54 protein-coding genes (2 of these 54 running past the window's edge) are annotated in these 56,400 nt (G+C 62.1%); 36 read left to right on the top strand and 18 right to left on the bottom strand.

The features are described 5' to 3' along the window. The 9 genes from nusA to OU694_RS09140 all read left to right on the top strand — a co-directional run. On the top strand, positions 1-857 hold the 3' portion of the coding sequence (gene nusA, locus OU694_RS09180) for a transcription termination factor NusA (RefSeq protein ID WP_308910702.1). The gene continues 739 nt to the left of window position 1, outside the view; only the last 857 of its 1,596 coding nucleotides appear in the window; the start codon falls outside the window, past its left edge; the stop codon is at positions 855-857. Positions 858-881: 24 nt separating this feature from the next. Further along, positions 882-1,550, top strand: coding sequence for a DUF448 domain-containing protein (locus OU694_RS09175; RefSeq protein WP_308910701.1), 669 nt, complete (start codon positions 882-884; stop codon positions 1,548-1,550). Between the two features lies 1 nt (position 1,551). Then, positions 1,552-4,203: a translation initiation factor IF-2 gene (gene infB / locus OU694_RS09170; protein ID WP_308910700.1), complete on the top strand. Its 2,652-nt coding sequence runs from the start codon at positions 1,552-1,554 to the stop codon at positions 4,201-4,203. Between the two features lie 83 nt (positions 4,204-4,286). Then, complete coding sequence (gene rbfA / locus OU694_RS09165; protein WP_308910699.1) at positions 4,287-4,709, top strand: 30S ribosome-binding factor RbfA; 423 nt, start codon at positions 4,287-4,289, stop codon at positions 4,707-4,709. 3 nt (positions 4,710-4,712) lie between these two features. Continuing rightward, positions 4,713-5,612, top strand: a complete 900-nt coding sequence (gene truB / locus OU694_RS09160) for a tRNA pseudouridine(55) synthase TruB (protein ID WP_308910698.1) — start codon at positions 4,713-4,715, stop codon at positions 5,610-5,612. Between the two features lie 20 nt (positions 5,613-5,632). Continuing rightward, positions 5,633-5,902 carry a 30S ribosomal protein S15 gene (rpsO, locus tag OU694_RS09155; RefSeq protein ID WP_308910697.1) on the top strand — a complete coding sequence of 90 codons (270 nt, stop codon included), beginning with the start codon at positions 5,633-5,635 and terminating at the stop codon, positions 5,900-5,902. A 256-nt stretch (positions 5,903-6,158) separates the two neighbouring features. Next, complete coding sequence (pnp, locus tag OU694_RS09150) at positions 6,159-8,360, top strand: polyribonucleotide nucleotidyltransferase (protein ID WP_308910696.1); 2,202 nt, start codon at positions 6,159-6,161, stop codon at positions 8,358-8,360. Positions 8,361-8,491: 131 nt separating this feature from the next. Continuing rightward, positions 8,492-9,886: an NAD(P)H-dependent flavin oxidoreductase gene (locus OU694_RS09145; RefSeq protein ID WP_308910695.1), complete on the top strand. Its 1,395-nt coding sequence runs from the start codon at positions 8,492-8,494 to the stop codon at positions 9,884-9,886. Positions 9,887-10,016: 130 nt separating this feature from the next. Then, complete coding sequence (locus OU694_RS09140; RefSeq protein WP_308910694.1) at positions 10,017-10,658, top strand: hypothetical protein; 642 nt, start codon at positions 10,017-10,019, stop codon at positions 10,656-10,658. A gap of 9 nt (positions 10,659-10,667) precedes the next feature. Here the strand turns inward: OU694_RS09140 and OU694_RS09135 are convergent, their stop codons facing one another. The 4 genes from OU694_RS09135 to OU694_RS09120 form a co-directional block, all read right to left on the bottom strand. Continuing rightward, entirely contained in the window at positions 10,668-11,261 is a 594-nt protein-coding gene (locus OU694_RS09135) for a Tll0287-like domain-containing protein (protein WP_308910693.1), read from the bottom strand. A 122-nt stretch (positions 11,262-11,383) separates the two neighbouring features. Further along, the gene (locus OU694_RS09130) at positions 11,384-11,878 is read right to left on the bottom strand and encodes a GNAT family N-acetyltransferase (RefSeq protein WP_308910692.1); all 495 of its coding nucleotides are present in this window, start codon (positions 11,876-11,878) and stop codon (positions 11,384-11,386) included. A 1-nt stretch (position 11,879) separates the two neighbouring features. Beyond that, positions 11,880-12,872 (bottom strand): bifunctional helix-turn-helix transcriptional regulator/GNAT family N-acetyltransferase, encoded by a 993-nt coding sequence (locus tag OU694_RS09125; protein WP_308910691.1) that lies wholly within the window; start codon positions 12,870-12,872, stop codon positions 11,880-11,882. 107 nt (positions 12,873-12,979) lie between these two features. After that, the gene (locus OU694_RS09120) at positions 12,980-13,483 is read right to left on the bottom strand and encodes an SH3 domain-containing protein (protein WP_308910690.1); all 504 of its coding nucleotides are present in this window, start codon (positions 13,481-13,483) and stop codon (positions 12,980-12,982) included. A gap of 131 nt (positions 13,484-13,614) precedes the next feature. Here OU694_RS09120 and OU694_RS09115 point away from each other — a divergent pair, with 131 nt between their 5' ends. Both OU694_RS09115 and lepA read left to right on the top strand, forming a co-directional pair. Then, a complete protein-coding gene (locus OU694_RS09115) occupies positions 13,615-14,610 on the top strand; it encodes a 2-hydroxyacid dehydrogenase (RefSeq protein ID WP_308910689.1) in 996 nt (331 codons plus the stop codon). A gap of 103 nt (positions 14,611-14,713) precedes the next feature. Further along, positions 14,714-16,519, top strand: coding sequence for a translation elongation factor 4 (gene lepA, locus OU694_RS09110; RefSeq protein ID WP_308910688.1), 1,806 nt, complete (start codon positions 14,714-14,716; stop codon positions 16,517-16,519). 213 nt (positions 16,520-16,732) lie between these two features. Here lepA and OU694_RS09105 read toward each other — a convergent pair whose 3' ends face one another. Then, positions 16,733-16,945 (bottom strand): hypothetical protein, encoded by a 213-nt coding sequence (locus OU694_RS09105; RefSeq protein WP_308910687.1) that lies wholly within the window; start codon positions 16,943-16,945, stop codon positions 16,733-16,735. Positions 16,946-17,049: 104 nt separating this feature from the next. Between OU694_RS09105 and OU694_RS09100 the strand changes: the two genes are divergently transcribed. Genes OU694_RS09100 through OU694_RS09090 form a run of 3 tightly spaced genes read left to right on the top strand, consistent with a single transcriptional unit; the run spans position 17,050 to position 21,818 of the window. After that, on the top strand, positions 17,050-19,110 hold the full coding sequence (locus OU694_RS09100; RefSeq protein ID WP_308910686.1) for a S9 family peptidase: 2,061 nt from the start codon (positions 17,050-17,052) through the stop codon (positions 19,108-19,110). A 5-nt stretch (positions 19,111-19,115) separates the two neighbouring features. Then, a complete protein-coding gene (locus OU694_RS09095) occupies positions 19,116-20,996 on the top strand; it encodes a DUF885 domain-containing protein (protein WP_308910685.1) in 1,881 nt (626 codons plus the stop codon). A gap of 60 nt (positions 20,997-21,056) precedes the next feature. Then, on the top strand, positions 21,057-21,818 hold the full coding sequence (locus OU694_RS09090) for a MipA/OmpV family protein (RefSeq protein WP_308910684.1): 762 nt from the start codon (positions 21,057-21,059) through the stop codon (positions 21,816-21,818). Here the strand turns inward: OU694_RS09090 and OU694_RS09085 are convergent. Genes OU694_RS09085 through pspF form a run of 3 tightly spaced genes read right to left on the bottom strand, consistent with a single transcriptional unit; the run spans position 21,806 to position 25,017 of the window. Next, positions 21,806-23,473 (bottom strand): amidohydrolase, encoded by a 1,668-nt coding sequence (locus OU694_RS09085; protein WP_308910683.1) that lies wholly within the window; start codon positions 23,471-23,473, stop codon positions 21,806-21,808. The two genes, OU694_RS09090 and OU694_RS09085, sit on opposite strands and share 13 nt — an antisense overlap. 57 nt (positions 23,474-23,530) lie before the next feature. After that, complete coding sequence (locus tag OU694_RS09080; RefSeq protein ID WP_308910682.1) at positions 23,531-23,890, bottom strand: hypothetical protein; 360 nt, start codon at positions 23,888-23,890, stop codon at positions 23,531-23,533. Between the two features lie 32 nt (positions 23,891-23,922). Beyond that, positions 23,923-25,017 (bottom strand): phage shock protein operon transcriptional activator, encoded by a 1,095-nt coding sequence (gene pspF / locus OU694_RS09075; protein WP_308910681.1) that lies wholly within the window; start codon positions 25,015-25,017, stop codon positions 23,923-23,925. Positions 25,018-25,234: 217 nt separating this feature from the next. Here pspF and OU694_RS09070 point away from each other — a divergent pair, with 217 nt between their 5' ends. From OU694_RS09070 to OU694_RS09050, 5 genes are all read left to right on the top strand, one after another. Then, a complete protein-coding gene (locus OU694_RS09070) occupies positions 25,235-25,393 on the top strand; it encodes a hypothetical protein (RefSeq protein WP_308910680.1) in 159 nt (52 codons plus the stop codon). A gap of 64 nt (positions 25,394-25,457) precedes the next feature. After that, complete coding sequence (pspA, locus tag OU694_RS09065) at positions 25,458-26,192, top strand: phage shock protein PspA (RefSeq protein ID WP_308910679.1); 735 nt, start codon at positions 25,458-25,460, stop codon at positions 26,190-26,192. 34 nt (positions 26,193-26,226) lie between these two features. After that, the gene (gene pspB, locus OU694_RS09060; protein ID WP_308910678.1) at positions 26,227-26,451 is read left to right on the top strand and encodes an envelope stress response membrane protein PspB; all 225 of its coding nucleotides are present in this window, start codon (positions 26,227-26,229) and stop codon (positions 26,449-26,451) included. Beyond that, complete coding sequence (gene pspC / locus OU694_RS09055; protein ID WP_308910677.1) at positions 26,441-26,890, top strand: envelope stress response membrane protein PspC; 450 nt, start codon at positions 26,441-26,443, stop codon at positions 26,888-26,890. The genes pspB and pspC overlap by 11 nt, the downstream gene beginning before the upstream one ends. A gap of 146 nt (positions 26,891-27,036) precedes the next feature. Then, positions 27,037-27,462 (top strand): SufE family protein, encoded by a 426-nt coding sequence (locus tag OU694_RS09050; protein WP_308910676.1) that lies wholly within the window; start codon positions 27,037-27,039, stop codon positions 27,460-27,462. Here OU694_RS09050 and OU694_RS09045 read toward each other — a convergent pair. The 5 genes from OU694_RS09045 to pdxR all read right to left on the bottom strand — a co-directional run bounded on the left by OU694_RS09045 (position 27,454) and on the right by pdxR (position 32,602). Further along, positions 27,454-27,957 carry a hypothetical protein gene (locus OU694_RS09045; protein WP_308910675.1) on the bottom strand — a complete coding sequence of 168 codons (504 nt, stop codon included), beginning with the start codon at positions 27,955-27,957 and terminating at the stop codon, positions 27,454-27,456. The genes OU694_RS09050 and OU694_RS09045 overlap by 9 nt on opposite strands. Positions 27,958-28,071: 114 nt before the next feature. Further along, on the bottom strand, positions 28,072-29,424 hold the full coding sequence (locus OU694_RS09040) for a sodium-dependent transporter (RefSeq protein WP_308910674.1): 1,353 nt from the start codon (positions 29,422-29,424) through the stop codon (positions 28,072-28,074). Positions 29,425-29,549: 125 nt separating this feature from the next. Further along, positions 29,550-30,368 (bottom strand): SPOR domain-containing protein, encoded by an 819-nt coding sequence (locus OU694_RS09035; RefSeq protein ID WP_308910673.1) that lies wholly within the window; start codon positions 30,366-30,368, stop codon positions 29,550-29,552. Between the two features lie 2 nt (positions 30,369-30,370). Next, positions 30,371-31,126 (bottom strand): carbonic anhydrase, encoded by a 756-nt coding sequence (locus OU694_RS09030; RefSeq protein WP_308910672.1) that lies wholly within the window; start codon positions 31,124-31,126, stop codon positions 30,371-30,373. A gap of 27 nt (positions 31,127-31,153) precedes the next feature. Beyond that, entirely contained in the window at positions 31,154-32,602 is a 1,449-nt protein-coding gene (pdxR, locus tag OU694_RS09025; protein ID WP_308910671.1) for a MocR-like pyridoxine biosynthesis transcription factor PdxR, read from the bottom strand. A gap of 115 nt (positions 32,603-32,717) precedes the next feature. On the opposite strand from pdxR, the gene OU694_RS09020 reads away from it, so the two are divergent. Further along, positions 32,718-33,368, top strand: coding sequence for a pyridoxamine 5'-phosphate oxidase family protein (locus OU694_RS09020; RefSeq protein ID WP_308910670.1), 651 nt, complete (start codon positions 32,718-32,720; stop codon positions 33,366-33,368). Here OU694_RS09020 and OU694_RS09015 read toward each other — a convergent pair whose 3' ends face one another. Both OU694_RS09015 and OU694_RS09010 read right to left on the bottom strand, forming a co-directional pair. Next, positions 33,369-34,265, bottom strand: coding sequence for a DMT family transporter (locus OU694_RS09015; RefSeq protein WP_308910669.1), 897 nt, complete (start codon positions 34,263-34,265; stop codon positions 33,369-33,371). It abuts the gene before it with no gap. Positions 34,266-34,356: 91 nt separating this feature from the next. Continuing rightward, the gene (locus OU694_RS09010) at positions 34,357-35,268 is read right to left on the bottom strand and encodes a DMT family transporter (RefSeq protein WP_308910668.1); all 912 of its coding nucleotides are present in this window, start codon (positions 35,266-35,268) and stop codon (positions 34,357-34,359) included. A 143-nt stretch (positions 35,269-35,411) separates the two neighbouring features. Between OU694_RS09010 and OU694_RS09005 the strand changes: the two genes are divergently transcribed. Continuing rightward, the gene (locus tag OU694_RS09005) at positions 35,412-35,885 is read left to right on the top strand and encodes an Lrp/AsnC family transcriptional regulator (protein WP_308910667.1); all 474 of its coding nucleotides are present in this window, start codon (positions 35,412-35,414) and stop codon (positions 35,883-35,885) included. 22 nt (positions 35,886-35,907) lie between these two features. Here the strand turns inward: OU694_RS09005 and OU694_RS09000 are convergent, their stop codons facing one another. After that, complete coding sequence (locus tag OU694_RS09000) at positions 35,908-36,423, bottom strand: J domain-containing protein (protein ID WP_308910666.1); 516 nt, start codon at positions 36,421-36,423, stop codon at positions 35,908-35,910. 93 nt (positions 36,424-36,516) lie between these two features. Here OU694_RS09000 and OU694_RS08995 point away from each other — a divergent pair, with 93 nt between their 5' ends. After that, on the top strand, positions 36,517-37,188 hold the full coding sequence (locus tag OU694_RS08995) for a DNA-3-methyladenine glycosylase I (RefSeq protein ID WP_308910665.1): 672 nt from the start codon (positions 36,517-36,519) through the stop codon (positions 37,186-37,188). 28 nt (positions 37,189-37,216) lie between these two features. Further along, positions 37,217-37,654, top strand: a complete 438-nt coding sequence (locus OU694_RS08990; RefSeq protein WP_308910664.1) for a tellurite resistance TerB family protein — start codon at positions 37,217-37,219, stop codon at positions 37,652-37,654. A gap of 8 nt (positions 37,655-37,662) precedes the next feature. Here the strand turns inward: OU694_RS08990 and OU694_RS08985 are convergent, their stop codons facing one another. Both OU694_RS08985 and OU694_RS08980 read right to left on the bottom strand, forming a co-directional pair. Beyond that, positions 37,663-38,856 (bottom strand): hypothetical protein, encoded by a 1,194-nt coding sequence (locus OU694_RS08985; protein ID WP_308910663.1) that lies wholly within the window; start codon positions 38,854-38,856, stop codon positions 37,663-37,665. 142 nt (positions 38,857-38,998) lie between these two features. After that, on the bottom strand, positions 38,999-40,603 hold the full coding sequence (locus OU694_RS08980) for a phosphoenolpyruvate carboxykinase (RefSeq protein WP_308910662.1): 1,605 nt from the start codon (positions 40,601-40,603) through the stop codon (positions 38,999-39,001). 328 nt (positions 40,604-40,931) lie between these two features. On the opposite strand from OU694_RS08980, the gene OU694_RS08975 reads away from it, so the two are divergent. The 13 genes from OU694_RS08975 to addA form a co-directional block, all read left to right on the top strand. Beyond that, positions 40,932-41,645, top strand: a complete 714-nt coding sequence (locus OU694_RS08975) for a response regulator (RefSeq protein ID WP_308910661.1) — start codon at positions 40,932-40,934, stop codon at positions 41,643-41,645. A gap of 8 nt (positions 41,646-41,653) precedes the next feature. Then, positions 41,654-43,318, top strand: a complete 1,665-nt coding sequence (locus tag OU694_RS08970) for a sensor histidine kinase (protein WP_308910660.1) — start codon at positions 41,654-41,656, stop codon at positions 43,316-43,318. Further along, positions 43,315-43,779: an HPr kinase/phosphorylase gene (locus tag OU694_RS08965; RefSeq protein WP_308910659.1), complete on the top strand. Its 465-nt coding sequence runs from the start codon at positions 43,315-43,317 to the stop codon at positions 43,777-43,779. Before OU694_RS08970 ends, OU694_RS08965 begins: the two co-directional genes overlap by 4 nt. Continuing rightward, the gene (gene rapZ / locus OU694_RS08960; protein ID WP_308910658.1) at positions 43,776-44,651 is read left to right on the top strand and encodes an RNase adapter RapZ; all 876 of its coding nucleotides are present in this window, start codon (positions 43,776-43,778) and stop codon (positions 44,649-44,651) included. Before OU694_RS08965 ends, rapZ begins: the two co-directional genes overlap by 4 nt. A gap of 81 nt (positions 44,652-44,732) precedes the next feature. After that, the gene (locus OU694_RS08955; protein WP_308910657.1) at positions 44,733-45,131 is read left to right on the top strand and encodes a PTS sugar transporter subunit IIA; all 399 of its coding nucleotides are present in this window, start codon (positions 44,733-44,735) and stop codon (positions 45,129-45,131) included. Between the two features lie 24 nt (positions 45,132-45,155). Next, on the top strand, positions 45,156-45,428 hold the full coding sequence (locus tag OU694_RS08950) for an HPr family phosphocarrier protein (protein ID WP_308910656.1): 273 nt from the start codon (positions 45,156-45,158) through the stop codon (positions 45,426-45,428). 101 nt (positions 45,429-45,529) lie between these two features. Then, positions 45,530-46,816 (top strand): adenosylhomocysteinase, encoded by a 1,287-nt coding sequence (gene ahcY, locus OU694_RS08945; protein WP_308910655.1) that lies wholly within the window; start codon positions 45,530-45,532, stop codon positions 46,814-46,816. Positions 46,817-46,845: 29 nt separating this feature from the next. After that, entirely contained in the window at positions 46,846-48,021 is a 1,176-nt protein-coding gene (gene metK, locus OU694_RS08940) for a methionine adenosyltransferase (protein WP_308910654.1), read from the top strand. A 109-nt stretch (positions 48,022-48,130) separates the two neighbouring features. Beyond that, positions 48,131-50,488: a PAS domain-containing sensor histidine kinase gene (locus tag OU694_RS08935; RefSeq protein WP_308910653.1), complete on the top strand. Its 2,358-nt coding sequence runs from the start codon at positions 48,131-48,133 to the stop codon at positions 50,486-50,488. After that, the gene (gene tsaE, locus OU694_RS08930) at positions 50,485-50,967 is read left to right on the top strand and encodes a tRNA (adenosine(37)-N6)-threonylcarbamoyltransferase complex ATPase subunit type 1 TsaE (RefSeq protein WP_308910652.1); all 483 of its coding nucleotides are present in this window, start codon (positions 50,485-50,487) and stop codon (positions 50,965-50,967) included. The genes OU694_RS08935 and tsaE overlap by 4 nt, the downstream gene beginning before the upstream one ends. Beyond that, positions 50,964-51,698: a nucleotidyltransferase family protein gene (locus OU694_RS08925; protein ID WP_308910651.1), complete on the top strand. Its 735-nt coding sequence runs from the start codon at positions 50,964-50,966 to the stop codon at positions 51,696-51,698. Before tsaE ends, OU694_RS08925 begins: the two co-directional genes overlap by 4 nt. A gap of 4 nt (positions 51,699-51,702) precedes the next feature. Beyond that, entirely contained in the window at positions 51,703-54,711 is a 3,009-nt protein-coding gene (gene addB / locus OU694_RS08920; protein ID WP_308910650.1) for a double-strand break repair protein AddB, read from the top strand. Beyond that, positions 54,708-56,400 carry the beginning of a double-strand break repair helicase AddA gene (gene addA, locus OU694_RS08915; protein WP_308910649.1) on the top strand. The gene runs 1,778 nt beyond the window's last position, so only the first 1,693 of its 3,471 coding nucleotides appear in the window; its start codon is at positions 54,708-54,710; its stop codon lies off the right edge, out of view. Before addB ends, addA begins: the two co-directional genes overlap by 4 nt.

The following is a 56,400-nucleotide window of genomic DNA, read 5'->3' as shown; positions in this document are numbered from 1 at the left end:
ACGACGGTTCGATCGACCCCGTGGGCGCCTGCGTTGGTATGCGCGGCAGCCGCGTGCAGGCCGTTGTGAACGAACTGCAGGGCGAGAAGATCGACATCATTCCGTGGTCGCCCGATGTGGCTTCCTTCATCGTGAACGCGCTGCAGCCTGCTGAAGTGACGAAAGTGGTGATGGATGAAGACCGCGCCCGCGTTGAAGTTGTGGTGCCGGACGAGCAACTTTCGCTCGCCATCGGCCGTCGCGGCCAGAACGTGCGTCTCGCTTCGCAGCTGACCGGCTGGACCATCGACATCATGACGGAAGCCGAGGAATCGGAGCGCCGTCAGGAAGAATTCATGGCGCAAAGCCGCCGCTTCATGGAAGCGCTGGACGTGGACGACACGCTGGCTCACCTCCTTGTGGCGGAAGGCTTCACCGAGCTTGAAGAAATCGCCTATGTCGAGCCCGAAGAACTTCTCTCCGTGGAAGGCTTCGAGGAAGAGCTTGTCGGCGAACTGCAGCGTCGTGCGCAGGAATTCCTCGAGAAGGAAGCCGCCGAGGCAGACGAGAAGCGCCGTGCGCTTGGCGTTGCCGACGATCTGGCTGATATCGAGGGCCTGACCCCGCAAATGCTGGTGGCGCTTGGCGAAGCCGAAGTGAAGACGCTCGAAGATTTCGCCGGCTGTGCGGCTGACGAACTGACATCGAAGGAAGATGGTATCCTGAAGGCCTTCCCGCTGACGGAAGAAGATGCCTCGGCCATGATCATGACTGCCCGTGTGGCGCTTGGCTGGATTTCGGCCGAGGAAGCGTTCGGCGGTCATGAAGAAGCCGAAGAGGATGCAGAATCGGTCGAAGCGGAAGCCGAGACCGAGTAAGATCATCAGGAGCGCCAAGCGGCAATGGCGGCAGCAAAAGGCCATAGCCCGGAACGGCGGTGCATCCTGACCTTCAACCGGGCACCCGCTAGCGGGCTCGTCCGGTTGGCCGTTGCCCCGGATGGCAGCCTTGTGCCCGATGTGGCGGCAAAGCTGCCGGGCAGGGGGCTTTGGGTTTCGGCCGATGGGCCGCTCATCGCCGAGGCGATGAAAAAAGGTACGCTTGCCCGGGCCGCCAGCCGGTCGCTGAAGGCAGGGGTGCGAAACGATCAGGTGCCGGCCGATCTGTTGGGCCGGATCGACGCGCTTCTGGTGCGCCGCTGCCTTGACAGGCTGGGGCTCGTGCAGAAGGCAGGCGGTCTCGTTGCCGGGACCGACAAGATACGAGCCGCGCTTGGCGAGATCGGGCGTGGCGGCCGCGAACCGGCACTGATGCTGGCGGCAAGCGATGCCGCCGAGGATGGACGCCGCAAGCTGAAGGCGCTCGCCGACGGGGTAACCGGGCGGAGCGTGGCTGTGGTGGACCTTTTCGACCGCGAGGCCCTGAGCCGCGCGCTCGGACGTGACAATGTCGTTCATGTGCTTTTGTTTGAAAGCGGCGGAACGACCGAACTGATGGCCGACCTTGGTCGGCTGAATGGCATGCGCGGCGTAAAGCCGCAGTCTTGTGAAGCACAAGGGAACGAAGGTTAATATGAGCGACGACAAGAAACTGACCCTCACCGGACGCACGCTCGGGGTAGGCAAAGGGGTAGAGACCGGTCAGGTTCGCCAGAGCTTCAGCCATGGCCGCTCGAAAGCGGTTGTCGTGGAGCGCAAGAAGAAGCGCGTCCTGACACCGGGCACCACGCCCGCCCCGACCGGCCGTCCGGATGCACCCGCTCCGGCAGCGCCTCGGGCCTATGTGCCGAAGAAGGCTGGCGGTGATGCGGGTGGCAATGCCACGCTGACCGATCACGAGCATGAAATGCGCATCCGTGTGCTCGAGGAAGCCAATCGCCGCAAGGAAGAGGAAGAACGCCGGGCCGCTGAGGAAGCCGCCCGCCGCGAAGCCGAGGAAGTCGAGCGCAAGAAGCGTGAAGCGGCGGCCGAGGCTGCCCGTGCTGCTGCGCGTGAGGAAGCTGGTGCTGACGCCGCTGCCGAGGATGAAGAAGAGGCGCGTCACCGCGCCGAGGCCGAAGCCGACGCCAAGCGTCGTGCCGCCGATCTTGCCCGCAAGCGCGAAGCCGAAGAAGCTGCCCGCAAGGCGAACGAAGAAGCTGCTGCCAAGGAAAAGGCCGGCGAGGAAGCTCGCAAGAAGGCCGACCTTGAAGCGCGCGCCGTTCAGCTGAAGAAAGCCAGCGAAGCCCGCCAGCTCGCCGGCGACGAAGAGGAAGCCGAACGTGGCCGTCGCGGTGGCGCCGGCAAGCGCGCACCGGGTGGCACGCCGAAGAAAACCCGTAGCGATGACGATCGTCGTCGTGGCCGCCTCAGCGTCAACCGCAACTTTGATGACGAAGATACCCGTCAGCGGTCGCTCGCTGCCTTCAAGCGCGCCCAGATGAAAAACAAGCGTCGTGTCGATACCGGCCCGACCGAACGTCAGGCCCGCGAAGTGGTGATCCCCGAGACCATCACCGTGCAGGAACTGGCGAACCGTATGGCTGAAAAAGCCACCGCCGTGATCAAATGCCTGATGGGCATGGGCGTGATGGCGACGATCAACCAGGTGCTGGATCAGGATACTGCCCAGCTGGTGGTTGAAGAGTTTGGCAATACGCCGAAGCGCGTATCGGACGCCGACGTGGAAATCGGTCTCTTCGGTGAAGCCGATGTGGAAGCGGATCTCGAAAGCCGCGCCCCGATCGTCACCGTGATGGGTCACGTCGACCACGGTAAAACCTCGCTTCTCGATGCCCTTCGCTCGGCGAATGTGGTTTCGGGCGAAGCCGGCGGCATTACCCAGCATATCGGCGCCTATCAGGTCGCGATGGACAATGGCTCGAAGATCACCTTCCTCGATACGCCGGGCCACGCTGCCTTCACCCAGATGCGTGCCCGCGGCGCCAGCGTCACGGATATCGTCATCCTTGTGGTGGCAGCGGACGACGGCGTGATGCCGCAAACGATCGAGGCCATCCACCATGCGAAAGCAGCCGGTGTGCCGATGATCGTGGCCATCAACAAGATGGACAAGCCGGGCGTGAACCCCGACCGCGTGCGTCAGGAACTCCTGCAGCATGAAGTCGTTGTCGAAACCTTCTCGGGCGAGACCCAGGAAGTCGAAGTGTCGGCCAAGACCGGCGCCGGCCTCGACAAGCTGAAGGAAGCCATCATCCTGCAGGCCGAAATCCTGGAGCTGAAGGCAAACCCGAACCGTACCGCCGAAGGTGTGGTCGTCGAAGCCAAGCTCGACAAGGGCCGTGGCTCGGTCGCGACCGTTCTCGTCCAGCGTGGTACGCTGCGTCAGGGCGACATCTTCGTCGCCGGCCCGGAATGGGGCCGTGTGCGCGCGCTCGTCAATGATCGCGGCGAACAGGTTGAAACGGCAGGCCCGAGCCAGCCGGTTGAAGTGGTCGGCCTGCAAGGCACGCCGGGCGCCGGCGATGACTTCTCGGTTGTCGACAGCGAAGCCCGTGCCCGTGAGATCACGAGCTACCGCCAGGCCCATCTGCGCCAGAAACGCCAGGCTGCCGCGGCTGCGCCGAAGACGCTCGAATCCATGTTCAGCCAGCTGAAGGAATCGAACGAGACCATGACCTTCGATGTCGTCCTCAAGGGCGACGTGCAGGGCTCGGTCGAGGCGATCACCCAGGCGCTTGAAAAAGCCGGTAACGACCAGATCCGCTGCCGTGTGCTGCATGGTGCGGTCGGTGGCATCACCGAAACCGATATCACGCTCGCGCACGCTTCGAACGCGCTTGTCATCGGCTTCAACGTGCGCCCGAACAAGCAGGCCCGCGAACTGGCCGAGCATGACGGCGTGGCGATCAAATACTATTCGGTGATCTATCACCTGATCGACGACGTGAAGGCCGCGATGGCTGGCGAGCTTGGTCCGGAATTCGACGAAAAGATCATCGGCCGCGCCGAGATCCGCGACGTGTTCCAGGCTGGCAAGTCCGGCAAGGCTGCTGGCTGTCTTGTCGTCGAAGGGACGATCAAGCGCGACGCCAAGGCCCGTATCCTGCGTGACGACGTCATCGTTTACGAAGGCGAGATCGATAACCTCCGCCGCTTCAAGGACGACGTCAAGGAAGTGGGCTCGGGCCAGGAATGCGGCCTCACCTTCGAAAACTTCCAGGATATGCGCGCTGGCGACTTCCTCGAGGTTTACGAACTGATCGAGATCGAGCGGACGCTCTGATTTTCCGAGCGGCCTTCGGGCCAAATCATTGAGGGGATGCGGGGCGGCGCTCTGCATCCCTGTCATTGTTCCGGTATGAAATGATGAAAAAACAGAAAAGCAAAAGCGGTGAACCGAGCGTGCGCCTGTTGCGCGTGGGCGAAAACGTCCGCCATGCGCTGTCGGCAGTCCTCGCCCGCGGCGAAGTGATGGATGATGACCTCAAAGGCAAGTCGATCACCGTGACCGAAGTGCGCGTAAGCCCCGATCTGCGCCACGCCAATATCTTCGTGATGCCATTGGGCGGTGACGCCGACGGCAAGGTGGTGAAGGCGCTCAACCGCCACAGCCATTATCTGCGCGGCCAGATCAGCCATGCGCTCGTCATGAAATATATGCCGGAGCTGCGCTTCATGATCGATGAAAGCTTCGATGAGGCCGGCCATATCGATGCGATCCTGCGCGATCCCCGCGTTGCCCGTGATCTTCGTCATGATGATGAAGATGAAAAAGAAGGCGAAGAATAAGCCTTGGCACGACGCAAGAAAGGCGAAGTCGTCAACGGCTGGGTGATCCTCGACAAGCCCCTCGGGCTCGGGAGCACACAGGCGGTCTCTGCGGTGCGGCGTATAACGAACGCCCAGAAGATCGGCCACGGCGGCACGCTTGATCCGCTCGCTTCCGGCATCCTGCCCATCGGGCTTGGCGAGGCGACGAAGGCAATGCCCTATATTGTCGATGCCTCGAAGGATTATGACTTTACCATCCGCTGGGGCGCGGAGACCTCCACCGATGACCTCGAAGGCGAAGTGACGGCGTCGAATGACGTGCGCCCGACAGAAGCCGCGATTGCAGCGATCCTGGCCGATTTCACCGGCAGCATCACGCAGGTGCCGCCCGCTTATAGCGCGATCAAGATCGACGGCGAGCGGGCTTATGCGCGGGTACGGGCGGGTGAAGAGGTCGAGATGCCCTCGCGCACCGTGGAAATTCATGCGCTTAGCCTTGTTTCGCACGATGCAGCAAAAGGCGAGACGATGCTTTCTGTCACCTGTGGCAAGGGCACCTATGTGCGCGCGCTTGGCCGCGATATCGCCCGCGCGCTTGGCGGGCACGGGCACCTCAGTGCGCTGCGCCGCACGCGGGTCGGGCCGTTTTCGCTGGAAAGCGCAATTTCGCTGGAAAAATTGACCGAGCTCGGGCATAGTGCGCCCGCCTCGGACTATGTCCTTTCGGTCATGACGGCGCTGGACGACATCCCGGCGCTCGCCGTGAGCGAAGCGGAGGCTGATCGCATCAGATGCGGCCAGCAGATCCGCGTGTCCGGGCACCTTTCCGGGCTCCATGTCCTGACCTATGGCGGTACACCGCTGGCGCTTGCTACGGCGGCGCAGGGTCTCATGGTGCTGGAAAGGGTGTTCAATCTCTAGTCTTTATAAAGGAGACCCCGATGTCGATTACTACTGAACGCACGCAGGAACTCGTCAAGGAATTTGGCCGCAGCGAAAACGATACCGGCTCGCCGGAAATTCAGGTTGCCATCCTTTCCGAGCGTATTTCGAACCTGACCGAACACTTCAAGGATCACAAAAAAGACCACCACTCGCGTCGTGGTCTCCTGAAGATGGTCAACGAGCGCCGTTCGCTGCTCGCTTACCTCAAGAAGACCGACGAAGATCGCTACACCAAGCTGATCGCCCGCCTCGGCCTCCGCAAGTAAGCCCGAAATACCGAAGGGCCGGCACCGCAAAACGGGCCGGCCCTTCGCGCCTTCACCCGGAAGGCATCCCTCAGGCCCTTGTCTGTAACAGGGCCGTCAAAATCGTCCGGCATAAGCCGGACCTCGCGCCCGGAAAACATGCCGCCCCTTAGCGGCACCCGGGGTTTATATGAAGCGGGGCATGGTCAAGGGGCCATGCCAGGACCTGCCGGTCGAGGAATGTTTTAAGCCCGGTCGGTCCAACAGAGGTTAGACAATGTTCAACATTCATCGCAAAGAACTCACCTGGGGCGGCCGCAAGCTTGTCCTGGAAACCGGCCATGTTGCTCGCCAGGCCGATGGCGCCGTAATGGCGACCTATGGCGACACGACCGTGCTCTGCACCGTTGTGGGCGCCAAGTCGGCCAAGCCGGGGCAGGACTTTTTCCCGCTCACGGTGAACTATCAGGAAAAATACTTCGCTGCCGGCAAGATCCCCGGCGGCTTCTTCAAGCGCGAAGGCCGCCCGACCGAGAAAGAAACCCTCGTGTCGCGCCTTATCGACCGCCCGATCCGCCCGCTTTTCATCGATGGCTTCAAGAACGAAGTGCAGGTTGTCTGCACGGTTCTGAGCCACGACCTTGAAAACGACAGCGACATCGTCGCCATGGTTGGCGCGTCTGCTGCCCTCACCCTTTCCGGCCTGCCGTTCATGGGCCCGATTGCTGGCGCCAAGGTTGGCTACACGGATGGCAAATACATCCTCAACCCGACGACTGAAGAGATCAAGGAAAGCGCCCTTGAACTCGTGGTTGCCGGTACTTCGGACGCTGTTCTGATGGTCGAATCCGAAGCGAAAGAGCTTTCGGAAGAAGTCATGCTCGGCGCCGTCATGTTCGGCCATGCCGAAATGCAGCCGGTGATCAATGCGATCATCGAGCTTGCTGAAGCGGCCGCCAAAGACCCGTGGGAACTGCCGGAACCGGCTGACCTGTCGGCTGTTGTCGCGCGCATCAAATCGGTTGCCGAGGCGGACCTCCGTGCTGCTTACGGCATCACCACCAAGCAGGACCGCGTGAAGGCGATCAAGGCTGCGAAAGAGAAAGTCTTCGCTGACCTCGCCGACGAGATCGAATCGAACGACGCCCTCTCGGCGACCGTCGTAGGCGAGCTCCTGAAGGCGCTTGAAAGCGATATCGTCCGCAACTCGATCCTCGACACCAAGAAGCGTATCGACGGCCGTGATCTCGATCAGGTCCGCCCGATCGTTTCCGAAGTCGGCATCCTGCCGCGTACCCACGGTTCGGCGCTCTTCACCCGCGGTGAAACGCAGGGTCTCGTGGTTGCCACCCTCGGCACCGGCGAAGACGAGCAGATCATCGACGCCCTTGAAGGCAGCTACCGCTCGGCCTTCATGCTGCACTATAACTTCCCGCCCTATTCGGTGGGTGAGTGCGGCCGCATGGGCGGCGCCGGTCGCCGCGAAATCGGCCACGGCAAGCTCGCATGGCGCGCTGTTCAGGCCGTTCTGCCTGAGAAGGAAGCCTTCCCCTACACGATCCGTATCGTGTCGGAAATCACCGAATCGAACGGTTCGTCCTCGATGGCATCCGTTTGTGGTGCTTCGCTCTCGATGATGGATGCCGGCGTGCCGATCACCCGTCCGGTTTCGGGTATCGCCATGGGCCTCATCAAGGAAGGCGACCGTTTCGCGGTTCTCTCCGATATCCTGGGTGATGAAGATCACCTCGGCGACATGGACTTCAAGGTAGCCGGTACCGAAGCGGGCATCACTGCCCTGCAGATGGATATCAAGATCACCGGCATCACCAAGGAAATCATGGAAGTCGCGCTCAACCAGGCAGCTGGTGGCCGTGCCCATATCCTTGCCGAGATGAGCAAGGCCCTGACCGGTGCCCGCGGCGAGCTTTCGGCTCACGCCCCGCGCATCGAAACCATGAAGATCCCGACCGACAAGATCCGTGAAGTGATCGGCACCGGCGGCAAGGTGATCCGCGAGATCGTGGAAGTCACCGGCGCCAAGGTGAATATCGAAGACGACGGCACCATCAAGATCGCCTCGTCGGACGCCGCACAGATCGAAGCCGCCCGCAACTGGATCATTGGCATCGTGGCCGAGCCGGAAGTTGGCAAGATCTATCACGGCAAGGTCGTCCGCATCATGGAATTCGGCGCCTTCGTCAACTTCATGGGCAGCCGCGACGGCCTCGTCCATATCTCGGAACTGAAGGAAGACCGCGTCGAGAAGGTCACCGATGTGGTGAACGAAGGCGACATGGTTTACGTCAAGTGCCTCGAGATCGACGGCAAGGGCAAGGTTCGCCTTTCCATGCGTGTCGTGAATCAGGAAACCGGCGAAGAAGACCCGAACGCGCGTCCGGCCAAGGCTGCCCCCTCGGGCGACCGTGGTGATCGTGGCGACCGCGGCGAGCGTCGTCCGCGTCGTGACCGCGACTAAGCCTTTGGTTTCGGCCATAGACTTTCGTTAAACAAATTGAAGCCGGCATGGGGTATAATAGCCCCGTGCCGGTTTTTCTTTCTTAAGGGGGACGGCGCGTGTAGGGTTGCGCCGACTAGGGAGAGTGTTGGATGAGCTTTTCTATCAATTCCATTCGCCTCGGCGGCAAGGAAGTGCTGCCACTGATCGAAGGCGGCAAGGGTGTCGCGATTTCGACCGGCGCGAGCTCCGGCCCGTGGGCGGCGGCTGGTGGCGTTGGCACCATCTCGGCGGTGATCGCCGATCAGTATGACGCGCACGGCAATGTGGTGCCCCACGATTACAAGGGCCGCACCCGCGCCGAGCGCCACGACGAAATGGTCGATTTCTCGATCAAGGGCACAATCGACCAGATCCGCAAGGCGTGGGATATTTCGAACGGGCAGGGCCTGATCAATATCAACATGCTGTGGGAACTCGGCGGGGCGCAGCGCGCGCTGCATGGCATCCTTGAAAAAACCAAGGATATGGTGCACGGCGTCACCTGCGGGGCAGGCATGCCCTACAAACTCGCCGAACTCGCCGCGAAATACGGTGTCCATTATTATCCGATCGTTTCTTCGGGCCGCGCCTTCAGCGCGCTCTGGAAACGTGCTTACAAAAACGTGTCCGAGCTTCTGGGCGGTGTCGTTTACGAAGACCCGTGGCTCGCCGGCGGCCATAACGGCCTCTCGAACGCCGAAGACCCGACCAAACCCGGTGACCCGTACCCGCGCGTGGCGGAACTGCGCCGCATCATGCGCGAGCTCGGCCTCGATCATGTGCCGATCATCATGGCGGGCGGCGTGTGGAACCTGAAGGAATGGGACCACTGGATCGATAACAAGGAAATTGGCCCGGTGATGTTCCAGTTCGGCACCCGGCCGCTTCTCACCAAGGAAAGCCCGATTTCCGACAAGTGGAAGCAGAAGCTGATGTCGCTGAAACCCGGCGATGTGCTGTTGCAGAACTTCAGCCCGACCGGCTTCTTCTCGAGCGCGATCAAGAACAGCTTCCTTGGCGAGCTGGTGGAGCGTTCCCGCCGTCAGGTGAATTTCCGCGCCACCCAGGACAATGATTTCGATACCGAAATGACCATTGACCGCAAACGCTATTTCTTCCGGAAGTCGGATGAGCAAAGCGTGATGGAATGGCTGAAAGCCGGCTTCGACCGCGTGATGAAAACCCCGGACGACAGCCTGATTTTCGTGACGGGCGACAAGGCCGGCGAAATCCGCAAGGACCAGGCCGACTGCGTGGGCTGCCTGTCGCAGTGCCGTTTTTCGAGCTGGGCGGACAATGAAAAGCATTCGACCGGGCGACTGGCCGATCCGCGCAGCTTCTGCATCCAGAAGACGCTCGATGACGTGGCCCACGGCGGCAGTGTTGAAAACAACCTCGTTTTCGCCGGCCACAATGCCTTCCGCTTCGCCGAAGACCCCTTCTATTCAAACGGCTTCGTGCCCACCGTGAAGCAGCTCGTGAACCGGATCATGGAAGGCGACTGATCGCCTGACCAGTTATAGAGACGACAAAAGGGGCGCCCGGTTGGTGCCCCTTTTTTGTATTGCTGCCTTTTCCCCGGAAATCTGCGAGACTTTAGTAAATAGCGGCTATCGAAGAAAATAGAGGGGGAGTATGTCGCGATATCTGCAATTGATATGCGCTGGAATTTGCAGCCTCACTTTGCGTTCGGCCGACATAGCAGCTTCCGATGAAATCACGATTTCGTCGGAGGTGACCCCTACGTTTATGGGCGGCGAGTTTCGCGGCTGTTCCGTAAATTTCGAAGCTGCTAGACGCGATGCCGAGTATGGCAGCGGCAAACTCGCGTACATTTCTGGTTCTATAAACGTGTACGCATTGCCTGAAAAAGTGCCGGCAGTAATGTTGAAACTTGGGATTCGCTATGAGGATGATCCAGTAAGATATCTGGCGCCATCTGAACTGTACCTAATAAACGGATATAAGACGAATAAGTCAGAATTTGTCAGGACGATGGATGCAGAGCAGACGGGCTTTAAGTTATCTGTATATGAATTTGGCAACGAAACCATTGCCGCGCTAATTGAACCAGTTATTTCTGAGGCTCAAATAACGGTCGGGTACACTCTCGATGACGGGCAGCTTTTAGCAAAATTCCCGATTGATCTGCGTATGCGGAATTTGAATTTTAGCAAAGCTGAGGAGAGTACGATCGACGAACAGGCCCCAAGGACGTGGCTTAACTGCTTGAACGAACTATTCTCGGTAGCTATGCGAGATCTATCAGGGCAGTGACTCTTTCCGTCACTCCACCATCCCCTTCGGCCACGTGATCGTGAACGCACCGCGTAGCTCCCCGACCTTGAAGCCGGTGGCGGCGTCGGCGGGGTAGCGGGCCTTGATGGTGGCGAGAAGGGCGGGGTCGACGGCCTCGCCGTGGCAGGCAGCACACTGGGGCTTCAGGGGGATCGCACGCATATAGTGCAGGGTGGCCATGGTGCCCGTGGCGTCGGCTTCGGCCCACACGCGCTCCGCCGGTTTGCCGGTGTCGTCCACGGGCGCTTCGGCCATCACGATCAGCATGGCGCGTTCGGTGGTGGTGGGGAAGGCATCGGGGTTACGCACCCTGAGGGACGTGCGCGCCACTTTCGCACCGGATTCTTCTGAAAGGTTTGCAGCAATTTCTGGCGCCACCTCGGCGCAGACCTCGATGGCGGCGGTGGGCCCGCCCGCTGCGAGCGCCGCCTGCAACTGCGCCATCAGTTCGGCCTGATAGCGGTCAGCGAGCGCCGCCGAGCGCGCCTTCAACGTCGCCGCGTCATAGCCTTCGTCCGCTGCCGCCGCCGGGGTCAGCGCGAACGCCAGTGTCATCAGGGTCGGGAGAAGGGCCTGCCGCATCGTCTGCCTCCGTGAATTCCGCCACCATCTTTGGATGATAGCTGAAAAGCACGCGGCCAGCCATGCGACAAAAATGCCGTGAGACACCGTTTGGATGGCATCTCACGGCAGTGGGAGAATTTTCAGGCCGCTTTGCCGTCGGATGAGGCCGGGCTGCCGCGCCATTCCATATAGCAATCGGTGCCTGCGTAGGCGTCGCCCGAAGGGTTGGTGCCGGTGACGAAGCCCAGCGCTTCATAAAGGCGCATGGCGGCGGTCAGCTTGGTGTGGGTTTCCAGATAAAGCCGGGTGCCGCCTTGGGCGCTGAACCAGTCGATCACCGCTTCGCACAGCAACCGGCCGAGCCCCAGCCCGCGTGCGGCGGGGGTGACGCCAAGCTTGGTCAGCTCATATACGCCGCCGCCATCGGCGCGCACCGCCACGGTGCCGACGGCAACCCCGTCCTTGAGCGCGAAGAAGACCTCGCCGCCGCCCGCCAGGATTTCGTCTTCAGGGTTTGAAAGAACGGCGCGGTGCTTGGGCTCCACCGTGAAATGCTCTTCGAGCCACGCGATATTGATGTCGTAGAAAGCCGCTTTGTAGGCCAGGTTCCAGCCGGTGAGGCGGATATCGCTCATGTCACGCCGCCTTCTCGCCCCGGAAGGCCGGGCTGCCGCGCCATTCCATATAATAGTTGGCGCGCTCGTAGGGGCTTGGGATCAAGGGTTCCATCGCCACGAAATCGAGCTTTTCATACAGCCGGATGGCGGGCTGCAGCAATGTGTTCGTCTCCAGGAACAGGAGCCGCCCGCCGCGCGCTGTGAAGCGCCGGATGGTTTCCTCGCACAGTGCTTTGCCCATGCCGCCGCCGCGATACTCGGGCGAGACGCCAAGCTTGGTCAGCTCGAACGCGCCTTCGCCGTATCGCTCCTTCGGCATCGGCTTCAGGGCCACGGTGCCAAGGGCCTTGCCCGCGACGACCGCGAAGAAAACCTCGCCGCCTTTCGACAGGATCGTGCCTTCGGGATCGCTGAGCACGGCTTCGTCCACCGGCTCCATGACGAACCATTTGCGCACCCATTCGGCATTCAGGTCATAGAAGGCCTGCCGGTAGGCCACGTCATAGGGGACGATCTCGAACGGCGGGGGCGCGGCAGTGGCCAGCTTTTCGCTGATGCGGGCGTGCAGGCCCTTTGATTTGAGCGCGTCTTCCATGGCGGTGACGGCACCCAGGAAATCAAAGCCGGATTCGGCGATCACATCCTTCACGCTCGCTTCCACCGCCGCCCAAATCGGCCGGCTTCTGGTGACGAGCGCCTCGCCCTTCGCGGTCAACCGCACCAGTTTCTGGCGCGCGTCATCCGCCGTTTCGGTATCGATAAGGCCAAGCGACATCAGTTTCTTCACCGTCTGGCTCACCGCCGAATGGGTGAAACCGGCAAGCGCGCCGATCTCGCCCATCGGCATCGGCCCGCGCTCGGCAAGCGCATAGATCACGTAAAACCAGCTGGCCTTGAAGGTGAGGCTGCTTTCGGCATAAAGCCGCTCCACATCGGGGCTCATGCGGTCAATGAGCCGCCGGAGCCGGGTGCCGATGCCGAGTTCAGTGAAAAGTTCTTCGTTCGTTGTCATGACTCGGGTGTCCGTTCAGGGGATTTATGTAAGAAATTATGTAAGAACTTACATATACTGTCAAACGGGATTTGCGGCCGGGCGGAGCGGGCCGTCACAAGCTTATGTTATTCCAGTGTTTCTTCCGGGTAGACGCCCCACAGGTGGCGGCGCTCGATCCAGCCTTCGGTGCCTTCGATCTCCAGCCGGCACCAGTCACCCTGACAGGCGCGAGTCCAGCCGATGACGCCGGCATCGGCGGTCAGCACCACGCGGGACGCGGCGTCGGGGTCGCTATGGAGTTCAAGCTTCTTGCCGACCAGCATCGCCGAGCGTTTGGACGACAGAAGCCGCACATGCATCCAGCCTGTGGTGCCTTCAATGTCGCGCACCTGCCGCCAGGCGCCGTGCTCGTCGATAATCTCGAGGGGCAGGTGGCGGCGGTTATAGACCCAGGCAACAGGATATTGCAGCCCCGGCCCGGTGCGCAGATAGGCGACTTCAGGCGACAATGAGACAAAACGGGGCAAGGGGTTGCCGCTCGGCCCCACGTCTGCGGCGTGGGCAGTGTGCGTCAGCATCATGAGCTTCGCGACGATCACGAGCGCAAGGATGATCCGGCCGGGCTTCAAGGTCCTGTTTCCTCTGCTATCGGTTGGGCTTCTTGGCGTTTGAAAGCGCCGCCCCCTTCTGCTATCAACCTTGAACGTCAGGCTGCAAGCCCCGGAGGCGGGCAGGTCGCTAGAAAAGGTTATTTTACCGCATGAGTCAAACAGGAAACCGGCGCGAGCGCCCCAAGGTCGCCGTCACCCGCAAGCTTCCCGACAGCGTCGAAACCCGCATGGCGGAACTTTTTGATGTGACGCTCAATCTCGCGGACGAGCCGCTTTCGAAAGAAGCGCTGAAAGCCGCCGTTGCCACCGCCGATGTCCTTGTGCCGACCGTGACCGACACGATCGACGCCGAGGTGATCGAAGCCGCGGGTGAGCAGCTGAAACTGATCGCCAATTTCGGCGCCGGGGTCGACCATATCGACCTGAAGGCCGCCCACAAGAAGGGCATTGTCGTCACCAACACGCCGGGCGTGCTGACCGAAGACACCGCCGACCTTGCGATGGCGCTGCTGCTTTCCGTGCCGCGCCGCATTTTCGAGGGCGAGAAGATCCTGCGGTCGGGCCACTGGACCGGCTGGACCCCGACTTTCCTGATGGGGCACCGCATTCAGGGCAAGCGCCTTGGCATCATCGGCATGGGCCGTATCGGGCAGGCCATCGCGCGCCGCGCCCGCGCCTTCAACATGGCCGTCCATTATCACAAGCGCACCCGCCTGCCCGCACAGGTGGAAGCCGAGCTGGAGGCGACCTATTGGGCCGATCTCGACCAGATGCTCAGCCGGATGGATTTCGTGTCCGTCAACTGCCCGCTGACGCCCGAGACGCATCATCTTCTGAACCGCGACCGGCTGAAGAAGATGCAGCCCCATTCGGTGATCATCAACACGGCCCGCGGCGAGATCATCGACGAGGAAGCTCTGGCCGACATGATCGAGGTCGGGCGGCTCGCCGGAGCCGGCCTTGACGTGTTCGAGGAAGAGCCGACGATCAATCCGAAGCTTCTTTCGCTCGACAATGTCGTTCTGTTGCCGCATATGGGCTCGGCAACGATCGAGGCCCGGGTGGCGATGGGCGAGAAGGTGTTGATCAATATCCGCACCTTCATGGACAACCACCGGCCGCCGGACCGTGTGCTGCCGCTTTGACGCGGCACCGGACCGAACGACAGATTTGAATGAGAATCCCCGGTTGCCGGGCGGGTCTAACTGCCTGTCCGACAACGGCTTATAGTGAAATGACCGAACGGCCATGACCCTGCAGAAGCATATCCGCAACTTTTCCATCATCGCGCATATCGACCACGGCAAGTCCACGCTTGCCGACCGCCTGATCCAGGCGACGGGCGGCCTGACCGACCGCGAGATGAAACAGCAGGTGCTTGATTCGATGGAAATCGAGCGCGAACGCGGCATCACCATCAAGGCGCAGACCGTTCGCCTGCAGTACAAGGCGAAGGACGGCGAGACCTATATCCTGAACCTGATGGATACCCCCGGTCACGTCGACTTCGCCTATGAGGTCAGCCGCTGTTTGGCCGCGTGCGAAGGGTCGCTCCTTGTTGTCGACGCCAGCCAGGGCGTGGAAGCCCAGACGCTCGCGAACGTTTATCAGGCGATCGAGAACGATCATGAAATCGTGCCCGTCCTCAACAAGATCGACCTGCCGGCCGCCGAGCCCGAGCGCGTGCGCGAACAGATCGAGGATGTGATCGGCATCGATGCCTCGGACGCCGTGCTGGCCTCCGCCAAATCCGGCATCGGCATCGACGAGACGCTTGAAGCCATCGTCACCCGCCTGCCGGCCCCGGAAGGCGACCGCGAGGCGCCGCTCAAGGCCATGCTGATCGACAGCTGGTACGACACCTATCTCGGTGTTGTCGTGCTTGTGCGGATCATCGACGGCGAGCTCCGTAAGGGCCAGACCATCAAGATGATGGCGGCCAAGAGCGAGCATTATGTCGACCGCGTTGGTATCTTCACGCCGAAGGGTGTGGCCGTGGATGTGCTAGGCCCCGGCGAGGTCGGTTTCTTCACCGCCTCGATCAAGGAAGTGGCCGACACCCATGTGGGCGACACGATCACCGATGTGCGCAAACCCTGCGAAACCGCGCTGCCGGGCTTCAAGCCCTCGCGCTCGGTCGTCTTTTGCGGCCTCTTCCCGGCGGATGCCGACGAATATGACCATATGCGTGACGCTATGGCGAAACTGCGCCTCAACGACGCCTCGTTTGAATATGAGCCCGAAAGCTCGGCCGCACTCGGCTTCGGTTTCCGCTGCGGCTTCCTTGGCATGCTTCACCTCGAGATCATCCAGGAACGCCTGAGCCGCGAGTTCGACCTCGACCTCATCACCACGAGCCCGAGCGTTATCTACAAGATCCACCTGACCGACGGCACGATGATCGAGCTGCACAACCCGGCCGACATGCCGGATGTGGTGCGCGTCGATTATGTCGAGGAACCCTGGATCAATGCGACGATTCTGGTGCCGGACGAGCATCTGGGCGCGGTCCTCAAGCTTTGCGAAGAGAAGCGCGGTATTCAGACCGACCTCACCTATGCCGGCAACCGTGCGATGGTGAAATACCGCCTGCCACTCAACGAAGTTGTGTACGACTTCTATGACCGGCTGAAGTCGGTCAGCCGTGGTTATGCCAGCTTCGACTATGACTTCGATGTCTATGAAGAATCGGATCTTGTGAAGATGTCGATTCTTGTGAACGCCGAACCCGTGGATGCACTTTCGATGTTGGTCCACCGTTCAGCCGCCGAGTCGCGCGGCCGAGCCCTCTGCGAACGGCTCAAGGATCTCATCCCGCGCCAGCTTTTCAAGATTCCGATCCAGGCAGCCATCGGCGGCAAGGTCATCGCTCGCGAGACCATTTCGGCACTCCGCAAGGACGTGACCGCAAAATGCTATGGCGGCGACGTCACCCGCAAGAAGAAGCTATTGGAAAAACAGAAGAAAGGTAAAGCGCGGATGCGCATGTACGGGAAGGTGGAAATCCCGCATGACGCGTTTATTGCCGCCCTAAAGATGCGCGAAACGAAATAGATTTCGCGCCAACCGGCAACCTTTCGCAGGCGTCGTTACTGGAACCTTTACCCAATTTTGTGCGGGTTTTGTGCATATTTACTGCCTGTTAACGCAAACTGTAGTACAAGGGTATTGCTGATACAGCAAATTAGCTCCCTTGATCTGACTGTGTCGCGCGGAACCGTCCTCCTCCCCCGAGAGCGGTTCCGCATTTTTTTTGTGCAGCAAAAATCAGCGCTGGAAACCGGGACTCCAGGTCACGCCGGTGAGCGCGGTGATCAGGTCGGCGCCGAAAACGATGGCACCGAGGGCACCCGTGAACATCAGGAAAAAAGGCGGCACCAAGGGCAATTTGCCCGGCGTGTAGCGGCGCTCCTTCCAGAAGCCGATGGCGGCCACGACAAGCGAAACGGCCACGCCGATCATATCCCCGTTCGCGGTCATTACTTCTTTCCCTCTATAGCTTTGGTTCAGGGCCGGACCGCATGAGGTTGACACCCCTTCACCCGGTGCTAGGCTCCGGGCCAAACAATCATGTGGGGGATATCATGCGCCTTTTAAAGTCTGCAATTCTTGCAAGCATCATTCTCGCTCCGGCGGCCATTGGCGACGACGCAGCGAAGGGCAAGTTCATCGAACTTGAAGACATGTTCAACATCGAATATGCCGCCGGCCCGCAGTTGATGCCGGATGGCAAGTCGGTGGTTTACGAGCGCCGCTCCAGCGACATCATGACCGATGGCACCCGCGTCAATCTGTGGGTCGCGCCGCTTGATGGCTCGGCGCAGCATCCGCTTCTGTCGGGCGAGAAACAGTATCGCAGCCCGCGCCTGTCGCCCGATGGCACCCGCCTTGCCTATATCTCCAACGAGGAAGGCAGCAACCAGCTTTATGTGCGCTGGCTGAAAACCGGCGACACTGCACGCCTTACCAACCTGCAGGACGGCTTTGGCCAGATCGCATGGGCGCCGGATGGCAAGTCCATCGCTTTCGTGATGGATGTGAAGGCCGAGCAGAAGCCGCTATTCAAGGGCATGCCGGCAAAGCCCGAGGGCGCCAAATGGGCGGGCCCCGCGAAAGTGATCGAGGCCCCGCAATATCGTGGCGACGGGCAGGGTTATTTCGATGTGGCCCACAGCCAGATTTTCGTGATTCCGGCCGACGGCGGCACCCCGCGTCAGGTCACCTCCGGCGACTATCAGCATGGCGGCCGCCTTGCGTGGACGGCAGACGGCAAGGAAATACTGTTCGGCAGCCTGCGCATCGAGGACGCTGAATATGCGGGCCGTGAATCCGAACTCTATGCTGTGAACGTGGAAACCGGTGATATCCGCCAGCTGACCGACCGCAAGGGCCCGGACTTCCGCCCGTCGATCTCGCCGGATGGCAAGCGGGTGGCATGGCTCGGATTCGACGAGGACACCCGCAGCAACCGTGAAAACCGGCTCTATGTGATGGACCTCGATGGCGGCAAGCCGCAGGGCCTGACCGACGACCTGGATCGCGGCATCAATGATTTCGAATGGGCGCTGGACGGCAAGAGCCTCTATGTCTCCTACGACGATCACGGCAAGGCGCTTGTTGCCAATGTGGACCTCAAGGGCAAACGCAATGTGCTGACGGACGCGCTTGGCGGCCAGTCGATCGGGCGCCCCTACACAAGCGGCGAGTTTGTGCCGGTGCCGGGTGGTGTTGTCATCACCATGGAACGCACCGACCGCCCGGCTGACCTCGCTCTTGTCGGCAAGGGCGGCAAGCCGAAGCTCCTGACCGCACTGAATGAGGATCTCCTTGGCCACAAGACGCTGGGTAAGGTTGAGGAACTGTCGTTCAAGTCATCGGTCGATGGTCGCGACATCCAGTTCTGGACAGTCACCCCGCCGGACTTTGACCCGAGCAAGAAATATCCGCTGATTCTGGAAATCCACGGCGGGCCGTTCGCGGCTTACGGCCCGGCTTTCTCGGCCGAGCTGCAGGCTTTTGCGGCCAAGGGCTATGTCGTCGTCTATGGCAACCCGCGCGGCTCGACCTCTTACGGCGAGGATTTCTCGAACCTCATCGACCGTGATTATCCGAGCAAGGATTATAACGACCTGATGGATGCGGTGGACGCGACCATCGCCAAGGGCTTCATCGATGAAGACCGCCTGTTCGTGACCGGCGGTTCGGGCGGCGGCGTGCTGTCGGCCTGGATCATCGGCCATACCGACCGTTTCCGTGCGGCCGCTGTGGTGAAGCCGGTGATCAACTGGCTGTCCTTCTCGCTGACCTCGGACGGGTATCTGCACTACAGCAAATACTGGCTGAAGGGCACGCCGTGGGACGAGCCGATGGATCTCTGGAAGCATTCGCCGCTCGCCTATGTCGGCAATGTGAAAACCCCGACGATGATCATGACGGGTGAAGTGGATTACCGCACCCCGATGTCGGAAACCGAGCAATATTACCAGGCACTCAAATACCGGAAGATCGATGCCGCGATGGTGAAGATCCCCGGTGCGAGCCACGGCATCGCCGCGCGTCCGTCGAACCTTGTGCAGAAGATCGGTCATATCCTCGCCTGGTTCGAACGCTATGACGTGAAAAAAGACGACGCCAAAAAGGATTGATCCCGATGAACCGTCATACGATCTGGCTCGCTGCAGCCCTTGCCCTCGCCGGATGCGGCGAGGGTGGCGACAAGGCAGCGAACACCGAGGATCAACCGTCGCCGACCGAACTGGCACATGCGAACGACACGCCCGAGCAGATGTTCGCCGGCATCATGCATGGGATGGAGGTCAGCTATTTCTCCGAATGGCCGCAAATGGCGAGCTATTACGGCGTGTCCGAGGATGTGGCGGGTGTCGGCTATGCCGGTGCGCTTAACGTCACCGGCCCGCGTGAGGAAGCTGCCCGCCGCGCTGCGTTTGAGGAACTTCTTGGCCGCATGCGCGCGGTCCCGACCGACAAACTGGAACCGCAGCAGAAACTCTATGTGGAAACGCTGACAAGCCAGCTCGACAAGGCGATCGCACCGGGCCGCATCGTGCCTTACGGCAGCATCATGGGCACCTATGGCAGCTGGTTCACCGTTTATCCGGTCACCCAGCTTGGCGGGCCGCAGCTTGATGTCACGAACCTCCTTGACCAGCAGCATGCCATCAAGACAGCCGAAGACGCCGACATGTGGCTACAACGGTTGGAGCGCTATGGTGCAGCTGTGGACGGTGCCATCGAGTCCCTTGCCGCCTCGCGCGAGCAGGGCGTGATTGCCCCCGACTTCATCCTGACGAAAGCGCTTGCCTCGCTTGCCGACAAAAGCGTGGAGCCGGCGGCCGATCATCCACTGATCGCAACCTTCAAATCGAAGCTCGAAGCCGCTGGCATCGAGCCGGGTGACCGGGTTGAAAAAGCCATCGGCCTCATCGACAGCGTCTATCTGCCGGCCAATGCGCGGTTGAAGGCGGTGCTCGAGCAGCAGCAGCCCGAAGCCGTGCATGACGCCGGCATCTGGCGCCTGCCGCAGGGCGTGGAGCTATACCAGTCGCTCATCCACCAGATGACCGATACGAACCTCACCGCCTCGCAGGTGCATGATATCGGCCTTGCCGAGGTCGCCCGTATCACGGCCGAGATGGATGAAATCCTGAAATCGCAGGGTCTGGGTGAAGGTCCGGTCGGCGTGCGCATGCAGGCCCTTCTGAAGGATCCGAAGTTTCTTTATCCGAACACCGAGGAAGGCAAGGCCGAAATTCTTGCCAAGCTCAACGGCTGGATGGACGAGATCATGCCGCTGATGCCCGAGTGGTTCGACACGATCCCGACCCAGAAGGTTGTGGTGCGTGCTGTGCCGAAGCAGAACGAGGGCAGCGCCACCGGTGGCTTCTATGATGCCCCGTCGCTGGATGGCAGCCGCCCCGGCACCTTCTGGATCAACCTCAAGAACACCGCGACCTGGCCGTCCTACACGCTGCGCACGCTTGTCTATCATGAAGCTGTGCCCGGCCACCATTTCCAGACAGCCCTTGGCCTTGGCAAGGATGTGCCTTTGCTGATGTCGGCCCTTTATTCGAACGCCTTTGGCGAAGGATGGGGCCTTTATTCCGAGCTGCTGGCCAAGGAAATGGGCCTTTACAAGGACGATCCGTTCGGTGATCTCGGCCGCCTGCAGGCCGAACTGCACCGGGCGGTGCGGCTTGTGGTCGATACCGGCATCCATGCCAAGAAATGGACCCGCGAACAGGCCATCGACTATATGGCCTCGACGGAAGGCTCGCATGTGGACGAGGCCACGGCCGAGGTCGAACGCTATGTCGTCTGGCCGGGGCAGGCGCTTGGTTACAAGCTTGGCATGCTCAAGATCGTTGAACTGCGCGAACGCGCCAGGGCTGCGATGGGGGACCGGTTCAGGATCGGCGCCTTCCACGATGTGATCCTCGAGGACAGCGGCTTGCCGCTTGATATCCTTGAGAAAAAGGTCGATCGCTGGATTGCAGGCGAACTTGCAGGTTGATGTGATCCGCGTACCGCTGGTACGCGTAGAGGGAATGATTATCTCGGGCAAAGCAGACAGATGATGAAACGTTCCCTCCTAGCCTTGTTTACCTTCGGTGCGGCTTCGGCCGCACCTTTTTTGTCGGCCGCGGCAGACGATGACGACGCCAGCTCATGGAGCCTTGGCGCGGCCTTCATCGCGAGCGACCGGGCGCAAACAGGGCGGGGCACGCAGTTCCTGCCGGTGCCCTATGTGGCTTATGAAAGCAAACATGTGAAATTCTCGCCGCGCGGCCTGACGGTCGGCTTCGAGCCCGCCTCGGGGCTTGAGCTCGCGCTTGTGGCCACCCCGCGGTTCGACGGGTTCGAGGCGGACGATTCGCCCGCCCTTGCCGGCATGGCAGACAGGAAAGCAACCCTTGAGGCCGGCGTGTCGGCTAGCTACACGGGCAGCCTTGGCACCGTCAGTCTCACCGGGCTTTGGGATACGCTTGGCCAGCATGGCGGGTCTGTCCTCCGGCTGGAGGTCAGCCGCAGCCACAGGATCGGCGAACGCTGGGTCGTGACACCTGTCGTGACGGTCGAGCGGCAATCGGCGAGCTTCACGGACTATTATTATGGCGTGCGGGCAGGCGAGGCGACTGCCCTTCGGCCGGCCTATGCGGGCGGCAGCGCGCTTGTTGTCAGCCCCGGTGTCAACGTCTTCTACCGGATCGGCGGCAACTGGGCGGCATTCGCGAGCACAGAACTTTCCGTGCTGCCGGGGGATATCAAGGATAGTCCCATCGTGTCCGACAGCACGTTATGGTCGGCGGTGGCGGGCGTCAGCTACCGGTTCTGAAACAGGACCTTGCCGTCCACCATCGTCAGGACCGCGTGGCCGTTCGGAATGTCGGCGAGCGGCGCTGTCATCAGATCCACGCTGAAAGCGGTGAAGTCCGCCTTCTTGCCGATACTGATGGTGCCGATTTCGTTTTCCTGGAAGCTCGCGACGGCGGGCCAGATGGTGAAGGCCTTCAGCGCCTCGTCCCGCGTCATCACCTGATCGGCCTGCCAGTCCGGTCCCTGATAGCCCGAAAGGTCGGTGCGGCCGATGGCGGCATAGAATTCGATGAGCGGATCGCCCTTTTCAACCGGCGCGTCGGAGCCTCCTGCGATGATCGACCCGGCCCGAAGCACGGTACGCCAGGCATAGGCTTCATGCACGCGGTCCGGCCCCAGGCGCGCTGGCGCGAAATGCATGTCGCTGATCACATGGCTTGGCTGCATCGACGGGATGATGCCCATCGCCTTCAGGCGGGGAGCGTCCTCGTCGGTGATCACCTGCACATGCTCGATCCGCCAGCGCAGGTCATCATCCAGCTTGCCTTTCAGCACATCCTTGTACCAGTCGAGGAGCACACGGTTGCCCTTGTCGCCGATGGCATGGGTTGCCACCTGCACGCCGTGCTTCAGCGCCTTGCGCATATAGCCTTTGGCTTCTTCCTCGCTGATCAGCATCAGGCCGCTGGTATGCGCGTCGGCATAGGGTTCCAGTAGGGCGGCCCCGCGGGAGCCGAGCGCACCGTCCACGTAAAGCTTGATGGCGCGGGTGATGATCTGGCCGTTCTCGCTGGTGACCGGGCCTTTCTCGAGAAGGGCGCCGGCGCGGGCGCCATCCGGCACCACATAGACGCGGATACCGACATCACCCGAAGCGGAAAGATCGGTCAGCAGTGCCACGTCGCTCCATGCCGCCGACATATAATGAAGCCCTGTCCAGCCGCGATGAGCGTAAAGCTCGGCGCCTGCTTTCAGATATTTCGCCTGCTCGGCGGCACCCGGCTCCGGGATCAGTTTCTGCACAAGGCCCATGGCATTGTCGATCAGCATGCCGGTCGGTTCGCCTGCCTCGTCCTTCAGAATGTCGCCGCCGAAGGGGGGCTCGGTGTCGGCCGTGATACCGGCAGCCTTGAGGGCGGCGCTGTTGGCGATCACGGCGTGGCCGTCGGCGCGCGACAGGATCACCGGCACATCGGCAATGGCGAGGTCGATATCGGCGGCGGTCGGGAAGCGTTTTTCGGGCCAGTGCGTTTCGATCCAGCCGAGGCCGACGACGATGGTGTCCTCGGGGTGCGCCTCGCGCCAAGACTGCAGCCGGGCCTGCAGGTCAGAGACCGAGGCCGTGCCGGTGAGGTCAAGCGTCAGCTCGCGCCGCCCGATGCCATCAAGATGCGCGTGGGAATCGGTGAAGCCGGGATAAAGGGCCGCACCCGCCAGATCGATCACCTGCGTGCTTGGGCCAACAAGCAGGGCGATATCGGCGCGGTTACCGACGCCCATGATGCGCCCGTCCTTGACGGCGACGGCTTCGGCCGTCGGATTGCCGTCATCCGCCGTATAAACCGGCCCGCCCCAGATAACGGTATCGGCAAGCGGTATTTCCACCTCGCTTTCGCCCGAGCAGGCAGCAAGCAGGAAAGAGAGCCCGAACGCGGCTTTCCAGAGATGACGCATGATATCCCCCAACAATTTTTTGGCCCGCCGCCATGCTGCGGCGCGGGGGAAGGACTGTCAAGCGTGGGGGTCGCGCTGGTCGCTTTCCGAACCGGCTTCCTTGCCGGCATCCGCAATCAGGGCATCAAGCCCGTCCGACCGGTGACGGCGGCGCAGGAAGCCGATGATGAGGCCCAGCACGCCCCCTGCCGCGATGATGATGGCGAACATCATGAAAAAACCGGTGATCAGGATGCGCAGGTCATAGGCCTGGTCGCAGGCCCCCTCGCAGAGGGCATCCTCGGGATTGCCGATCCACAGGCGGAAGGTGGCCAGTGCTGCGACCGAGATCAGCACCAGCATGAAGATGGCGCGGCCCGTAAGAAGGGGCTTGTTGCGCTTGGCCTGTCGGCGCTCGATGAAAATATGCTGGGTCATGGGCGGCACTATGCGCGGAGAGGGCGGTGCGATCAAGCGGCTTCGCTCGGGCCTGTCAGCCCGTGCTTCTTCATGGCATGGCGGAGCTGATCGTAGCTGAGGCCGAGCCGGTCGGCGGCGGCGCGCTGGTTATAACGGCAGGCCTTGAGGGCGGCTTCCAGCATATCGCATTCGGCTGCGGCAACCGCAGCGCGGTAATCTACCGAGGCTCCTTCGCCCAAGGCGGCGATTCCGTCCCGCAGGGCGCGCTCTCCGTTTGAAGCAGGGAGCCGTTCCGCCATATCAACCGAACGTTCGGTTTGTCTGGCGACTTTCTTCGTGCCAACCGCCGATGTGGTGCCGCGCGGGCGGAAGGGGCTGTTGAAGGGGTCGAAAACGATGGCGTCGATCGGGTCCTCGCCGTCCCACGCGGAATAGACGGCGCGCTCGATCACATTCTTCAGTTCGCGGATATTGCCGGGCCAGTCGTAGCTGACTAACTGGTCCATCGCCCGTTCGGTGAAGCCGGGGAAGCTGGGCCATTCGCATTCGTGCGCCATGCTGCGCCCGAAATGGTCGGCAAGCTCGGGGATGTCCTCGGGCCGTGCGCGCAAGGGGGGGATGGTCAGCACGTCGAACGCCAGCCGGTCCAGCAGGTCATGCCGGAACTTGCCATCGTCCGCGGCGGCGGGCAGGTCGATGTTGGTGGCGCCGATCACCCGCACGTCCACCTGCTGGGTTTCGGTGCCGCCGACCCGTTCGAACTCGCCGTATTCAATAACGCGCAGGAGCTTTTCCTGCGCATTCAGGCTCATGTTGCCGATCTCGTCGAGAAAGAGCGTGCCTTCGTGCGCGGCCTCGAACCGGCCGGCACGGCGCTTGGCGGCGCCGGTGAAGGCGCCGGGCTCGTAGCCGAAAAGCTCGCTTTCAAGAAGCGTTTCAGGGAGCGCCGCGCAATTGAGCTTCTGGTAGGCCTTGTCCCAGCGGTTGGACAGGAAGTGAAGCCGTGCCGCGATCAACTCCTTGCCGGTGCCGCGTTCACCGATCACCAGAAGGGGCCGGTCAAGCGGCGCCGCGCGGCTCACCTGGTCGATGAGATCGAGAAAGGCAGGGGCGCTGCCGATGAGGCTGTCGTCACGTGAAATCATGAATGCCAATATATGGTGAAAAATACCAATAGTCAGCAATTATTACATTTTAGAAGTGCGATTTTTTCGAGCGTAGAAATAGATACCGATATATTTCAATGTCTTATGAGATTTTCAAAAACTGGCACGGCAGCTGCAATACAGGAAGGCATCCCGCAAAGACGGGAAACAAAAACGACGATACGACAGCAAAACGAAGCTCTTGAAGGACACGACCATGAACAAGCTCATGACCCTGACCCCGGCACTGAAAGCGGCACACCGTCTTGACCGCGATCTCGCCACGCTGACCGCCGTGTTCGGCAGCACCCGTCGCTCGGCCCCGCGCCGTGAAACGGCAACGGCAGGCATGGGCCTTCTGGGTGCCCGTTTCTGATAGACAGAAGTTAAGCCCAACCCGGCACCGGGTCCGGCCAGCGAGGAATTGAAAGGAAAATAATATGGGTATCTTCTCCCGCCTGAACGACATCATCAACTCGAACATCAACGCCATTCTCGACAAGGCGGAAGATCCGGAAAAGATCATCCGCATGGTCATCCAGGAAATGGAAGACACGCTTGTGGAGGTCCGTTCGAACGCTGCCCGCATCATCGCGGACCAGAAAGATGTCGAACGCCGCATCGCCAAGCTGGCTTCGGCGCAGGCTGACTGGGAATCCAAGGCGGAGCTGGCCATTTCAAAGGGCCGTGACGACCTTGCCAAGGGCGCGCTCATGGAAAAGGCGCGTCTCGCTGAAACCGCCGGCCATCTGGAAGCCGAACTCCATCACCTTCGCGAAGCGCTGGTGCATGCCGAAGAGGATGTGATCAAGCTCGACGCCAAGCTGCGCGAAGCGCGTGCGAAGAAGGCAACGATCCAGACCCGCACCAAATCGGCAGTCAATCAGGTTCGCGTGCGCCGCAACCTCTATGATCCCCGCATCCGCGATGCCTTCGACCGCTTTGACAAGGTTGACGCCCGCATCGATCGGCTGGAAGGTGAAGCTCAGGCCATGGACCTCGGCCGTTCGAAGGAAGCGACGCTCGCTGACGAGATCAACGCCCTGGAATCGGAAGGTGTGATCGATGCCGAGCTGGCAGCGCTGAAGGCGAAAGTTTCGGGCAAGAAAGCCCCGGCGGCTCCTGCTGCCGAGGAAGCCCCGAAAGCCGCCCCGAAGAAACCTGCCGCCAAGTAAGGCGCGCCCTGGACTCTAAGCGAGGAGAAGACAGGTGGAAACTGTCCTGATTGTACTCTGCGTCGTGGTGGCGCCCCTGTGGATCATCTTCCACTATGTGACGCGCTGGAAAACCATGAAAGGCCTGACGGCCGAAGACGAAGCGAACCTCGGCGACCTGCGCCGGCTGGCCGACCGCCTGGAAGACCGGACCCGCACGCTGGAACGCATTCTGGACGCCGAGGTTCCCGACTGGAGGAGCCGCAACCATGACCTCTAGTCACCACGAACATCATCACTATCACTTCCACAGGAAGGATAAGAACAACATGAACTACCGCAAAAGCCCGACCCGGCTCTACAAGATCCCCCGCGAGGGCAAGCTGATGGGTGTATGTGCGGGGGTAGCCGACTATACCGGCGTGAACCTCACCGCTGTACGCATCCTCTGGGTGGTCGGCCTGTTCACCCCGATCAACTGGATCCTGCTCATCGGCTACTTCGTCCTTGGCATGACCCTCGACCCCAAGCCCGAGGATCTTTACGAGGACGTCCGCGAGGAGGAGTTCTGGCGGCAGGCCCGCAAGGCGCCGGACTATACCGCCGCCGACCTGCGCCGCCGGTTCCGCGAACTTGATCGCCGCACCGGCGACATGGAGGCCTACATGACGAGCAAGAGCTTCAAGCTCGACCGCGAACTCAGGGCCCTCGAGGACTGATGGACGAGCAGACACTATACGTTTCCATGACCCTGTGGGCGTCTCACCCGAGACGCCCAATTTTTTTTGTCCGGCCGAAAAAGGGTGGACAAGGCGGCTTGCTCGCACCATGTAGCAGGGGAATGTCCAGGCCCTGCGGAGTGACCATGACGAGCGAAACAACGACCCTCGACGATGTGCTTGATACGTTCGAGTTCCTTGATGACTGGGACGAGCGCTACAAGTTCATCATCGATCTTGGGCGCCGTCTGCCGCCACTCGCTGCAAGTGAGATGACAGACGATTTCAAGGTGCGCGGGTGCCAGAGCCAGGTCTGGCTGATCCCCGAACGCGATGCGGATGGCCGTATCCGCTTCCGCGGGGATAGCGACGCCCATATCGTGAAGGGCCTCGTGGCCCTGATGCTGCTCATCTATAACGACAAGACGCCCGAAGAAATCCTCGCCGTCGATGCGCGCGGGCTTCTGGAGCGGCTGGGGCTCGCGAGCCACCTGTCGCCGCAGCGGGCGAACGGGCTTTTCTCGATGGTCGAACGGATCAGGACGATTGCCGGGGCGGCTGCCTCAGCTTGACGGTTCGTCACCCTCGCGGAGCATGACACGGCTTGCAGCCTGAACGGTTTCCGCCACCACAGCCGCGGCTTCCGGCCCACAGCCCAGAAACTGGTTCATCGCCATTTCATCGCGCGCGGCGATCTGCAGCGCCTTGGTGCGCTCCCCCGCGTCCTCCATGCCGAGGCCACCGTCTTCCATCAGAAGCGTGCCGACGATGTTGGTGAAAAGCGCGATCTGCCGTTCATATTCCTGCTTTTCCACACCTTCCACGAACTTGCACTGGATGTTTAGCCAGTAGCCTTTGGCGACTCCGCTATATTGCAGCGCCATCTGGTAGGCCTGCGTTTCGGTCGCCAGCTCAAGCCCTGCAAGTGCCCGTTCCGTGGAGCGACGGTCGGTCAGCACCCGTTGCACCAGCTCTATATTCACCGCGTCTTCGGCCTCCTCCTGCGCGACGGCGACAGGGGCCATGAGGCAAAGGGCGGCGAGGGGCAGGGCAAGGCGGTGCAGCATCGGATTTCCTTCGGTGGGCTGTTGCATGCTCATGCTCGCACGGGCGCCTTGAGGCACGCAATCATGAAAAGGCCCGCCGAAGCGGGCCTTTCGTTGACGCAGATGCGCGGTTGCTTACAGCACCGTCACGCTCAGGAACACAAGGAACACGGCAATCGGCGCAACATAGCGCACGATGGTGTACCAGAAGCGGAACTGGGCATCGGTGAGCGCCAGCTCGTCCGCCATCGCCTTGCGGCTGACGAACCAGCCGACAAAGAGCGCGGTGAACATCCCGCCAAGCGGCATCATGATATTGTTCGTGAGATAGCCTTTGGCATCCATGATCGACTGGCCGAAGATCCTGACATTGCCGAGCATGTTGCCTTCCTGACCTAGGGCCGAAAGGACGCCGAGTGCGAAGGCGGCGGCAGCAATCGTCAGGGCCGATTTCTTACGGTCGACCTTCCAGCGGTGCTCCAGATAGCTCACCGCCGGCTCCAGAAGCGAGATGGAGCTGGTGATCGCGGCCATCGAGAGAAGCGCGAAGAAGAGCGTGCCGATGATTTGCCCGCCCGGCATCTGGCCGAAGGCGATGGGCAGGCTCATGAACACGAGGCCCGGTCCGCCTGACGCGCTGATCCCGAACTGGAAGACGATCGGGAAGATGGCGAGACCGGCGAGCAACGCCACGGTGCTGTCCGCAGCCGCAATCGTCAGGGCCGAGGGGCCGATTTTCACATCGCGGTTCAGATAGGCGCCGTAGGTCATGATCGAGCCCATCGCAAGCGAGAGCGAGAAGAAGCTCTGGCCGAGCGCATCGATCACCACAGCGGGCGTCAGCTTGCCGAAGTCAGGCGTGAAGAGGAAGGCGAGTGCATCCGCAAAGGCACCGGTGAAGGCAGCGTAGGCGACAAGCAGCACCAGAAGGCCGAACAGCGCCGGCATCATCACGCTGACCGCCTTTTCAAGCCCGCCCTGCACCCCGCGCGCCACGATATACATGGTAATACCCATGAAGATGGCATGGCTGACAAGCGGCTCGGTGGCGTGACCGATGAAATCGGTGAACAGGGATGTGGCGGCCGTGGCATCGAGCCCCTGGAAGCCCATCGCGGCCTTGACCATATAGGCAAGCGTCCAGCCCCCGACGACCGAATAGAAGCTGAGGATGATGAAGGCACCAAGCACGCCGGACCAGCCGATCAGCCCCCAAAGCGGGCTGCGCTTTTCCTCAGCCGCGATTTTCTTCATCGATCCAATGGGCGACATCCGCCCGCGACGGCCGAGCGACAGCTCGGTCATCAGCAAGGGAACGCCGATCAGGAACGAGAAACCGAGATAGACAAGCACGAAGGCCGCGCCGCCCGATTGGCCGGCCTTGAACGGAAACAGCCAGATATTGCCGAGGCCGACGGCACTGCCGACCGCGGCCATGATAAAAGTCCAACGCGAAGACCAGTTCGCCTGGTCGCTACCAGCAGCCATGAATTATTGCTCCCCCTGGGTATTCTTTTCTTTCAGCGCACGTGGGCCCACTTGCCCCGCCGCATGGCGCGCCATCTTAAGGAGGCGGGGCCAGCATCGCCAGCCCTATTAGACAAGATTTTCTGTCAGTTCGCCGTGTCGATCACGCGGCAATAGTCCCCGCTCGCGCGGATGGCGACACACAGGCGGTCGGCGTCGGCCCAATCGCTGGTGCGTACACCCACCCGCCATGTGTCGCGGCCCTTGGCCGTGACCTGCATCGTGTCGAACATGCCGGCAAGGGCCGGGTAGCGCCGGGCCTGGCCCTTCACTGATTCCGCGGCCTCTGCTGCCTCAAAGAAGGAGACGAGATGCGCGAACCAGCGGCCGTTCGGATCGTGGCTTGCCGGTGGGGTCACCTCGATAGAAGGAGAAGATGCCGGCTGGTTGTCGGGTTTTGAGGCGTCGGGTTTGGGGCTTGAGGTTTTCGTGGGCGCTGGCGTCGAAGCTTTTGCTGGGGCCGATGCTACCCGAACAGGCTTTGTCTCCGGCAGGCCCCTGTGCAACCTGAAGGGTGCGCCAACGGCTGCATCCATGCTTCGCAGGGCAAAGGCGATGACTGTCAGGCGTCCGGCAGCAGCCTCGTTCACGGGTAGAATTGATTTACCCGAACAGGAAAGGGCGACGGGCGTGCGATCATCACTTGATGCCAGCGCCATATACAGTGGCCGGATGCGTCCGCCATGTCCCAGGAGTTCGGCGATATAGGCGGCGTAGAAACGGCTTGCTATATCGTTGTTGCCGCTGGCCGAGAGGGCCGCCGCCGCTGCCTCATAATCGCCTTCGCAGAAGGGTTTGGCGATGGCCTTCGGGATGGCCTTCGGGGCAGCACCCGCGGCTCCGCCAATGCCCAAACCGGCAGAAACAAGCAGTGCAACGACAGATATGGTAAAGCGCCCGCGCATTGTTACGGTGTCCCTTCACTGTCAAGGATCATGCGGTGGTTCCGATCCTGCAAGGGGCGGGCATTCATCTGGGTCAGTGTTTTAACGGCGCGGATCTGGGCCGCCGACATTTCAATCGGCTCCTTCATGACGTACCAATGCACGCCTTCAGTACAGGGCGGCGTGGTAAGCGAGCCCATATATCGGTAGAAGCCGTGGTTTGAAGGCATCAAATCCCTTGGGTTCACAAGGACTGTTGGCACCTTGTTGCGCTGGCCTGCTTCGATCGGCAGGCTTGCCCAGAATTCGCTCGCGGCCCTGTGTTCCCGGCCTTCCTTCACGAGCACGCTGAAGATCGCGGTCTCGTCCCAGGCGTTTTTGTGCATGAACTCCAGCTCCATCTGTGCGTGGACGCCGAGAACGGCATGTTCACTGGGTGCGTGCATGTTGATTTCGGTCAGGACCCATATCTTGTCGCCGATCTTGACACTGCTGCCAGGCTCTACCGCAAATTTTATCGTAAGACCGGTGTTATGAAGGTCGACAGGCGTAACCTTGTAATCGAACTCCAGCCGGTTCATGACGATGGGGTCAGTGGCACTGATGTCGATGGGGGACTGCGCTGTGCCTGTGGCGCAGGTCGCATAATCACGGCTGAGCTTACCCCAGCGGTCTGGTCCCTTGCTTCCCGAATAACCCCATCTGTCCTCGACCTGCGCATGGGCAGCGGCGGAAAGAATCATCGCGGCCACAAGGGCGGCGGGTCGGGTCGGGTACATGGGCTAGCTCCTTGCCTGAGACTTTCTTTAGCCTAACCCATGGTGCGGCCTTTGGAAATCAGAGATTGACCCGGCGTCGACCGATGCCTTGAACCGGGCGAGGCGTGATGGCATTTCCGACGAAGGAATATCGGCAAAGCCCAACAGCAGGCCTTGCCGTGGTGCGACATCGCGGTAGGTGACCGACAGGGCGGCGGCACCGATCCCGGCATCAAGGGCGAGGCGGGCCAGAATACGGTCGTCGGGCAGGTCGCCGGTCACCGGTTCGGCAATCAGGTGAAGGCCGGCGCCTCCGCCCGAAAGGTGAAAGCGGTCGCCAAGGGTGACGCGAAAGGCGGCGGCAAAGGTTTCGGCGCGGTCCCGGTGGGCCATGCGCAGCCGGCGCATATGGCGGGCGAAATGCCCCTCGCCGATGAAATCGACAAGCGGCAACTGGCTCGCGAGTGGCGGGAAACTGTCGAGCGCATGGCGCAGCTTCAGGAAGGGGTCGACAAGCCGGTCAGGCAACACCAGCCACGCGATTCTGGCGGCCGGAAACAGGGCTTTTGACGAGCCGCCGGTGTAAAGCACGTGCCCCGAAGGGTCGAGGCCCTGCAGCGAAGGCTGCGCCTTGCCTTCGTAGCGGAACTCGCTGTCGTAATCGTCTTCAAGGATGTGAAAGCCCTGCTCGCTTGCCGCCTGCACCCATGCGATGCGGCGGGCGAGCGGCATGGTGAGGCCAAGCGGATACTGGCGCGATGGGCTGAGCACGGTGAGCGTGGGAGCAGCGGGCGCGGGCGGTACGGCGCCGTCCCGGTCGACGGCGATGGAAATCGCGGGGCGGCCAAGTGCGGCGATCGTCTCCACAAGGCCCGGATAGCCGGGATCCTCGATCCCGACACCAGCATCCCTGTCAGGCATCAGGAGATGGGCAAGCAGCGACAGTGCCTGCTGCACGCCCGACAGGATCACCACTTGCCCTGCTTCCGCCCGCACGTCGCGGGTGACGCGCAGATAATGGGCCACAGCCTCGCGGAGCGGCGGCAGGCCGGCCACATCGCGGCACGAGAGGAGCGCCGGCCCCGCCCGCCGCCACGCCCTTGCCGTCAGCCGGGCAAACAGGTCGCGCGGAAACAGGTCCAGCGCAGGTTGCCCGCTTGAGACGGGCAGGGCGGCGAGAGCGGCGGTCTTTGATGTGCGCACCGGGATGGGATCATGGTTGAGCGGCGCATCCGGCAGGTCAGCGGCGACATAATGTCCGCTGCCACCGCGCGCGGTCAGATAGCCTTCCGAGGCCAGCGCCTCATAGGCGAGGCTCACCGTATTGCGACCGAGCGACAGGCTTTTCGCCAGCAACCGAGTCGCAGGCAAGCGTTCGCCGGGTCGCAGGCGACCTGAGAGAATCGCCTCGCGAATCGCCCGGTGCAGCCGCGCCTGCAGCGTGCCGGGCTGGTCGACCCGCAAGGAAAGGAGAAGGCTGTCGGTCAGGCTTGTCATCGCACGTGCATCAAAAATTGGCTCCATCATATTAAAGGATGTGGTTCTTTAAAGGGAGCCAATAATGGGGCATTGGTGGTTGCGGATAAGCATTCCGATAACGAGACCCGAGACCATGACAGCAGAATTCAAGAAATCCGACCGGTCCCGCGTGCGGCGGGGACTGAAACGTGCCCGTTACGATACCGAAACGGTTTATGCGATCCTCGACAGCCATATCCTGTGCCACGTGGGTTTCAGCGTGGATGGCCAGCCGCATGTGATCCCCACAAGCCACTGGCGCGAGGGCAACCGGCTTTACTGGCACGGCTCATCGGCGAGCGGCATGGTGCGGCACCTGTCGGCGGGCAATCCGGCCTGTGTGACCGTTTCACAGCTCGATGGGCTGGTGCTTGCCCGGTCGGGCTTTTCGACGAGTGTCAATTACCGGTCCGTCATGTGCTACGGCGTGCCCGAACTGGTGACGGACGAGGCCGAGTTTGACCGGCAGATGGAGCTTTTCTTCGAGCGCCTCGCCCCCGGCCGCTGGCCGCAGCTGCGCCCGATGACAGCGCAGGAGCGCAAGGCCACCGGCATGCTGGTGATGGAGATCGAGGATGCTGCCGCCAAGGTCCGCGCTGCCCCGCCGGGTGACGGCGAGGAGGCCGACTGGCCGGTCTGGGCCGGTGTCGTGCCGCTGGTGCAGAAGCTGCAGGCGCCCGAAGTAGCACCCGAGGGCGAAGCTGCCCCCCTTAATCACCCGGTGTTGCCGACCTTCGGCTGGTGATCAGGCGGCGGCGGGAAGTACCACCCGCCGCGCGGGGGCAAGTGCGGCCGCCATCCCGGCAAACAGCAGGGCAAGCGCCAGCCATTCGGCGGGGCCGGCCACGGCGTCCTGCAAGAAGCTCGCAAGGATCAGCGTGATGGCAGGCGTCGCTGTATTCAGCACCGAGGCGCGGCTCGCGCCAATGAGCGACACCGACATGCTGAAGAACAGGAAGGCGATGACGGTAGAGAAAAGCCCCTGCCAGCCGGCCTGCAGCAGCACGGCTTCAGGGTCTGCAGCCATGATCTCGTGCCCGATCGAGGGCCAGAGCGGCAGCACCATGAGGCCCGAAATGAAGGCAAGCCGCGCGGTGGCCACCAGGGGCGGCACGCCCCAGCGTTTCATCAGCACGCTATAGATGGCCCAGCCGATCCCGGCGACCGCATAAAGGATCTCGCCGCCAAGCGCTGCATTGTCGCCCATCATGGGCGCGGCGAGCACGACAAGCCCGCCGATCATCAGCATGAGCCCGAGAAGCCGGGCACGGGTCAGTCGGTCGGCAAGCACGATATGGCCGCCAACCATGCCGCCGATCATCACGAAGGCGGGGATCACAAGCCCGCCGTGGCTGGCGGGGGCGAGCGTGAGGCCCGATATGGCCACCCATGTGTTCGGGGCACCCGCAAAGGCCGCGAAGGCAAAGCCCATCGTCCATGCTCGCAGGCTGTTGTCACCCCGGAAAGCAAACGGCGCAAAGCAGAGGCCGGCGACCAGATAGCGCAGGAACGTAACGGCCAGCGGCGAGAGGTTGGAGCCCACACCGGCCGCGGTCACGAGTGGCCACGCACCCCAGATGGCAACGGCAATCAGGCCAAGGGTGAGGCCCTTGACGAGGTCAGCGCGCGGGATCACGGTCATCGGTGGGACTCCTCGAAAAAGAGACCGGTGTAACGGGCATGGTGCAAGCCTATAGCGTGCTCCGATTGCGCGGGGAAGCGGGATTGTTTGCCTAGACCTTCTGGGCTTCGACGACGAGGGGCATCGGCGCCGCCTTGCGCACCTTAAGGGCCACCGCCATGCCGCTGACCACAAGCACAAGGCCGATCCATTCTGCCGGGCGCGGCCAGTCGCCGAGGATCACGATGGCGAGGAGAATGGCGAGCGCCGGTGTCAGCGAATTGAGGATCGCGGCACGCCCGGCCCCGAGGACAGCGACGGCTTTGCCGAAAAGCACCCCGGCGACGATTGACGACATCACACCCTGCCACACCGCCTGCAGCAGTATGTCCCCCACCGGCGCCGCACTCAGGGGCCCGATGGCATCGGGGAGGAACGGCAGAAGGACGATGAGCGACAGGACGGAGATCCGCGCCGTGGCGGTCAGCGGATCGAGCTTCCAGTATTTGAGGAGCACCGTATAACTCGCCCACAGCATCCCGCCGACGATGAACAGCGCATCGCCCTGCAGCGCCAGCCCGTCATCCATGCGCGCCGAGGCGATGGCGCAGATGCCGGCGATGATGATCGCCGCCCCGATGGCCCGGTTGGCGGTCAGCCGGTCACCTAGGAAGAAATGACTGCCCAGAAGGCTGAAGACGAGAACCCCCGAGGGGATGATAAGGCCGCCGTGGGCGGCGGGCGCGAGGCTCACGCCGTTCGATACGATGAAGGTGTAACCCGCGCCGGCGACAAAGGTGAGGACGAGCGATCGGGCCCAGTCCGTGCGTGTCATCCGGCCCCGGAAGGCGAAGGGCAGCAGCAAGAGACCCGCCACGAGGAAGCGGAGGATCGTGACCAGATCAGCCGGCACGCTGCCGGTGACGCCGATTGAGGTGACGATCGGCCACGCGCCCCAGATGGTGGCGGCGGTCAGGCCATAGGTCATCGCCCGGGCGGTATCGGGGGCCCCTTTCTCAACCATGAAAACTCTCCTCGCGTGTCGTGATGGGATTTTGTCATTGCGTGCATGATATGCCAATCTCACGCGATGAATCTTCGCGCATTTTGTGAATTCATGATAAAATCAGTCGTGATTTACGAATATCACGAGGAAAAAATCCGCAAATGATCGAAATCGATGCGTTTGACATCAAGATCCTTGCGCGCCTTCAGGCCAACAGCCGCCAGACCGCGGAAACGATCAGCGCCGAGGTCGGCTTGTCGCCGGCGGCATGCCAGCGGCGGATCAAGCGGCTGCGCGAGGAAGGGGTGATCGCCAAGGAAATCGCGATCCTCAACCCCAAGGCGGTCGGCGGGCGTACCACCCTGATCGTGCAGGTGAATTTTGCCTATGGCTGCACCCAGTCGATCGATTCTTTTCGCGAGCAGATGCTGCAGGTGCCGGAAGTCCAGCAGGGCTATTATGTCACCGGCGAGTATGATTTCGTGCTGATCATGACCGTGAAGGACATGCTGGATTACGACCGCATCACGCGCGAGCTTTTCTTCACCAATCCTTCGGTCGGGCGGTTCCAGACGATTGTCGCGATCGATACGTTCAAGTCGGGCTTCACTATCCCGCTCGGGACGCCCGCCTAGAAATCAGGCCTGGAAATCGATCTTAGAAATCAAGCTTGCGGCGCAGGGTCTCATAGGCCGTCTGCACGGCATGGAAGCGTTCGGCGGCTTCGGGGTCACCCGGGTTGGCATCGGGGTGCCACACCTTGGCGAGCTTGCGGTATTGCTTCTTGATCATTTCCGGCCCGGCGTCGCTATCGACCTCAAGCGTATCGAAGGCGCGGGCCTCGGCAGAGGTGAAGCCGTCCTCGTCCACCGCCCCGCCCCATTCAAAGGGGTTGGCCTGGCTGAAGGCTTCGGAGGAGGCATCTTCATGCATATAGCGCCGGGCTTCCTCGTCGCTCATGCCCTGAAAGAAATTCCAGTTCCGGTTATATTCGGCGGCATGCTCGCGGCAGAAATACCAGCGTTCCGGCGAGGACGGCGATTTGGGCGCGGGGTGCGAGCCCTTTTCGGAACAGCCCGCATAATCGCACATGCGGACGGGTTCGGCCTCCTTGTCGCGGCCGTACTCGCCCCAGCGGGGAAATCCGAAGCTTTTGATATAGTCGTTCGCCATGATGCCAGTATAACCGGGTGATAAGGCCTTGTCGTTACCGGGCCAGCGCGCCCAAGGCAAGTCACATATATACGATGGACGAGGGGAAATACCATGCACAGCTTCGATCAAATCTGGGCGATAGCGGCCAAACGCAAGGGCGGGGACGCAGCACTCGAAGCAAAAATGCCCGAGATAAAAACAGCCGACGAACTGGCCGCCACACCCGATGACCGCATCCTTGCCGCCATGACCCGCGCGGTTTTCTCGGCCGGTTTCAGCTGGCAGGTGATCGAGCATAAATGGCCGGGGTTTGAGGAAGCATTCGAGGGCTTCAATCCCGTGCGCTGCATGTTTCTGGATGATGATGACCTCGGCCGGCTGGTGTCGGACACCCGAATCGTCAGGAACGGGGTGAAGATCAGAAGCGTGCGGGAAAATGCTGCTTTCCTGTGCGCGCTCGCGGATGAGCACGGCAGCGCCGCCCGCGCGATTGCCGATTGGCCGAGCAGCGATTTCATGGGGCTTCTGGATATGATCAAGAAGCGCGCCTCGCGGCTTGGCGGCACCAGCGGCCAGTATTTCCTGCGCTTCATCGGCAAGGATGGCTTTGTGCTGGGCCGTGATGTGGTGGCGGCCCTTGTGCGCGAAGGCGTGGTGGACAAGGAGCCTACCTCGAAGGCGGCCAAGAAGGCGGTTCAGGACGCGTTCAACACATGGGCGGTGGAATCCGGCCGTCCGCTTGCCCATATTTCCCGTGTGCTCGCCATGAGCATCGACGCCTGAAAATCATAACAGAAGGAGAAAAATCCCCATGTTTGCCCGCGTCAGCGAATTCCTCGGCCTCAAGGCCGGCAAAGCGAGCCCCAAGGACGAGCTCGCCCTCGCCACCGCCGCCCTTCTGGTGCAGGTATCGAAAGCCGACGGCGACTTCAGCGCCGGCGAGCGTGCCGCGCTTTTGAAGGCACTCACCGAACGCTATGGCCTCGATGCCTGGTCGGCTGGTGAAATCCTCACCCGCGCCGAAGCGCGCGAGGCCGAAGCAACCAGCCTTTACGAATTCACCCGCACGCTCGCCCGCGAGCTGGACCAGGACGAGCGGCAGGAAATCGTGCGGCTTCTGTGGCAGGTGGCGCTTGCCGACGACAGCCTCGATAATTTCGAAGCCAACGCACTCGCCAAAATCGCCGGGCTATTGGGTGTGACGCCGGAGGACCGGGTGCGGATCAAGCATGAAGTGATGGGGCGGTGACGGGTATATTATTTCGGCGATGGGCTTAGAACGAAGCAACGATTCTCACTTTTCTTGCCCGGTAGCGATGCTTGGCCGAGAATTTCACCGCGTTCGTTGATGTCTGTGGCGCCAGTCGGAATATAGCGCTGACCATCCGGCACCAGGTCGTTGACGCTGACGACGGAGCCATCTGCGCGCCAGTACAAACCAATCCGTACCTCGCTGGTATTTTTCTGCCCGTTGGCGACCCCCTTTGTTGTCACGATCGAAGTGCCGACGATTTCCCCGCTATTGTTTATACCTGACGGGTGGGTCCCTCTGAAGCGCTGGGGGCCGTCATAAGAAAAACTGGATTTTCCTTTATCCCCGACAATGCGTGGATCGGTCACCTTCTGAGGCAAGGGGAGCAGCTGTAAATCGTCAGCCCCGGGTTCGAATTTTAGGCCGTAGCCGCCGCTTGCATCGTCGTCTCTCAAGGTTTTCCCAATAGCGACAAGGGCACCATTGTCGTTGATTGCAGTCGGATGGATTGACGACTGTCTGCGCTTTCCGATGGGCCTGGAGCCGTTTTTTTTATCCCAAAGGAACAACTGTGTTCCGAGTTCTGAACGGCTTTCCAAGACGACGGTGCCAAGATTGTTCATTGCTCCGGGAAGAACCCAGGGGTCTTGTTCGATACCCGGAATGGGGGTCATTTGGCTGCGTATATCCCAGAGGAAGGCAGAAAGGCTGTTATCACTCGCCCGAATTGCTCCTGCAATTTGACCATTGTCGTTGAACTCAAGCCCAACTGCGTTTGCTATTGATCGGGGAAGCAGATGTAACCTGCCACGTGAGTCCCATTCGACGCCGTGATGCCGATTGTTGGCGTCATACGTACTGCCCAGAATCTGACCTTTTGTATTGATGCGAGTGGCGAGCGGCGGCCTGAGCTTTACGGGCGTTGCGTCGCGGGTCTCCCAGTCCAGTGGGGAGCGCAATAGAACCGGGAAGCCCGGTCGACGCCAAATGAACGGCACCAAGCGACCGGCTTTTGTCCCGTCATCCAAGGTTACGTTGCCGACGACAACGCCGCTGTCATTGATGCTGCGCGGCGAGCACGAGATATACCAGAAGTCTGATCCATCTGGCATTACGTCCATGATATATTGAGGGTTCCCGCTTTTGTCCGAGCAAGAGAAAATGAGGAATACTGTCAACAGGAGCGCAAATCGCTTCATTGGCACTTCAAAAGCTTATTGAAGACTTCGGGCCATGGTTTCCTGTTAGGGTTGCACAGTCAATATCGCAGTCGATGGAATATATTGAAAACGGGGCCACTTGGGCCCCGTTTCGCATTCTTTGATTGCTAGCCTGTAAGCCTTACGCCGCACTCGGCGCGGCGGCTTTTACCTGATCGTCGACATGGTCGACGAAGGTTTCGAAGTTTTCGATGAACAGGCCAACCAGATGCCTGGCCTTCGCGTCATAGGCGGCCTTGTCGGCCCAGGTGTCACGCGGGTTCAGGATCGTGGCTTCCACGCCCGGTACTTCGGTCGGTACTTCGAAGCCGAAGAAGGGGTCGACCCGCATCGGGGCGCTGTTGAGGCTGCCATCAAGCGCCGCGTGCAGGAGGGCACGGGTCACCTTGATCGGCATCCGGTGGCCGGTGCCATACACGCCGCCGGTCCAGCCGGTATTCACCAGCCAGCAATTCACGCCGCCCTCGGCGATCTTCTTGCGCAGCAGATTGCCGTAAACGCTCGGGTGGCGGGGCATGAAGGGGGCGCCGAAGCAGGTGGAGAAGGTCGCCTGCGGCTCCTTCACGCCGATCTCGGTGCCGGCAACCTTCGCGGTGTAACCCGAAAGGAAGTGATACATCGCCTGTTCGGGCGTCAGCCGCGCGATCGGGGGCAGCACGCCGAAGGCATCGGCGGTCAGCATGATGATATTCTTCGGGCGGCCACCCTTGTTTTCTTCCGAGGTGTTCGGGATGAAATGGATGGGGTAGGCGCCGCGGGTATTCTCGGCGAGCGTATTGTCATCCAGATCAAGCGTGCGGGTCGCATCGTCCATCACCACGTTTTCAAGCACAGTGCCGAAACGCTTGGTGGTGGCATAGATCTCGGGCTCGGCCTCGGGGTCCAGACGGATCATCTTGGCGTAGCAGCCGCCTTCGAAGTTGAAGACGCTGTCGTCCGACCAGCCATGCTCGTCATCGCCGATGAGCGTGCGGCTGCTGTCGGCGGAAAGCGTCGTCTTGCCGGTGCCCGAAAGGCCGAAGAAGATGGCAACGTCGCCCTCGGGGCCGATGTTGGCCGAGCAGTGCATGGGCATGACGCCGGCTTCCGGCATCAGGTAATTGAGGATCGAGAAGACGGACTTCTTGTTCTCGCCCGCATATTCGGTGCCGCCGATCAGGATGATCTTCTTGGTGAAGTTCACCGCGATCACGGTTTCGCTGCGGCAGCCGTGGGTGGCGGGGTCAGCCTTGAAGGTCGGCAGGTTGATGATCGTGAACTCGGGGCGGAAGGCCTTGCGCTCTTCGTCTGTCGGCACGATCAGCATGGTGCGGCAGAAAAGGCTGTGCCAGGCAAGCTCGCCAATGGTGCGGACCGAAACCTGATGGTTCTTGTCGGAGCCGCCGAACAGGTCCTGGATGAACAGTTCCTTGCCCTTCATATGCTGCAGGAATGCTGCATGCAGGGCGTCGAAGGCCTCGGGGGTCATCGGGCGATTGGTATCACCCCACCAGACGGTGTTTTCGGTGCCGGCATCGCGGACGGTGAATTTATCCTTGGCCGAGCGGCCGGTATGCTTGCCGGTCTTCACCACGAGGGCGCCGCCATCGGCAATCTTGCCTTCGCCGCGGCGAATGGCTTCCTCGTAAAGTTCTGGCGTGTTCAGGTTCCAGTATTGGGTTTGAACGCCGGTGATGCCATGGGCATCAAGGCCGACGCTGCTGAGGCAGGCGCCTTTGACTTGCACGGTCGATTTCTCCAACTGACTTTGGGGCCACAAGTTATATTGTTTCCATCCCGTTTAGCCGCCTATTTCCTAGGTTGGTACGGAATTGGTATTATCCGGTCTTCGCCGGTTGGGGCCAAACTGTATGAAATGCCCCGATTGGTCAACCGGATTCTTCTGCAGGCAGGCGCACCAAGCCTTTGCAGCATGCCCGTGCCACCGACGTGCCACGATTTCGTCGTAAATCGGGCTTAACGCCGTGATGGATTCTGGTTTAGGCTGAACCGCTTCGCGGAATTGAGGCCAACACCGACGATTGCCTGCAAGCAGCATAACAATGGGGGAAGCCATGACAGCTACCATCGCGCTCGTTGACGACGACCGCAACATTCTCACCTCCGTCACCATCGCGCTGGAGGCCGAAGGCTTCCGTGTGCGCACCTACCCGGACGGCCAGAAGGCGTGGGAGGCGCTTGCCACCAAGCCGGCCGACCTCGCCGTCCTTGATGTGAAGATGCCGCGTATGGACGGGATGGAGCTTCTGAAGAAGCTGCGCGAAGTGACCGACATGCCGGTGATCTTCCTGACCTCGAAGGACGAGGAGATCGATCAGGTACTGGGCCTGCGCATGGGCGCCGACGACTATATCGGCAAGCCTTTCTCGCAGCGGCTGCTGATCGAACGTATCCGCTCGCTCTTGCGCCGGTCGGAAATGCGGGCGACGCCGGTGGCGGCGACACCTGCCGAAAACCCGAGCGACGAGGTGATGGTGCGCGGCCGCCTCACGCTCGATCCCTTGCGCCACCGCGTGCTCTGGAATGGCCATGACGTGACGCTGACCGTCACCGAATTCATGATCCTGCAGACGCTGGCCCAGCATCCGGGCCATGTGAAAAGCCGCGATCAGCTGATGGACGCCGCCTATTCGGACGACGTTTATGTGGACGACCGCACGATCGACAGCCATATCAAACGCCTGCGGCGCAAGTTCCGGCAGGCCGATGAGGAGTTCGACGGGATCGAAACCCTGTATGGTGTCGGCTATCGCTTCAAGGAAAGTTGAGAGGCAGCGTGGCGCGAACGAGGGGTGAAAGTGATGGCGGGCTGAAAGCGACCCGGCCGGGCAATCAGGTTGCCAGGCCGCGGCACTATACGCGCGGCATCTCGCCCCTCATGGTGCGCATTCTGGCGGTCAACGCGCTCGCCATCTTCACGCTTGTCGGCGGCATCCTTTACCTGAACCAGTTCCGCACGTCGCTGATCCATGACCGGCGCCTGGCGCTTGAAGTGCAGGCGCAGATCATTGCGGCCGCCCTTGGCGAATCGGCGAGTGCAGGGCCGGAGGCGACCGAGATCGACCTGCCGCCGGCGCGGCAGATCCTGTCCCGCCTTGTCAGCCCCACCGATGTCCGGGCGCGGCTTTTTGGCGTTTCGGGCTCGATGATCGCCGACAGCCGCCTGATCGCGGGGGAAAAGCGCGTCTATGCCGAGCCCCTGCCGCGGCTGGATAGCGAAGTCCCTCTCTCGCAGCGGGCCGAAGCCTTGCTCAGGAAAGGGCTTGAATATGTCGCGCCCCGGCCGCTCGCCCCTCCCTATATCGACAAACCGGGGCTCAGGGCTGCCGATCTCATCGAGGTGATGTCCGCCCTTGAGGGCGAACCGATGAGCCAGGTGCGCCAGCGCGACGATGGCGGCTATGCGATCAATGTTGCGATGCCGGTGCAGCGCTTCCGCCGCGTGCTCGGGGCTCTTCTCCTGACCGCGCAAACGGACGATATCGAACGGATCGTGCAATCGGAACAGATGCTGATCGTGCAGATTTCATCCGCTGCCTTCATCCTGACGATCCTGTTGTCGCTGTTTCTGGGACAGGCGCTGGTGCGACCCATCCGGGTGCTGGCGCGGGCGGCGGAGCGGGTGCGCGGTGCCATCGGGCGCGAGGAAAATATCCCCGAATTTGCCGACCGCAAGGACGAGATAGGCGACCTTTCCCGGTCGCTTTCCGACATGACCCGCGCGCTTTATAACCAGATCGATGCCGTGGAAAGCTTTGCGGCGGACGTGGCGCACGAACTGAAAAATCCGCTGTCCTCCATGCGGTCGGCGCTCGAGACCATGAAGCGCACCGACAGGCCGGACCTGCACGAACGCCTCCTTGGCATCCTTGCCGAGGACGTGCAGCGGCTGGACCGGCTGATCAGCGATATTTCGGATGCTTCAAGGCTCGACGCCGAACTGACGCGCGGCGCCATGGAGCCCGTCGATATCGGCACCATGCTTGCCACCATGATCGATGGCTATCGCACCACCGGTGTGGCGCGCGGCGTGAAGATCGCTTTTGATGACCCGGAACCCGGTGCCTATGTGGTCAATGGAATCGGCGGGCGGCTGGGGCAAGTGTGGCGTAACATCATCGATAATGCGATTTCCTTCAGCCCCGAGGGTGGCACCGTGACCGTGACGCTGGCGCGCGGCGACCGGCGGGTGACAACCTATATCATGGACGAAGGCCCGGGCCTGCCCGAAGGTGCCGAAGAGAAAATCTTCAGCCGTTTCTATTCCGAACGCCCCGAAGGGGAAGATTTCGGCCGACATTCGGGCCTTGGTCTGGCGATATCCAAACAGGTGATCGAAGCCCACAGGGGGCAGATCACGGCCACCAATCGTACCGACCGCTCTGGCGCGCTCTTCATCATCGACCTGCCCGCCAGCAAAAACGCCGGCACCAAGTCATGACGGACGCCGAGGGCAAGCTTTATCACGCCACGCTGATCGCCCGGAACGGGTGCGGCGTGCTGCTGCGCGGGGCTTCCGCCAGCGGCAAATCGGACCTCGGCCTGCGCCTGATCGACCGCGGCGGCATGCTGGTGGCGGACGATCAGGTATGGCTCACCGTGGAAGAAGGCCGCCTCATGGGCAAGGCGCCCGACCGTTTGCGCGGGCTCATTGAAGTGCGCGGCCTTGGCATCATCAGCCTGCCGGTGACAGCCGTGGCGCCGGTGTCGCTTGTCGTCGATCTCGATCACAGCGCGCGCGTGCCGCGCTTGCCAGCGGCTGAAAAGGTCACCATTCTGGGCATCGAACTGCCGCGTCTCCGGCTCAATGCCTTCGAGGCGTCGGCACCCATCAAGGTTGAACTGGCGCTCGATGCCCCGGCCCGCATCGGCCAGGAAGGGCATCCGGAGGGGACTTTATGACCAAAGCGGGCGGCCGCCGTCTCGTGATCGTGACCGGGCTTTCGGGTGCGGGCAAATCCATCGCACTCAATGCGTTCGAGGATCTCGGCTACGAGATTGTTGACAACCTGCCGCTGACGATGATCGAGCAGCTGATGGAGGAACAGGCCGCGGCGGGTGTCAGCGAACCGCTTGCTGTCGGTATCGATGCACGCACCTTCCATTTCTCGCCTGACGCATTTGCCGCCCTCGCCGCACGCCTGCGGGCGAAGCCGGATGTGGATCTGCATGTCCTGTTCCTCGATGCCAGCGACGAAACGCTCGTGCGCCGCTTTTCGGAAACCCGCCGCCGCCATCCGCTCGATGCCGACGGGCGCCTGCCCGAAGCGATCGAGCGTGAGCGGACCCTGATGGCGCCGGTCCTCGAGGTGGTCGACAGCCGCCTCGATACCACGGCGCGCAAGGGGGCGGACACAAAGAAGCTGATCCATGACCGCTTCGCGGGCGGTTCTGCGGTTCAGATGGTCGTCAGCATCACGAGCTTCGGATTCGCGAACGGCGTACCGCGCGATGCCGACCTGGTCTTCGACGTGCGCTTCCTGCGCAATCCGCATTATGTGCCCGACCTGAAGCCGCAAACCGGCCGTGATCCGGCGGTGGCGGCCTATGTGCGGGCGGACGAAGGCTATGATGCTTTTGTCGCCAAGGTATCGGACCTTTTGGGTTTTCTGCTGCCGCGCTACCGTGACGAGGGCAAGTCCTACCTCACCGTTGCCTTCGGTTGCACCGGCGGCCGGCACCGCTCGGTAATGCTTGCCGAAACCTTCGCGGCACGTTTGGAGCTTGACGGGATCGTCGTTCAAGTTCATCACCGGGACACACCGTTCGCATGACAGTCATGTGACGGGACAAGGGGCGGGCTGCTGTCACGCACCGCCCGGCAGAAACGACGGCTCAGGATCGAGGATGGGCAGATGATCGGTATGGTACTAGTGACCCACGGCAAGCTCGCGGCGGAATTCATCGCGGCTACCGAACATGTGGTGGGCAAGCAGGAAAATATCCGCGGTATCTGCATCGGCCCTGAAGACGATATGGAAGCCCGCCGTGCCGAAATCATGGAGGCCGTCGAGGCCGTCAACACCGGCGCGGGCGTTGTGCTCCTTACCGATATGTTTGGCGGTACACCTTCGAACCTTGCGATTTCGCTGCTGAAGAAAGGCGAGGTCGAGGTTATCGCCGGGATCAACCTGCCGATGCTGATCAAGCTTGCCACAGTGCGCGGCACGATGCCGCTTGATACCGCCGTTGAGGCCGCCCGTGACGCCGGGATCAAATATATCAACGTGGCCAGCCAGCTTCTGGGTGCCTGACAAGTTCCGGGAAGGGGGAAGCCTGTGGCCGTTGAACGCACACTCGAAATCATCAATATGCGCGGCCTGCATGCACGGGCGAGCGCGGCGCTTGCCAAACTCGCCGGTGAATTCAGCGCGCGAATCAATGTCTCCAAAGACGGCACCGAGGTGACCGCCACCTCGATCATGGGCCTGATGATGCTGGGTGCCGCCAAGGGCGACAGTATCGACGTTTCGGCCGAAGGGGCCGATGCCGACGATGCGATGAATGCAATCGCTGCGCTTGTTGCCAATCGCTTCGGCGAAGAACGCTAATCTGCTATATAAAGAATTCTTTATCTTTTGTCGTTTAATGAGGAGGCGGACCCTGCTATAAGCAGGCGCAAATGCCTCCCCATGCCGACTGGAGAAGAAGAATGACCGATTATAAAGTTGCCGATATTGCGCTCGCTGACTGGGGCCGCAAGGAAATCAACATTGCTGAAACCGAGATGCCGGGCCTGATGGCGCTGCGCGACGAGTTTGGCGCGTCGCAGCCGCTCAAGGGCGCACGCATCGCGGGCTGCCTGCACATGACGATCCAGACCGCTGTCCTGATCGAAACCCTGACCGCGCTTGGCGCCACCGTCCGCTGGTCAAGCTGCAACATCTTCTCCACGCAGGATCACGCCGCCGCCGCGATGGCCGCAGCCGGTGTGCCCGTGTTTGCCTGGAAGGGTGAAACGGAAGAAGAATATGACTGGTGCGTCCACCAGACGATCAAGGGCCCGGACGGCTGGACCCCGAACATGATCCTTGATGACGGCGGCGACCTCACCATCATCATGCACCGCGACTATCCGGAAATCATGAAGGACGTTCGCGGCATTTCGGAAGAAACCACCACGGGCGTGCTGCGTCTTTACGAAATGGCCAAGGCCGGCACGCTGGCGGTTCCTGCCATCAACGTCAATGACAGCGTCACCAAGTCGAAGTTCGACAACCTTTATGGCTGCCGCGAAAGCCTTGTGGATGGCATCAAGCGCGCGACCGACGTGATGCTCGCGGGCAAGGTGGCCGTTGTTTGCGGTTACGGCGACGTGGGCAAGGGCTGTGCCGAATCGCTGCGTTCCCAAGGGGCACGCGTCACCGTGACCGAGATCGACCCCATCTGCGCCCTGCAGGCTGCGATGGAAGGTTATGATGTCCAGACCATGGAAGACATGGCGCCGAAGGCCGACATTTTCGTTACCGCCACCGGCAACAAGGATATCATCACCGTTGATCACATGCGGGCCATGAAGGACCGCGCGATTGTCTGCAATATCGGCCACTTCGACAGTGAGATCCAGATCGCCGGCCTGAAGAACATGGTCTGGGAAGAAGTGAAGCCGCAGGTGGACGAGGTTGTCTTCCCCGATGGCAAGCGGCTGATCGTTCTCGCCAAGGGTCGTCTTGTGAACCTCGGTTGCGCCACCGGCCACCCGAGCTTTGTGATGTCAGCGAGCTTCACCAATCAGGTGCTGGCGCAGATCGAGCTCTGGAACAATGCCGCGAATTACGACCGCAAGGTCTATGTGCTGCCGAAGCATCTGGACGAAAAGGTTGCTGCCCTCCATCTTGGCAAGCTCGGCGCCAAACTGACGACGCTGACGGCCGAACAGGCCAAATATATCGGCGTTGACGTGGCCGGCCCCTTCAAAGCCGACCAGTATCGCTACTGATTGACCTCTCTGACGGACCAGGTGCCCTGATGCGCGAATATCTTTTCACGAGTGAATCCGTTTCCGAAGGCCATCCCGACAAGGTGGCCGACCGGATTTCGGATGCCATTGTCGACCTTTATCTGGAAGCCGACCCGGAAGCCCGGGTGGCGGCCGAAACCATGGTCACCACCAACCGCATCATTGTGGCGGGCGAGGTGCGCGGACCCGAAAGCGTGACGCACGACGATATCGAGTCTGTGGCCCGCGATGCCGTCAAGGAAATCGGCTACGACCAGGCTGGCTTCTCGTGGCGCACGGCCGAGTTTTCGAACTTCCTGCACGAACAGTCGGCCGATATCGCCATGGGCGTTGATGCCAACGAGGCTGGTGGCAAGGACGAAGGCGCTGGCGACCAGGGCATCATGTTCGGCTACGCCTGCGATGAGACGCCAAGCCTGATGCCTGCGCCCATCGATTATGCGCACAATATCCTGAAGTCGCTCGCCGCTGCTCGTCATGCGGGCGAGGCCGACATGCTGGAGCCTGACGCCAAAAGCCAGGTGACGCTGAAATATGTGGATGGCGTGCCGGTCGGTGCCACCAGCGTGGTGGTTTCTACCCAGCACAAGGCAGGTGTCAGCCAAGCCGACCTGAAGGAACTGGTGCGCGGCCACGTGGCGAAGATCCTGCCCGAAGGCTGGATGCCGCCCGAGGACGAATTCTATGTGAACCCGACGGGTCAGTTCATCATCGGCGGGCCGGACGGCGACGCCGGCCTCACCGGCCGCAAGATCATCGTTGATACCTATGGCGGCGCCGCACCGCACGGTGGCGGTGCCTTTTCGGGGAAAGACCCGACCAAGGTGGACCGCTCGGCCGCTTATGCTGCGCGCTATCTCGCGAAAAACGTGGTGGCGGCGGGCCTTGCCGGCAACTGCACCATCCAGCTTGCCTACGCCATTGGCGTCTCGAAGCCGCTCGCGGTTTATGTGGATGTCTGGAAAGACGCGAAGGTCGATCCGGCGCGCCTCTCCAAAGTGCTGCAGGAACTGGTGAACCTCAGCCCCCGCGGCATCCGCCAGCATCTGGGCCTCAACCGCCCGATCTATCGTCGCACCTCGGCTTATGGCCATTTCGGCCGCACGCCGACGAACGATGGTGCTTTCTCGTGGGAACGGCTCGATCTTGTCGAGGCCTTGAAGCGCGAGTTCGGTATTTCCTGACCGGATAGGCCTCACCTCGCCTTGTCTTTGGAAGGGCGCTCGCGCTATTGTCGGCACGGGCGCCCTTTTCCGTTCAAGGGCCTCATGTTTCGGGGGAAATGGCACCGGCATGGTCGGGTTTGTCGATATCATCACCTATGGCGTCGCGGCCCTTGCCATCGGCGGTTGGCTGCTTGTCGGCCTTTACGCGCTGTGGCGCGCCGGGCGCAGTGCCGACCGGCTGAAGTCCCTGCGCGAACTCGCCCAGTTTTTCGATACGATGCTGCGGTCCGATCACCGGCATCCGATCTGGCTGTGGGAAAGCGGGCAGGTGGAAATGGCGAGCGATACGCGCGCGCTCCTCGGCTTTGAAACCCCTGTCGGGCATATCGACGAACTGGTCGGCAACGGCGCCGTCGGGCTGCCCTTCGATGTGGTGGAGCGCGTGAAGGCTGCCCTTGCCCGCCATATGCCGCTCAAGGGCGCGCTTGTCGCCGAATATGGCCGGGGCCGGTCCCGCCTTGTGATCGAGATGCAGAATCTGGCGCTCGTGGACGAACGCTGGCCGTCTTCCGTCCTCTGGGTTGAGGAAACCCGCAACCGCGCGCTTTCAAGCGGCTACAAGGGCGTGCGGGCGCTTTCCGTGCGGCTGGAGGAATTGACCACTGCCATCAATGCGCTGCCGTGCCCCATATGGATCCGCAACGCCGATTTCGAACTGGTCGAGGTGAACGCCGCCTATGTGCGTGCGGTGGATGCGAAGGACGCAAGGAACGTGATCGAGGCCGGTCGCGAGCTTTTCGATCGCGCCCGCAGCCGGGGACTCCTGCGCGCCATCGAGACCGGCCAGCCGACCCGGGAACGCCAGTTCGGTGTGGTGGAAGGCTCGCGCCGGGCTTTCACGGTCAATCACGTGCCGCTTGGTAATGAAGGACACATTCTTGGCGTTGCGCTGGATGTGACGGGTGAGGAAGAGGCCCTCGCCGAACTTGCCCGTGTGCTTGAATCGCAATCCGAAACGCTGAACCGCCTGCGCAGCCCCGTGGCGATTTTCGGCCCGAACCAGACGTTGCGTTTCTTCAACAGCGCCTTCACCCGGCTCGCCCAGATTTCAGAAGATGTGCTGTCGTCCGACCTGCGCCACGGCGAACTGCTTGAGCTGTTGCGCGAACGCCGCCGGGTGCCGGAACAGATCGACTTCCGCCAGTGGAAGGAAGGCATCCTCAAATATTACACCACGCTTCTCGAACCTTTCGAGGAGATGTGGCACCTGCCGGATGGGACTGCCCACCGCGTGGTCACCCAGCCGCATCCCTTGGGTGGGCTTCTGATCCTGTTCGAGGATGTGACTGATCGGCTGGCGCTTGAGCGGTCTTACAACACGCTTGTCGCCGTGCAGCGCGAGACGCTCGATAACATGCGCGAAAGCGTGGCGGTGTTCGGGGCCGATGGCCGGCTGGAGCTTTCGAACCCCTCCTTCAAGGCCTTGTGGCAGCTGCCGGATATTGCCCTTGAAGGCAATCCGCACCTGACCACCCTTCTGCCGCACCTTAACATCACACCGGGTTTCGATCGCGACAGCGCCAATATCCGCGATGGCCTGCCGATCTGGATTTCCGAACGCAACCCGCGCACCGGGCGCTGGTATCGGGGGGATGGCGTCGTGGTCGATTTCTCGCTGGTGCCGCTCCCCGACGGCGGCATGATGCTCAGCCAGAATGACGTGACCGACAGCTTCCGGATCGAGCAGGCACTGCGCGAACGGTCGAACGCGCTTGAGGCCGCCGACCGGCTGAAAAGCGAATTCATCACCAACATGTCCTACGAACTCAGGACTCCGCTCAATTCCATCATCGGTTTTTCGGAACTGCTGGATCAGGAATATTTCGGCAAGCTCAACCCGCAGCAGAAGGATTATATCGGCAATATCCTGCAGGCCTCGGCGCAACTCAGGGACATGATATCGGACGTGCTCGATCTCGCTGTCATCGAGGCGGGCGAGATGGATGTCGAGCATCTGCAGGTGCCGGTGGCAGAAGCGCTCTCTGACGCCGTGATCATCGCGCGCGATCTGGCGCACCGGGCCAACATCCATGTGGTTCTGGATGTGAAGGCCGACCCCGGCGAGGTCGAAGGTGACCCGCGCCGCCTGAAGCAGGCCTTCTACAATATGATCTCGACGCTTGCCGGTTTCACGCCGCACGGCGGCACGCTCACTGTCAGCGCCGAGGACAAGGACGACAAGGTGCTGGTCACGGTCGTGAACCCCGATTGCGGCCTGGCGCTTGATGAACGTGAAACGCTTGTCATGACCGTCGCCATGGGCGGCGCCCCGCGCGGACGGCGCGCGACGGGTCTGGACCTCGCGCTCGTGCGGCGGATTGTCGAGCTGCATGAAGGCAAGGTGACGCTGACTGCGTGGGGCGAGCTTGGCGTGCGCCTGATGGTCGAGCTGCCCCGCACGCTGACGGCGGAGGCGGATGCATGATGACCCCCTTCCTGCAGTTCGAGGCCATCGACGAGGCCGCCATGCAGGCGCTGGCCCGGCGGCTTGCCGGGCTCGTGGGTGCGGGGGACCTGATCGCGCTCGCGGGGGATCTCGGCGCCGGCAAAAGCACCTTTGCCCGTGCGCTTGTCCGGGCGCTTCTGAAAGATGATGAGGCCGAAGTGCCAAGCCCCACCTTCACGCTGGTGCAGGGTTACGAGCCAGAAGGGGCCCCGACCGTCTATCATGCTGACCTTTACCGCCTGAAGGACCCGGAGGAGATTTACGATCTGGGGCTTGAGGACGCACGGGACGAAGCCCTGCTGCTGATCGAATGGCCGGACAGGCTGCCGGCTGGCTGGCTCGATGACGCGCTTGTCCTGCGCCTGACGCTGCCTGAGGGCGGCGCGCGCGGCACCCGCCAGCTGGAATTCTACGGTGCCCCGCGCTGGGGCGTGCGGCTTGAAGGGCTTGCCGCATGACCGCTGCGATGATCCTGGCGGCAGGCAAGGGAACGCGGATGGGGGAAATGTCGGCACGGCTGCCGAAGCCTTTGGTGCCGGTCCTTGGCCGCACGCTCCTTGACCGCGCGCTGGACCGGCTCGACGAAATACCGGCTGCACCGGTTGTTGTGAATGTCCATCATCTGGCCGATCAGATGGAAGCTCATCTTGCCCCCCGTGTGGCGACGGGCAAGGCGATGATCAGCGACGAACGCGACGCGCTTCTTGAAACTGGCGGCGGGGTGAAGAAGGCGCTGCCGACGCTCGGGGACGCTCCGTTCCTTGTCATCAACAGCGATGCGCTGTGGCTGGATGCGCCGGGCGAAGAAACCGCCCTCACCGCCCTCGCTACCGCGTTCGATCCTGCGCGGATGGATGCCCTGTTGCTGCTGGTCGCGACCGAGGCAGCGCTTGGCTATGAAGGCACCGGTGATTTCTTTGCAGGCGGCGACCCGGCCACCCCCGCACTCCTGCGCTTCCGGGGGGAGGCACCGGCCTCGCCCTTCATGTATGGCGGCATCATGATGACCTCGCCGGCGGCCTACGAGGACACGCCGGACGGGGCTTGGTCCAACAGCCATATGTTCCGCCGGGCGGCAGGGAATGGCCGGCTTTTCGGGCTCCTGCACCGGGGGGACTGGATGCATGTGGGCTCGCCCGAGGGTGTGCGCGATGCCGAGGCGCGGCTGCTAGCGCTCGGCCGGGGCTGACGCCGTGATCCGCGCCGCCGCCCCCAAGGTCTTCACCATCGACCCGGCCTTGCCCTTTGCCGACACGCTGGTGCGCGGGCTGATGGCACGGGTGGAGGCCGCCGGTATTCCGCTTTCTGATGTTACGCTGCTTGTGCCCAACCGCCGCAGCCAGCGCGCGCTCCGCGAGGCGTTCCTGCGCATGCTGCCGGGGGCAGGGGGTGACCGCGCGCTGATCCTGCCGGTGATGCGAGCCATTGGTGATGTGGAGGACGAGGAACTGATTCTGTCGCCCGCCGGACTCGGCGCCGAAGCGGGTGCCCTGCCGCCGGCCATCGGCGATGTGCGGCGGCTGGGGCTTCTCCTCGAATGCCTGACGCGGTGGCAGAAGGAAGCGCGCCGGGCGCTCGATCTTGGCGCCCTGTCGCCAGCGCAGGGCTGGCGGCTTGCCCGCACGCTCGCCCGGCTGATGGACGAGATGGAAACCGCTGGTGCGGATTTCGCGAAGCTCAAGGACCTGGTGCCGGAGGAATTTGCCAAACACTGGGGCATCACGCTTGAATTCCTTGAAATCGTCACCCGTATCTGGCCTGCTGTGCTCGCCGAGGAAGGCGCGATGAACCCGGCGGCGCGGCGCGATACGATGATCCGGCGGCTTGCCGCACTTTGGGCCGATCATCCGCCGAAGGGGATGGTCGTGGCGGCGGGTTCGACCGGCTCGGTGCCGGCCACGGCCGAGCTTCTGAAGGTCGTCTCGCGGCTCCCCGAAGGCATGGTGGTGCTGCCGGGGCTGGACACCGAAATCGATGCTGATGCATGGGACGTGATCGACGCGAAGGCGCACCGTAACCAGACCCATCCGCAAGCGATGCTGAAAGCACTTCTCGAGACCATGCAGGTCAGCCGCGACGAGGTGGAGCCGTGGGACGAAAGCGCTGCGCCGGACGGGCGAAGTGATGGCCGGCTCGCACTCATCATTGATGCCCTGCGCCCGGCGGAGGCGACCGGCTACTGGCAATCTGCCGGATACCGCGAACGGGCAGACGTCGATATTTTCGCCGGTATGGAGATGATCGAGGCACCGACCGAGCGTGAGGAAGCCGCCGCCATCGCCTGCGTGATGCGCGAAGCTATCGAAACGCCGGAACGCACCGCCGCCCTCGTCACGCCCGACCGCGCCCTTGCCCGCTATGTGAAGGCGGAACTTGCCCGTTTCGGGGTGAAGGTGGACGATTCGGCGGGGGACCCGGCGATTCTCAGCCTCACCGGGCGTTTCCTGTTGCTGCTCGCCGAGGCGGCAGCCAAGCATTTCGCGCCGGTGCCGCTTCTCGCCCTGTTGCAGCATCCCTTTGCGGCAGCGGGCGGGGCACGCGGGCCGTTCCTTGATTGGGTGCGGCGCCTTGATCGGCTGGTGCTGCGTGGTCCGCGCCCGGCGGCGGGACTTGAAGGCCTCCGGGAACGGGCCAAGGCGACCAAAGGTTTTGAGAAAGACATCAAGCGGCTTGATCGGCTGATCGATATCCTCAAGCCGTTCGAGGATGCAGTGGACGAGGACAAGGCAGCGGGCCTTGTGCTGAAAGCCCACCTGACCGTGGCCGAGGCACTTGCCGGCAACGATCATGACGCCGGCGATGTGGTCCTGTGGCGCGGTGAGGCAGGTAATGCGATTGCCGCCCTCCTTGCAGAGATTATCGATGAAGCCCCGATCGCCGGGCCGATTGGCGGCGATGCCTATGCAGCACTCTTTGCGGAATGGCTGATCGGGCTTGTGGTGCGGCCCGTGTGGGGGCGGCATCCGCGCCTGACGATCCTCGGGCCGCTGGAAGCGCGTCTCATACGGGCGGATGTGATGATCCTTGGCGGGCTGAATGAAGGCAGCTGGCCGCGCGAGCCTGTGCGGGATCCCTGGATGAACGGCGAAATGCGCCGCAAGCTCGACCTGCCGTCCGAGGACCGCAAGGTGGGACAGGCCGCGCACGATTTCTTGATGGCGGCAGCCGCCCCGCGCGTGATCCTGTCACGCGCCTTGAAGGTGGCGGGCAGCCCCACGGTGCAAAGCCGCTGGCTTTTCCGGATCGAGGCGCTGGCCGGCAAGCCGGTGCCGCGCGCCCATCGCTATCTTGACTGGGCGGCGGCGCTCGACGCACCCGCTGCCCTCGTGCGGATCGAGGCACCGGCGCCGAAGCCGCCTGTCGAGGCACGACCGAAGCGCCTGTCCGTCACGCAGGTGGAAACGCTGATGCGTGATCCCTACAGCCTGTATGCGCGCAAGGTGCTGGAACTTGAAGTGCTGGATGCGCTTGATGAACCACCGAACGCTGCCAAGAAAGGCACGTTGCTGCACGATGCGCTTGAGCGGTTCCTCGCTGAGCCCGGCCCGCGTGTGGGCGAGGCGGGGGTCGAGCGGCTTCTGGCCATCGGGCGCGAAAGCTTTGCTCCCGTCCTCAGCCAGCCCGGCGTCTATGCCTTCTGGTGGCCGCGGTTCGAACGTATCGCCCGCTGGTTTGTGGAAAACGAAGCAGCACGGACGGAAACGCACGAGACGCTGGCCGTCGAGGTCTGGGCCGAGCGGCAATTGCCGGGACGCGATTTCACGCTTTTTGCCAAGGCCGACCGGATCGACCGCAAGCGCGAGGACGGCAGCCTTGTCATCATCGATTACAAGACTGGTAATGTGCCAACGGCCAAACGTATCGAGGCGGGCTTTGCGCCACAATTGCCGCTGGAAGGCTGGCTCGCCGAGGCGGGCGGCTTCAAGGATGTGGCGCCAGGGCAGGTCGGGGACCTCGTTTTCTGGCATATCTCGGGCGGTGACCCGATCCAGGAAGAAAAGAGCCCGGTGAAGGATGTGCGTGGCACCATCGATGCCGCCGCAGAAGGGCTGGTGCGGCTGGTGGATGCCTTCGCGAACCCTGATACGGCCTATCTTTCCAACCCGCGCGCGCACGAACATGGCTACGGCGACTATGACCATCTGGCGCGGCTGAAAGAATGGCGCGATGCCCGCGACCCGTTCGAGGGGGACGAAGCATGAGCGGCCCCCTGATGACCAAAGCGCAGGAACGCGCCACCAACCCCGCCCTCACTGCATGGGTGGCGGCGAGTGCGGGCACCGGCAAGACACACGTCCTGACGGCGCGCGTGCTGAGGCTGATGGTCACCGGTACGCATCCGGAACGAATTCTTTGTCTCACTTTTACCAAGGCCGCAGCGGCCGAGATGAAAAGCCGCATCTTCGCCGAGCTTGGCGAATGGACGCGGCTGACGGACGCGGAACTTGCGGGTCGCATTCTGGTGCGCACAGGCGAACGCGCAGACGCCGACATGCTGGCCTGCGTGCGGCGTCTTTTCGCGCTCGTGCTCGATCTGCCGGGCGGGCTGAAGATCATGACTTTCCACAGCTTCTGCCAGTCGCTCCTTGGCCGCTTCCCCTTGGAAGCCGGGATCGCGCCGGGCTTTGAAGGCATGGAAGAGGCGCTGGCGGGCGAGGTGATGGCCGGCGCGCGGGACGAAATGCTGGCTAAAACGCGCCGAAAGGATGGCCTGAAACTAGGCAAAGCGCTCAACATGGTCGCTGCCCGCGTCACCGAGAATACGTTCGACGAGGTGATTGGCGACCTGGCCTTTTATGGCCCGTTGATGGCGCGTTCGATGGCGGCTTATGGTTCGGCAGACGGCATGGTGGCCGCACTCCGTCGTTCGCTCGGGCTTTCGCCGGATGACACGGCAGAGAAGATTCGTGCTTCGGCCTGCGCGCCTGCCGCGATGGATGAGGCGGGCCTCCGCGCCCTTGCCGCCGCAATGATGGAAGGCTCGGCCTCGGAAGCCGACCGCGCCCGGCCGCTTGCCGACTTTCTGGCGGCCGAAGGGGCGGAGCGTGAAGCGCTTTTCGATGCCATGAGCCTCGTTTTCCTCACCCAGAAATATGAGCCAAGGAAGACGGTCGCCAACAAACCGACACTGACGGCGAACCCCGCACTGGCCGAGGTGATTGCCAAGGAAACGGCGCGGCTGCTGTTCGTGCGGGAACGGCTGACGGCGGCGACAGTGGCGGAAACCACCGCAGCACTTCTCGCGCTGGGTGCCGCGATGCTCGATACCTACCGTACCGTAAAGGCTGAACGCGGCCTCATCGACTTTGACGATATGATCCAGCGCTCGGTACAGCTTCTGGAAAACGAGGGGATCGCTGCCTGGATCCTTTTCAAGCTCGACGGCGAGATTGACCATATTCTGGTGGACGAAGCGCAGGACACGAACCGCGACCAGTGGAGCGTGGTTGAAGCCGTGGCGAACGAGTTTTTCTCGGGCGCTGGCGCGCGGGATGTGCAGCGTACGGTCTTCGCGGTGGGTGACGACAAGCAGTCGATCTTCTCGTTCCAGCGGGCCGACCCGCGCGAATTTATCGAAGCGCGCAACCGGCTTTTCACCCGCGCCGAAGGGGCGGAAGCCGCGACCGACACCGTGCCGCTGGACCGGTCGTTCCGGTCGGGCGAGGCGGTGCTCGCACTTGTCGATGCGGTCTTCCATGACGAAGCCCCGGCGCGGATCGGGCTGACGGCCACGGGCGCCAGCGTGCGGCATGATTTCTCGCGCAAGGGAGCGGGTGGCCTTGTGGAGCTTTGGCCGCTTGAGGTGCCGCGCGGCAGCGAGGATGGTGCGGCAGAAGCATGGACCCCGCCCCTGGTGCAGGAGGAGGTCGATGACGCCGCCCAGCGCACGG

This window comes from Pseudokordiimonas caeni (genome assembly GCF_026719705.1).
Lineage (GTDB): Bacteria > Pseudomonadota > Alphaproteobacteria > Sphingomonadales > Kordiimonadaceae > Gimibacter > Gimibacter caeni.
The sequence above is the reverse complement of the archived record's forward strand: the minus strand, read 5'-3'. Positions and strand labels throughout refer to the sequence as shown.

What these genes read in the sequence shown, in the direction of transcription:
- OU694_RS09175 (WP_308910701.1), top strand. Translation starts at nt 882, where the DNA reads ATGGCGGCAGCAAAAGGCCATAGCCCGGAACGGCGGTGCATCCTGACC.
- infB (WP_308910700.1), top strand. Translation starts at nt 1,552, where the DNA reads ATGAGCGACGACAAGAAACTGACCCTCACCGGACGCACGCTCGGGGTA.
- rbfA (WP_308910699.1), top strand. Translation starts at nt 4,287, where the DNA reads ATGAAAAAACAGAAAAGCAAAAGCGGTGAACCGAGCGTGCGCCTGTTG.
- rpsO (WP_308910697.1), top strand. Translation starts at nt 5,633, where the DNA reads ATGTCGATTACTACTGAACGCACGCAGGAACTCGTCAAGGAATTTGGC.
- pnp (WP_308910696.1), top strand. Translation starts at nt 6,159, where the DNA reads ATGTTCAACATTCATCGCAAAGAACTCACCTGGGGCGGCCGCAAGCTT.
- OU694_RS09145 (WP_308910695.1), top strand. Translation starts at nt 8,492, where the DNA reads ATGAGCTTTTCTATCAATTCCATTCGCCTCGGCGGCAAGGAAGTGCTG.
- OU694_RS09140 (WP_308910694.1), top strand. Translation starts at nt 10,017, where the DNA reads ATGTCGCGATATCTGCAATTGATATGCGCTGGAATTTGCAGCCTCACT.
- OU694_RS09135 (WP_308910693.1), bottom strand. Translation starts at nt 11,261, where the DNA reads ATGCGGCAGGCCCTTCTCCCGACCCTGATGACACTGGCGTTCGCGCTG.
- OU694_RS09130 (WP_308910692.1), bottom strand. Translation starts at nt 11,878, where the DNA reads ATGAGCGATATCCGCCTCACCGGCTGGAACCTGGCCTACAAAGCGGCT.
- OU694_RS09125 (WP_308910691.1), bottom strand. Translation starts at nt 12,872, where the DNA reads ATGACAACGAACGAAGAACTTTTCACTGAACTCGGCATCGGCACCCGG.
- OU694_RS09115 (WP_308910689.1), top strand. Translation starts at nt 13,615, where the DNA reads ATGAGTCAAACAGGAAACCGGCGCGAGCGCCCCAAGGTCGCCGTCACC.
- lepA (WP_308910688.1), top strand. Translation starts at nt 14,714, where the DNA reads ATGACCCTGCAGAAGCATATCCGCAACTTTTCCATCATCGCGCATATC.
- OU694_RS09105 (WP_308910687.1), bottom strand. Translation starts at nt 16,945, where the DNA reads ATGACCGCGAACGGGGATATGATCGGCGTGGCCGTTTCGCTTGTCGTG.
- OU694_RS09100 (WP_308910686.1), top strand. Translation starts at nt 17,050, where the DNA reads ATGCGCCTTTTAAAGTCTGCAATTCTTGCAAGCATCATTCTCGCTCCG.
- OU694_RS09095 (WP_308910685.1), top strand. Translation starts at nt 19,116, where the DNA reads ATGAACCGTCATACGATCTGGCTCGCTGCAGCCCTTGCCCTCGCCGGA.
- OU694_RS09090 (WP_308910684.1), top strand. Translation starts at nt 21,057, where the DNA reads ATGATGAAACGTTCCCTCCTAGCCTTGTTTACCTTCGGTGCGGCTTCG.
- OU694_RS09085 (WP_308910683.1), bottom strand. Translation starts at nt 23,473, where the DNA reads ATGCGTCATCTCTGGAAAGCCGCGTTCGGGCTCTCTTTCCTGCTTGCT.
- OU694_RS09080 (WP_308910682.1), bottom strand. Translation starts at nt 23,890, where the DNA reads ATGACCCAGCATATTTTCATCGAGCGCCGACAGGCCAAGCGCAACAAG.
- pspF (WP_308910681.1), bottom strand. Translation starts at nt 25,017, where the DNA reads ATGATTTCACGTGACGACAGCCTCATCGGCAGCGCCCCTGCCTTTCTC.
- OU694_RS09070 (WP_308910680.1), top strand. Translation starts at nt 25,235, where the DNA reads ATGAACAAGCTCATGACCCTGACCCCGGCACTGAAAGCGGCACACCGT.
- pspA (WP_308910679.1), top strand. Translation starts at nt 25,458, where the DNA reads ATGGGTATCTTCTCCCGCCTGAACGACATCATCAACTCGAACATCAAC.
- pspC (WP_308910677.1), top strand. Translation starts at nt 26,441, where the DNA reads ATGACCTCTAGTCACCACGAACATCATCACTATCACTTCCACAGGAAG.
- OU694_RS09050 (WP_308910676.1), top strand. Translation starts at nt 27,037, where the DNA reads ATGACGAGCGAAACAACGACCCTCGACGATGTGCTTGATACGTTCGAG.
- OU694_RS09045 (WP_308910675.1), bottom strand. Translation starts at nt 27,957, where the DNA reads ATGCTGCACCGCCTTGCCCTGCCCCTCGCCGCCCTTTGCCTCATGGCC.
- OU694_RS09040 (WP_308910674.1), bottom strand. Translation starts at nt 29,424, where the DNA reads ATGGCTGCTGGTAGCGACCAGGCGAACTGGTCTTCGCGTTGGACTTTT.
- OU694_RS09035 (WP_308910673.1), bottom strand. Translation starts at nt 30,368, where the DNA reads ATGCGCGGGCGCTTTACCATATCTGTCGTTGCACTGCTTGTTTCTGCC.
- OU694_RS09030 (WP_308910672.1), bottom strand. Translation starts at nt 31,126, where the DNA reads ATGTACCCGACCCGACCCGCCGCCCTTGTGGCCGCGATGATTCTTTCC.
- pdxR (WP_308910671.1), bottom strand. Translation starts at nt 32,602, where the DNA reads ATGACAAGCCTGACCGACAGCCTTCTCCTTTCCTTGCGGGTCGACCAG.
- OU694_RS09020 (WP_308910670.1), top strand. Translation starts at nt 32,718, where the DNA reads ATGACAGCAGAATTCAAGAAATCCGACCGGTCCCGCGTGCGGCGGGGA.
- OU694_RS09015 (WP_308910669.1), bottom strand. Translation starts at nt 34,265, where the DNA reads ATGACCGTGATCCCGCGCGCTGACCTCGTCAAGGGCCTCACCCTTGGC.
- OU694_RS09010 (WP_308910668.1), bottom strand. Translation starts at nt 35,268, where the DNA reads ATGGTTGAGAAAGGGGCCCCCGATACCGCCCGGGCGATGACCTATGGC.
- OU694_RS09005 (WP_308910667.1), top strand. Translation starts at nt 35,412, where the DNA reads ATGATCGAAATCGATGCGTTTGACATCAAGATCCTTGCGCGCCTTCAG.
- OU694_RS09000 (WP_308910666.1), bottom strand. Translation starts at nt 36,423, where the DNA reads ATGGCGAACGACTATATCAAAAGCTTCGGATTTCCCCGCTGGGGCGAG.
- OU694_RS08995 (WP_308910665.1), top strand. Translation starts at nt 36,517, where the DNA reads ATGCACAGCTTCGATCAAATCTGGGCGATAGCGGCCAAACGCAAGGGC.
- OU694_RS08990 (WP_308910664.1), top strand. Translation starts at nt 37,217, where the DNA reads ATGTTTGCCCGCGTCAGCGAATTCCTCGGCCTCAAGGCCGGCAAAGCG.
- OU694_RS08985 (WP_308910663.1), bottom strand. Translation starts at nt 38,856, where the DNA reads ATGAAGCGATTTGCGCTCCTGTTGACAGTATTCCTCATTTTCTCTTGC.
- OU694_RS08975 (WP_308910661.1), top strand. Translation starts at nt 40,932, where the DNA reads ATGACAGCTACCATCGCGCTCGTTGACGACGACCGCAACATTCTCACC.
- OU694_RS08965 (WP_308910659.1), top strand. Translation starts at nt 43,315, where the DNA reads ATGACGGACGCCGAGGGCAAGCTTTATCACGCCACGCTGATCGCCCGG.
- rapZ (WP_308910658.1), top strand. Translation starts at nt 43,776, where the DNA reads ATGACCAAAGCGGGCGGCCGCCGTCTCGTGATCGTGACCGGGCTTTCG.
- OU694_RS08955 (WP_308910657.1), top strand. Translation starts at nt 44,733, where the DNA reads ATGATCGGTATGGTACTAGTGACCCACGGCAAGCTCGCGGCGGAATTC.
- ahcY (WP_308910655.1), top strand. Translation starts at nt 45,530, where the DNA reads ATGACCGATTATAAAGTTGCCGATATTGCGCTCGCTGACTGGGGCCGC.
- metK (WP_308910654.1), top strand. Translation starts at nt 46,846, where the DNA reads ATGCGCGAATATCTTTTCACGAGTGAATCCGTTTCCGAAGGCCATCCC.
- OU694_RS08935 (WP_308910653.1), top strand. Translation starts at nt 48,131, where the DNA reads ATGGTCGGGTTTGTCGATATCATCACCTATGGCGTCGCGGCCCTTGCC.
- tsaE (WP_308910652.1), top strand. Translation starts at nt 50,485, where the DNA reads ATGATGACCCCCTTCCTGCAGTTCGAGGCCATCGACGAGGCCGCCATG.
- OU694_RS08925 (WP_308910651.1), top strand. Translation starts at nt 50,964, where the DNA reads ATGACCGCTGCGATGATCCTGGCGGCAGGCAAGGGAACGCGGATGGGG.